Source organism: Prauserella shujinwangii (genome assembly GCF_003001955.1).
Classification (GTDB): Bacteria; Actinomycetota; Actinomycetes; order Mycobacteriales; family Pseudonocardiaceae; genus Qaidamihabitans; species Qaidamihabitans shujinwangii.
Genome location: NZ_PVNH01000011.1, coordinates 1 through 54,544 on the forward strand (window position 1 = coordinate 1; position 54,544 = coordinate 54,544).

General features: G+C 71.6%; 56 protein-coding genes, 1 tRNA gene and 2 pseudogenes (1 of these 59 cut by a window edge). 24 read left to right on the forward strand and 35 right to left on the reverse strand.

The annotated features are described in order from the left end of the window. Positions 1-97: 97 nt before the first annotated feature. Positions 98-1,006, forward strand: coding sequence for a mycothiol synthase (gene mshD, locus B0I33_RS24135; protein ID WP_106181178.1), 909 nt, complete (start codon positions 98-100; stop codon positions 1,004-1,006). 43 nt (positions 1,007-1,049) lie between these two features. On the opposite strand, the gene pstB is transcribed toward mshD, so the two are convergent. From pstB to B0I33_RS24175, 8 genes are all read right to left on the reverse strand, one after another. Beyond that, positions 1,050-1,829: a phosphate ABC transporter ATP-binding protein PstB gene (gene pstB, locus B0I33_RS24140; protein WP_106181179.1), complete on the reverse strand. Its 780-nt coding sequence runs from the start codon at positions 1,827-1,829 to the stop codon at positions 1,050-1,052. Between the two features lie 25 nt (positions 1,830-1,854). Continuing rightward, positions 1,855-2,937, reverse strand: coding sequence for a phosphate ABC transporter permease PstA (gene pstA, locus B0I33_RS24145; protein WP_106181180.1), 1,083 nt, complete (start codon positions 2,935-2,937; stop codon positions 1,855-1,857). Further along, positions 2,937-3,881: a phosphate ABC transporter permease subunit PstC gene (gene pstC / locus B0I33_RS24150; protein WP_245901005.1), complete on the reverse strand. Its 945-nt coding sequence runs from the start codon at positions 3,879-3,881 to the stop codon at positions 2,937-2,939. Before pstC ends, pstA begins: the two co-directional genes overlap by 1 nt. A 112-nt stretch (positions 3,882-3,993) precedes the next feature. Next, positions 3,994-5,097 (reverse strand): phosphate ABC transporter substrate-binding protein PstS, encoded by a 1,104-nt coding sequence (gene pstS / locus B0I33_RS24155; protein ID WP_106181182.1) that lies wholly within the window; start codon positions 5,095-5,097, stop codon positions 3,994-3,996. 325 nt (positions 5,098-5,422) lie between these two features. Next, complete coding sequence (phoU, locus tag B0I33_RS24160) at positions 5,423-6,085, reverse strand: phosphate signaling complex protein PhoU (RefSeq protein ID WP_106181183.1); 663 nt, start codon at positions 6,083-6,085, stop codon at positions 5,423-5,425. 91 nt (positions 6,086-6,176) lie between these two features. Then, positions 6,177-8,525, reverse strand: a complete 2,349-nt coding sequence (locus B0I33_RS30945) for an LCP family protein (RefSeq protein ID WP_425440517.1) — start codon at positions 8,523-8,525, stop codon at positions 6,177-6,179. A 179-nt stretch (positions 8,526-8,704) separates the two neighbouring features. Next, complete coding sequence (locus tag B0I33_RS24170) at positions 8,705-9,487, reverse strand: GGDEF domain-containing protein (RefSeq protein WP_245901007.1); 783 nt, start codon at positions 9,485-9,487, stop codon at positions 8,705-8,707. A gap of 253 nt (positions 9,488-9,740) precedes the next feature. Continuing rightward, positions 9,741-10,382 (reverse strand): winged helix-turn-helix transcriptional regulator, encoded by a 642-nt coding sequence (locus B0I33_RS24175; protein ID WP_106181185.1) that lies wholly within the window; start codon positions 10,380-10,382, stop codon positions 9,741-9,743. Positions 10,383-10,437: 55 nt separating this feature from the next. Between B0I33_RS24175 and B0I33_RS24180 the strand changes: the two genes are divergently transcribed. Continuing rightward, positions 10,438-11,400: a sigma-70 family RNA polymerase sigma factor gene (locus tag B0I33_RS24180; protein ID WP_106181186.1), complete on the forward strand. Its 963-nt coding sequence runs from the start codon at positions 10,438-10,440 to the stop codon at positions 11,398-11,400. Positions 11,401-11,430: 30 nt separating this feature from the next. Continuing rightward, entirely contained in the window at positions 11,431-11,925 is a 495-nt protein-coding gene (locus B0I33_RS24185; protein ID WP_106181187.1) for a GyrI-like domain-containing protein, read from the forward strand. Here B0I33_RS24185 and dusB read toward each other — a convergent pair whose 3' ends face one another. Then, complete coding sequence (gene dusB / locus B0I33_RS24190) at positions 11,926-13,074, reverse strand: tRNA dihydrouridine synthase DusB (protein WP_181193451.1); 1,149 nt, start codon at positions 13,072-13,074, stop codon at positions 11,926-11,928. 117 nt (positions 13,075-13,191) lie between these two features. On the opposite strand from dusB, the gene B0I33_RS24195 reads away from it, so the two are divergent. Both B0I33_RS24195 and B0I33_RS24200 read left to right on the forward strand, forming a co-directional pair. After that, a complete protein-coding gene (locus tag B0I33_RS24195) occupies positions 13,192-13,485 on the forward strand; it encodes a hypothetical protein (protein WP_106181188.1) in 294 nt (97 codons plus the stop codon). Then, the gene (locus B0I33_RS24200; RefSeq protein ID WP_106181189.1) at positions 13,482-13,790 is read left to right on the forward strand and encodes a hypothetical protein; all 309 of its coding nucleotides are present in this window, start codon (positions 13,482-13,484) and stop codon (positions 13,788-13,790) included. Before B0I33_RS24195 ends, B0I33_RS24200 begins: the two co-directional genes overlap by 4 nt. Positions 13,791-13,879: 89 nt before the next feature. Here the strand turns inward: B0I33_RS24200 and B0I33_RS24205 are convergent, their stop codons facing one another. From B0I33_RS24205 to B0I33_RS24215, 3 genes are read right to left on the reverse strand one after another with little or no spacing between them, the layout of a single operon-like run. Next, on the reverse strand, positions 13,880-14,575 hold the full coding sequence (locus tag B0I33_RS24205; RefSeq protein ID WP_219927256.1) for a YqeB family protein: 696 nt from the start codon (positions 14,573-14,575) through the stop codon (positions 13,880-13,882). Further along, a complete protein-coding gene (locus B0I33_RS24210; protein ID WP_106181190.1) occupies positions 14,572-15,186 on the reverse strand; it encodes a TetR/AcrR family transcriptional regulator in 615 nt (204 codons plus the stop codon). Before B0I33_RS24210 ends, B0I33_RS24205 begins: the two co-directional genes overlap by 4 nt. 32 nt (positions 15,187-15,218) lie before the next feature. Beyond that, positions 15,219-16,664 (reverse strand): DHA2 family efflux MFS transporter permease subunit, encoded by a 1,446-nt coding sequence (locus tag B0I33_RS24215; protein WP_106181191.1) that lies wholly within the window; start codon positions 16,662-16,664, stop codon positions 15,219-15,221. A gap of 76 nt (positions 16,665-16,740) precedes the next feature. Here B0I33_RS24215 and B0I33_RS24220 point away from each other — a divergent pair, with 76 nt between their 5' ends. Further along, positions 16,741-17,157 (forward strand): winged helix-turn-helix transcriptional regulator, encoded by a 417-nt coding sequence (locus B0I33_RS24220; protein ID WP_106181192.1) that lies wholly within the window; start codon positions 16,741-16,743, stop codon positions 17,155-17,157. A gap of 11 nt (positions 17,158-17,168) precedes the next feature. Here the strand turns inward: B0I33_RS24220 and B0I33_RS24225 are convergent, their stop codons facing one another. Beyond that, complete coding sequence (locus tag B0I33_RS24225) at positions 17,169-17,723, reverse strand: superoxide dismutase (RefSeq protein WP_106181193.1); 555 nt, start codon at positions 17,721-17,723, stop codon at positions 17,169-17,171. 64 nt (positions 17,724-17,787) lie between these two features. On the opposite strand from B0I33_RS24225, the gene B0I33_RS24230 reads away from it, so the two are divergent. Continuing rightward, positions 17,788-18,705, forward strand: a complete 918-nt coding sequence (locus B0I33_RS24230) for a DMT family transporter (RefSeq protein WP_245901009.1) — start codon at positions 17,788-17,790, stop codon at positions 18,703-18,705. Then, the gene (locus B0I33_RS24235; RefSeq protein WP_106181194.1) at positions 18,702-19,163 is read left to right on the forward strand and encodes a DUF6328 family protein; all 462 of its coding nucleotides are present in this window, start codon (positions 18,702-18,704) and stop codon (positions 19,161-19,163) included. The genes B0I33_RS24230 and B0I33_RS24235 overlap by 4 nt, the downstream gene beginning before the upstream one ends. A gap of 4 nt (positions 19,164-19,167) precedes the next feature. On the opposite strand, the gene B0I33_RS24240 is transcribed toward B0I33_RS24235, so the two are convergent. The 6 genes from B0I33_RS24240 to B0I33_RS24265 form a co-directional block, all read right to left on the reverse strand. Beyond that, complete coding sequence (locus tag B0I33_RS24240) at positions 19,168-20,202, reverse strand: LacI family DNA-binding transcriptional regulator (RefSeq protein WP_106181195.1); 1,035 nt, start codon at positions 20,200-20,202, stop codon at positions 19,168-19,170. Beyond that, the gene (locus B0I33_RS24245) at positions 20,195-21,787 is read right to left on the reverse strand and encodes a glycoside hydrolase family 13 protein (RefSeq protein WP_106181196.1); all 1,593 of its coding nucleotides are present in this window, start codon (positions 21,785-21,787) and stop codon (positions 20,195-20,197) included. Before B0I33_RS24245 ends, B0I33_RS24240 begins: the two co-directional genes overlap by 8 nt. Before the next feature lie 10 nt (positions 21,788-21,797). Then, a complete protein-coding gene (locus B0I33_RS24250; RefSeq protein WP_106181197.1) occupies positions 21,798-22,646 on the reverse strand; it encodes a sugar ABC transporter permease in 849 nt (282 codons plus the stop codon). Then, positions 22,643-23,647, reverse strand: a complete 1,005-nt coding sequence (locus B0I33_RS24255) for a carbohydrate ABC transporter permease (protein WP_106181198.1) — start codon at positions 23,645-23,647, stop codon at positions 22,643-22,645. The genes B0I33_RS24250 and B0I33_RS24255 overlap by 4 nt, the downstream gene beginning before the upstream one ends. Next, complete coding sequence (locus B0I33_RS24260) at positions 23,644-24,942, reverse strand: extracellular solute-binding protein (protein ID WP_106181199.1); 1,299 nt, start codon at positions 24,940-24,942, stop codon at positions 23,644-23,646. The genes B0I33_RS24255 and B0I33_RS24260 overlap by 4 nt, the downstream gene beginning before the upstream one ends. Before the next feature lie 170 nt (positions 24,943-25,112). Further along, positions 25,113-26,030 (reverse strand): trypsin-like serine peptidase, encoded by a 918-nt coding sequence (locus tag B0I33_RS24265; protein WP_106181200.1) that lies wholly within the window; start codon positions 26,028-26,030, stop codon positions 25,113-25,115. Positions 26,031-26,397: 367 nt separating this feature from the next. Between B0I33_RS24265 and B0I33_RS24270 the strand changes: the two genes are divergently transcribed. Then, on the forward strand, positions 26,398-26,793 hold the full coding sequence (locus tag B0I33_RS24270; protein ID WP_181193437.1) for an SPW repeat domain-containing protein: 396 nt from the start codon (positions 26,398-26,400) through the stop codon (positions 26,791-26,793). Here B0I33_RS24270 and B0I33_RS24275 read toward each other — a convergent pair. The 3 genes from B0I33_RS24275 to B0I33_RS24285 are packed head-to-tail and all read right to left on the reverse strand — an operon-like array spanning position 26,782 to position 31,257. Continuing rightward, positions 26,782-27,864 carry a hypothetical protein gene (locus tag B0I33_RS24275; protein ID WP_106181202.1) on the reverse strand — a complete coding sequence of 361 codons (1,083 nt, stop codon included), beginning with the start codon at positions 27,862-27,864 and terminating at the stop codon, positions 26,782-26,784. The genes B0I33_RS24270 and B0I33_RS24275 overlap by 12 nt on opposite strands. A gap of 47 nt (positions 27,865-27,911) precedes the next feature. After that, on the reverse strand, positions 27,912-30,644 hold the full coding sequence (locus B0I33_RS24280; protein WP_106181203.1) for a helix-turn-helix transcriptional regulator: 2,733 nt from the start codon (positions 30,642-30,644) through the stop codon (positions 27,912-27,914). Between the two features lie 46 nt (positions 30,645-30,690). Then, positions 30,691-31,257: an NADPH-dependent FMN reductase gene (locus B0I33_RS24285; protein ID WP_106181204.1), complete on the reverse strand. Its 567-nt coding sequence runs from the start codon at positions 31,255-31,257 to the stop codon at positions 30,691-30,693. A 124-nt stretch (positions 31,258-31,381) separates the two neighbouring features. Here B0I33_RS24285 and B0I33_RS24290 point away from each other — a divergent pair, with 124 nt between their 5' ends. From B0I33_RS24290 to mgtE, 4 genes and pseudogenes are all read left to right on the forward strand, one after another. Beyond that, complete coding sequence (locus B0I33_RS24290; protein ID WP_106181205.1) at positions 31,382-32,086, forward strand: antibiotic biosynthesis monooxygenase; 705 nt, start codon at positions 31,382-31,384, stop codon at positions 32,084-32,086. A 333-nt stretch (positions 32,087-32,419) separates the two neighbouring features. Further along, positions 32,420-32,941: pseudogene (locus B0I33_RS30950) on the forward strand (serine/threonine-protein kinase); the annotation flags it as partial. 16 nt (positions 32,942-32,957) lie between these two features. Continuing rightward, positions 32,958-33,956, forward strand: a complete 999-nt coding sequence (locus tag B0I33_RS30955) for a serine/threonine-protein kinase (RefSeq protein WP_425440518.1) — start codon at positions 32,958-32,960, stop codon at positions 33,954-33,956. A 101-nt stretch (positions 33,957-34,057) separates the two neighbouring features. Then, positions 34,058-35,389 (forward strand): magnesium transporter, encoded by a 1,332-nt coding sequence (gene mgtE, locus B0I33_RS24300; protein WP_106181206.1) that lies wholly within the window; start codon positions 34,058-34,060, stop codon positions 35,387-35,389. A gap of 10 nt (positions 35,390-35,399) precedes the next feature. Here the strand turns inward: mgtE and B0I33_RS24305 are convergent, their stop codons facing one another. Continuing rightward, positions 35,400-36,332 carry an SDR family NAD(P)-dependent oxidoreductase gene (locus tag B0I33_RS24305; protein WP_106181428.1) on the reverse strand — a complete coding sequence of 311 codons (933 nt, stop codon included), beginning with the start codon at positions 36,330-36,332 and terminating at the stop codon, positions 35,400-35,402. Between the two features lie 186 nt (positions 36,333-36,518). Between B0I33_RS24305 and B0I33_RS24310 the strand changes: the two genes are divergently transcribed. Further along, entirely contained in the window at positions 36,519-39,221 is a 2,703-nt protein-coding gene (locus B0I33_RS24310; protein ID WP_106181207.1) for a helix-turn-helix transcriptional regulator, read from the forward strand. A gap of 45 nt (positions 39,222-39,266) precedes the next feature. Here the strand turns inward: B0I33_RS24310 and B0I33_RS24315 are convergent, their stop codons facing one another. Then, on the reverse strand, positions 39,267-39,668 hold the full coding sequence (locus tag B0I33_RS24315; RefSeq protein ID WP_106181208.1) for a hypothetical protein: 402 nt from the start codon (positions 39,666-39,668) through the stop codon (positions 39,267-39,269). A gap of 148 nt (positions 39,669-39,816) precedes the next feature. Between B0I33_RS24315 and B0I33_RS24320 the strand changes: the two genes are divergently transcribed. The 3 genes from B0I33_RS24320 to B0I33_RS24330 are packed head-to-tail and all read left to right on the forward strand — an operon-like array spanning position 39,817 to position 41,248. Beyond that, positions 39,817-40,158, forward strand: coding sequence for an ArsR/SmtB family transcription factor (locus B0I33_RS24320; RefSeq protein ID WP_106181209.1), 342 nt, complete (start codon positions 39,817-39,819; stop codon positions 40,156-40,158). Next, complete coding sequence (locus B0I33_RS24325) at positions 40,155-40,625, forward strand: SRPBCC domain-containing protein (protein ID WP_106181210.1); 471 nt, start codon at positions 40,155-40,157, stop codon at positions 40,623-40,625. The genes B0I33_RS24320 and B0I33_RS24325 overlap by 4 nt, the downstream gene beginning before the upstream one ends. Continuing rightward, on the forward strand, positions 40,622-41,248 hold the full coding sequence (locus tag B0I33_RS24330) for a dihydrofolate reductase family protein (protein ID WP_106181211.1): 627 nt from the start codon (positions 40,622-40,624) through the stop codon (positions 41,246-41,248). Before B0I33_RS24325 ends, B0I33_RS24330 begins: the two co-directional genes overlap by 4 nt. Positions 41,249-41,259: 11 nt before the next feature. Here the strand turns inward: B0I33_RS24330 and B0I33_RS24335 are convergent, their stop codons facing one another. Genes B0I33_RS24335 through B0I33_RS24345 form a run of 3 tightly spaced genes read right to left on the reverse strand, consistent with a single transcriptional unit; the run spans position 41,260 to position 42,678 of the window. Then, on the reverse strand, positions 41,260-41,826 hold the full coding sequence (locus B0I33_RS24335; RefSeq protein ID WP_106181212.1) for a TIGR03086 family metal-binding protein: 567 nt from the start codon (positions 41,824-41,826) through the stop codon (positions 41,260-41,262). 1 nt (position 41,827) lies between these two features. Then, entirely contained in the window at positions 41,828-42,316 is a 489-nt protein-coding gene (locus B0I33_RS24340; protein ID WP_106181213.1) for an SRPBCC family protein, read from the reverse strand. Continuing rightward, entirely contained in the window at positions 42,313-42,678 is a 366-nt protein-coding gene (locus B0I33_RS24345; RefSeq protein WP_106181214.1) for an ArsR/SmtB family transcription factor, read from the reverse strand. The genes B0I33_RS24340 and B0I33_RS24345 overlap by 4 nt, the downstream gene beginning before the upstream one ends. A gap of 301 nt (positions 42,679-42,979) precedes the next feature. Here B0I33_RS24345 and B0I33_RS24350 point away from each other — a divergent pair, with 301 nt between their 5' ends. Beyond that, positions 42,980-43,420 carry a hypothetical protein gene (locus tag B0I33_RS24350; RefSeq protein ID WP_146147554.1) on the forward strand — a complete coding sequence of 147 codons (441 nt, stop codon included), beginning with the start codon at positions 42,980-42,982 and terminating at the stop codon, positions 43,418-43,420. Then, a complete protein-coding gene (locus B0I33_RS24355; RefSeq protein WP_106181216.1) occupies positions 43,417-43,980 on the forward strand; it encodes a hypothetical protein in 564 nt (187 codons plus the stop codon). The genes B0I33_RS24350 and B0I33_RS24355 overlap by 4 nt, the downstream gene beginning before the upstream one ends. 160 nt (positions 43,981-44,140) lie before the next feature. On the opposite strand, the gene B0I33_RS24360 is transcribed toward B0I33_RS24355, so the two are convergent. From B0I33_RS24360 to B0I33_RS24370, 3 genes are all read right to left on the reverse strand, one after another. Next, positions 44,141-44,216: transfer RNA gene (locus tag B0I33_RS24360), tRNA-Lys, on the reverse strand. Between the two features lie 110 nt (positions 44,217-44,326). Beyond that, complete coding sequence (locus B0I33_RS24365) at positions 44,327-45,469, reverse strand: epoxide hydrolase family protein (protein WP_106181217.1); 1,143 nt, start codon at positions 45,467-45,469, stop codon at positions 44,327-44,329. 39 nt (positions 45,470-45,508) lie between these two features. Next, positions 45,509-46,150, reverse strand: coding sequence for a LysE family translocator (locus tag B0I33_RS24370; protein ID WP_106181218.1), 642 nt, complete (start codon positions 46,148-46,150; stop codon positions 45,509-45,511). 101 nt (positions 46,151-46,251) lie between these two features. Here B0I33_RS24370 and B0I33_RS24375 point away from each other — a divergent pair, with 101 nt between their 5' ends. Continuing rightward, positions 46,252-46,884, forward strand: a complete 633-nt coding sequence (locus tag B0I33_RS24375) for a maleylpyruvate isomerase family mycothiol-dependent enzyme (RefSeq protein WP_106181219.1) — start codon at positions 46,252-46,254, stop codon at positions 46,882-46,884. A 17-nt stretch (positions 46,885-46,901) separates the two neighbouring features. Further along, the gene (locus B0I33_RS24380; RefSeq protein WP_219927257.1) at positions 46,902-47,273 is read left to right on the forward strand and encodes a putative quinol monooxygenase; all 372 of its coding nucleotides are present in this window, start codon (positions 46,902-46,904) and stop codon (positions 47,271-47,273) included. Here the strand turns inward: B0I33_RS24380 and B0I33_RS24385 are convergent. From B0I33_RS24385 to aztA, 5 genes are read right to left on the reverse strand one after another with little or no spacing between them, the layout of a single operon-like run. After that, complete coding sequence (locus tag B0I33_RS24385) at positions 47,270-48,100, reverse strand: hypothetical protein (protein ID WP_146147556.1); 831 nt, start codon at positions 48,098-48,100, stop codon at positions 47,270-47,272. The genes B0I33_RS24380 and B0I33_RS24385 overlap by 4 nt on opposite strands. Then, positions 48,087-49,250 carry a hypothetical protein gene (locus tag B0I33_RS24390; RefSeq protein ID WP_106181221.1) on the reverse strand — a complete coding sequence of 388 codons (1,164 nt, stop codon included), beginning with the start codon at positions 49,248-49,250 and terminating at the stop codon, positions 48,087-48,089. The genes B0I33_RS24385 and B0I33_RS24390 overlap by 14 nt, the downstream gene beginning before the upstream one ends. A 3-nt stretch (positions 49,251-49,253) precedes the next feature. Beyond that, entirely contained in the window at positions 49,254-49,538 is a 285-nt protein-coding gene (locus tag B0I33_RS24395; RefSeq protein ID WP_106181222.1) for a hypothetical protein, read from the reverse strand. Continuing rightward, positions 49,535-49,852, reverse strand: a complete 318-nt coding sequence (locus B0I33_RS30560) for an SAV_915 family protein (protein WP_106181223.1) — start codon at positions 49,850-49,852, stop codon at positions 49,535-49,537. Before B0I33_RS30560 ends, B0I33_RS24395 begins: the two co-directional genes overlap by 4 nt. A gap of 31 nt (positions 49,853-49,883) precedes the next feature. After that, positions 49,884-50,612, reverse strand: coding sequence for a zinc ABC transporter ATP-binding protein AztA (aztA, locus tag B0I33_RS24405; protein ID WP_106181224.1), 729 nt, complete (start codon positions 50,610-50,612; stop codon positions 49,884-49,886). A gap of 50 nt (positions 50,613-50,662) precedes the next feature. Between aztA and aztB the strand changes: the two are divergent. The 3 genes and pseudogenes from aztB to aztD form a co-directional block, all read left to right on the forward strand. After that, positions 50,663-51,469, forward strand: a pseudogene (gene aztB / locus B0I33_RS30565) (zinc ABC transporter permease AztB); the annotation flags it as partial. Positions 51,470-52,638: 1,169 nt separating this feature from the next. Further along, entirely contained in the window at positions 52,639-53,565 is a 927-nt protein-coding gene (gene aztC / locus B0I33_RS24415) for a zinc ABC transporter substrate-binding protein AztC (RefSeq protein WP_106181226.1), read from the forward strand. Between the two features lie 28 nt (positions 53,566-53,593). Then, a protein-coding gene (aztD, locus tag B0I33_RS24420) for a zinc metallochaperone AztD (RefSeq protein ID WP_106181227.1) crosses the window boundary here: on the forward strand, positions 53,594-54,544 show its 5' portion. Its footprint extends 228 nt past the window's final position; 951 of the gene's 1,179 nt are visible here — the first part of the coding sequence; its start codon is at positions 53,594-53,596; its stop codon lies off the right edge, out of view.

A 54,544-nucleotide genomic window follows, 5' to 3' on the forward strand; every position in this document is an offset into this window, starting at 1 on the left:
AACGACACCTCGCCCGCATCGTCTACAACGCCCTCCAGCAGAGCACCACCCACCAATCACCCCGCCTCACGGCAGCGGCTTGACATAGGAGCAACTCATGGTGCACACGGCGTGGGTCGACGAACTCGACGAGACGGCCACCGAGCGCGTGCGCGCGCTCCTGCTCGCGGCACGGGACACGGACGGCAGGCCCGAGGTCGAGCCGGTAGGCGCGCTGCCCGCCGAGTTCACCGGGGGCAGGCACCTGCTCGCCACCGAAGGCGCCGAGCTGGTCGGGTACGCGCACGTCGCCGCGTCCGGCGACGCCTTCGGCCGGGCGGTGGCCGAGCTCGTCGTGCATCCCGCGCACCGCCGCCGCGGCCACGGCCGGGTGCTGCTCACCGAGCTGCTCGACGGCGTCCCCGGTGCGGTCCGGGTCTGGGCGCACGGCGACCACCCCGCCGCGGCCCGGCTGGCCGAGCGCGCCGGCCTGGCGCGGGCCAGGGAGCTGCTGGTCATGCGGGTGCGGGTCGAACGGGCCGACTGGCCCGAACCCACCCCGGCCTCGGGCATCACCCTGCGCACGTTCGTGCCCGCCCGCGACGAGCAGGCGGTGATCGACGTCAACGCGCGTGCCTTCGCCTGGCATCCCGAGCAGTCGGCGTTCAGCGTCGAGCAGCTGCGTGCGGCCGAGCGGGAGAGCTGGTTCGACGCGGCGGGTTTCTTCCTCGCGGAGAACGACCGGGGCGAGGTCGTCGGCTTCCACTGGACGAAGGTCCACCCGCCGAACCCGCGCCGGTTCGAAGGGGAGCCCGTGGGCGAGGTGTACGTGGTGGGCGTCGATCCGGCCGCGCAGGGCGGCGGGCTCGGCCGCGCGCTCACGCTCGCCGGGCTTCGGCACCTGCGGGACCGCGGGCTGCGTCAGGTGATCCTCTACGTCGAGGGCGACAACGCGCCCGCGGTCGCCGTGTACCGCAAGCTCGGCTTCGAACCGTACGAAGTGGACGTCCAGTACGCACGCTCGTGAGTGAAAAACGTTGTTCTTACCACGTTCCTCACTCACGAGCGGGTCAGCCGAAGCGGCCGGAGATGTAGTCCTCGGTCGCCTTGTTGCTCGGGGTGGAGAAGATCTTCGTCGTCTCGTCGATCTCCACCAGCTCACCGGGCTGACCGACACCGCGCAGGTTGAAGAACCCGGTGACGTCACTGACCCGGGCGGCCTGCTGCATGTTGTGGGTCACGATGACGATCGTGTAGTCGGTCTTCAGCTCCAGCATCAGGTCCTCGATCGCCTGGGTGGAGATCGGGTCGAGTGCGGAGCACGGCTCGTCCATCAGCAGCACACCGGGCTGCACGGCGATCGCCCGCGCGATGCACAGCCGCTGCTGCTGGCCGCCGGAGAGGCCGGAACCGGGGCGGTTCAGCCGGTCCTTCACCTCGGCCCACAGGTTCGCCGAACGCAGCGACCGCTCCACGACGTCGTCCAGTTCGGACTTCTTCATGCGGCCGCCGTTGAGCCGGATGCCCGCGGCGACGTTCTCGTAGATCGACATCGTGGGGAACGGGTTGGGCCGCTGGAACACCATGCCGATCTGCCTGCGGACGCTCACCGGGTCGACCCCGGGACCGTAGAGGTCCTCGTCGTCCATGAAGACCTTGCCGTCGACCCTGGCGCCGGGCACCAGCTCGTGCATGCGGTTGAGGGTGCGCAGGAACGTCGACTTGCCGCAGCCGGATGGCCCGATCAGCGCGGTGACCGACCGTGGCTGGATCGTCATCGACACGCCCTGCACGGCGAGGAACTTGTCGTAGTAGATGTCGAGGTCCTTGACCTCGATGCGCTTGGCCACAGTGCTTCCTTATCCAGTCTTGCCGCTAGCCGCGGGTCTTCGGTGCGAACAGTCGGGAGATCAGGCGGGCGATGAGGTTCAGCGCCATCACGATGATGATGAGCGTGAGCGCCGCTGTCCATGCCCGTTCGAGCGCAGGCTCCGGCGGCACCCCGGGCGTCACGTACTGGTAGTACGCGTACACGGGGAGGGTCGCCATCCGGCCGTCGACCGGGTTGAGATTGACGCTCGACGTGATCCCCAGCGTGATCAGCAGGGGCGCCGTCTCACCGATCACGCGGGCGATGGCGAGCGTGACACCCGTGGCGATACCGGCCAGCGCGGTCGGCAGCACCACCTTGACGATCGTCCGCCACTTCGGCACGGCCAGCGCGTACGCTGCCTCCCGCAGCTCGTTGGGCACGAGCTTGAGCATCTCCTCGGCGGAGCGCACCACCACCGGGATCATCAGCACGCTCAGCGCGATCGCACCCATGATGCCCATCCGGACGCCGGGACCGAACACCAGCGCGAACAGCGCGTAGGCGAACAGGCCCGCGACGATCGAGGGGATACCGGTCATCACGTCCACGAAGAACGTGATCGCCTTCGCCAGCCTGCCCCGGCCGTACTCGACGAGGTAGATCGCGGTGAGGATGCCGATCGGCACCGAGATCAGCGCCGCGAGGCCGGTGACGACCAGCGTGCCCATGATGGCGTGGTAGGCGCCGCCGCCCTCGCCGACGACCCCCCGCATCGAGTACGTGAAGAACTCGACGTCGAACCGGGCGATGCCGTTGCCGACCACCGTGACGATCACGGAGACCAGCGGCAGCAGGGCGAGCAGGAACGCCCCGGTCACGACGGCCGTGACCAGCCGGTCCCTGGCCTTTCTCGGCCCCTCGACGGTGCGTGACCAGGCGTAGATCACCACCACGTAGCCCGCGCCGGCGATGATCGCGCTCGCCGCGGGGTTCCAGCCGGCCAGTGTCAGCGCGATCCCGGCGGCGATGGCCGCGAGCAGCGTGAACTGGGCCGCGTAGCGCGGCAGCTGGCCGTGGGTGAGGGGCACGCCGGACAGCGGCGTGTGCAGATCGGGCCCGCGCTCGCTGGACGTTGTCACAGGCATCAGTTGGCTCCCGAGAATTCACGACGCCGGTTGATCACCGCGCGGGCGGCCATGTTCACCAGCAGGGTCACCGCGAACAGGACGAGGCCAGAGGCGATCAGCGTGTTCACCGCGATGCCGGTCGACTCGGGGAACTCGAGCGCGATGTTCGCGGCGATCGTCCCGGGGTTTCCGCTGCTGATGAGGTTGAACGTGACGCCGCCCGAGACGGAGAGCACGATCGCGACGGCCATCGTCTCGCCGAGGGCGCGGCCGAGTCCCAGCATCGAGGCACCGATGATGCTGGACCGGCCGAACGGCAGGACCGCCATCCTGATCATCTCCCACCGGGTCGCGCCCAGCGCGAGCGACGCCTCCTCGTGCAGCCGCGGCGTCTGCCGGAAGGCCTCCCGGACGACCGCGGAGACGATCGGCAGGATCATCACGGCGAGGACGAGGGCGGCGACGAGCATCGTCCGGCCGGTGGTCGAGGCCGGCCCCGCGAACAGCGGGATGAAGCCGAGGTTCTCCTCCAGCCACCCCGCGGGCTCCACCGTGAGCGGCGCCAGCACCTGGATGCCCCAGAGGCCGTAGATGATGCTGGGGATGGCGGCGAGCAGGTCGATGATGTAACCCAGTGCCTGCGCGATCCGCCGCGGGGCGTAGTGGGTGATGAACAGGGCGATCGCCACCGCGAGCGGTGCGGCGATCAGCAGCGCCAGGAAGGCCGCGAGCAGCGTGCCGAACAGCAGCGGCCAGATGTAGAGGACGATGCCGTCGGGGCCAGGGACCTCGTCCGCCGGTGCGATGAGGGCAGGCCACGCCTCGGCCACGAGGAAGGCGGCGACCCCGGCCAGTACGACCAGGATCAGGACACCCGCGCCGGTGGACAGCCCCGAGAAGACGCGGTCCCCTGGCCGCTGTGGCGCCCGGCGGGACCGGGTCCGCTCTGTGCTGGGGAGCACTGTTGATCCCTTTCTCATGCTGGTGTTCCGATCTGCCCGGAACGCCCATCGGTCCGGGGGTCACCCACAACGGGTGGCCACCCGGACCGTAAGGGGCTTGCGGTGTGTCCGGTCAGCTGGCCGAGATGGCGTCGACCGCGGGCTTGATCTGCTGACGCAGCGCGTCGGAGATCGGAGCGGAGCCCGCCGAGTCGGCCGAGGCCTGCTGGCCCTCCTCGCTGATGATGTAGTTGAAGTAGGCCTTCACCAGCTCGGCCTTGTTGGCGTCGGAGTAGTTCGCGCACGCCAGCTCGTACGAGACCAGCACGATCGGGTAGGTGCCCGACTCGGTGGTGTCGCGGGCCAGGTCGAAGGCGAAGCTGTACTCGCCGCGGCCCTCGACGCGCTCGGAGACCTCCAGGATCTTGGCGGCGGCCTCCGGCGAGTACTGGACGAACTCGCCACCGACGCCGACCTTGACGGTGCTCAGGTCCTTGGCCTGGCTGGCGTCGGCGTAGCCGATCGTGCCGTTGCCGCTGGAGACCGCCTGGACGACACCCGAGGTGCCCTGCGCGGCCTCGCCGCCCTTGACCGGCCAGTCACCGCTGACCTCGTGCGGCCAGTCCTGCGGAGCGGCGGCCTTGAGGTACTCGACGAAGTTCTCGGTCGTGCCGGACTCGTCCGACCGGTTCACCGGCGTGATCGCGGTGTCCGGCAGCTGCGCGCCGGGGTTGTCGGCGGCGATGGCCGGGTCGTTCCACTTCGTGATCTTCTGGTTGAAGATCTTGGCGATGGTCCCGGGCTTCAGGTTGAGCGAGTCGACGCCCTCGACGTTGAAGATCACCGCGATCGGCGAGACGTAGGCGGGGATCTCCACGACCTGGCCGCAGCGCTCCTGGGCCTTGGGCAGCTCCTCCTCGTCGAGGTAGGCGTCCGTGCCACCGAAGTCGGAGCCGCCGCTGATGAACTGCTCGCGGCCACCGCCGGAGCCGATCGGGTCGTAGTTCACCGTCACGTCGGGGTTCTGCTCGAGGAAGCCGGCCCGCCACGCCTGCTGGGCGGCGTCCTGGGAGCTGGCACCCGCGCCGGAGATGGTGCCGGACAGGCCCGAACCGCCACCGTTGCCGCTGTTGTCACCGCCGCCCGACTCGTTCGCCGCGCCGCACGCCACCAGGCCGAAGGTGAGCGCGGCTGCCGCTGGGAGGGCGAGAGCGCGGCCCAGGGTGGTACGCTTCACAGTTAACCTCTTCCGAAGTCTCCGTAGTCGGCGTGGGCCGACTCGTCGTCATGCTTACGTGGCAGGACGCTAAGTGGGGGACATGACTTCGCAGCGCAGATAAGGTGAACGAAATCTGAACTCGATGCTGCGAGCGTCGGTCGTCACGGCAACATCACTGAGAAGTGACGAAGAGTTAGCGGGTGGGCCAATATTCAGGGCGCGTTACCAGGCATTCGAGTGAATCCGGTCACTGAACGTCCACACTGCTGTGGTGGCGGCCACGCAGACTGGTGAGTGTGAAACGTGGTTAGAACCACGTTTCACACTCACGAGGGCGTTCCGGTCAGAGGTTGTCGCCGGTGTATCCGGGCATCTTCCCGGTGACGACGAAGACCATCCGGCGGGCCACCGAGACCGCGTGGTCGGCGTAGCGCTCGAAGAACCGGCCGAGCAGCGTCACGTCCACGGCGGCGGCGACCCCGTGCGGCCACTCCCGGTCCATGATGACGGTGAACAGGTGCCGGTGGAGCTCGTCGACCCGGTCGTCGTCGGTCTCGATGGACCGGGCGGCGTCGACGTCCTTGGTCTTGATGACCTCCTCCGCCTGCCGGGCGAGCCGCACGGCCGCCTCTCCCATCTCGGCGAAGTACGGCCGGACCTGCTCGGGAAGCACCGGGTCCGGGTGCCTGCGGCGGGCGGCCTTCGCGACGTGCAGGGCCAGGTCGCCCATGCGCTCCAGGCTCTCGGCGGCGTGGATCGCGGCGAGCACGGTCCGGAGGTCGGTCGCGACGGGCGCCTGCAGGGCGAGCAGCGCGTACGCCTGCTCCTCGCACTCCGCCCTCGCGTCATCGACCTTGACATCGTCGCTGATCACCTGCTCCGCCAACGCGAGATCGACGTCCAGCATGGCTCGCGTGGCACGCTCCATGGCATCAGCGACCTGTCCGGACATCCTGGCCAGGTTGCTCGCCAGGTTCTCGAGTTCAACGTGGTAAGCCTCGCGCATACGCGCAACCATACGTCCGGGTGAGCACCAGTGCCGCATCGTCGCGTGAACCCGGCGTGAACCGGGGCTTAAGTGTTCGCCTCGGCTCGGTTCACGCCGGGGCCGCCTGCTGGCTGGTCTTCGGGCCCGTCGACGCCGGGGTCTCCGGCTCCTCCCCGGGCAGCGGTGCGTTGTTGATGAGCGCGTGGAACAGGTCGGACGTCTGCTGGTCCAGCAGCACCTCGTTGCCGCGTTCGTTGGCCTCGCCGACGGTGGGCACGGTCAGGAACGTGACGCTGCCCGCGTTCAGCCCGCGCATCGACTGGGCGAGCGTCAGCATCTGGTCGACCCCGATGTTCTCTCCGAAGGTCGACGCGGCGAACGCGTTGACGAAGTCGGTCAGCTTGCCCATGTCCAGCAACACGTTCCGGGACAGGGTGGCCTTGAGCAGCGAGGACATGAACTCCTGCTGCCGCTTCATCCGGCCGTAGTCGGAGAACGTCGGGTCGCTGTACACCTTGCGCGCGCGCACGAAGTTCAGCGCCTGGTCGCCGCGCAGCACGACGTCGCCGGTCTGGGACACGATCATGCCCAGCTCGGCGTCCCGCATCGGCTCCTCGACGTGCACGGTCACGCCGCCCACGGCGTCGACCATGCCCTTGAAGCCCTGGAAGTCGATGCCGACGAAGTGGTTGATCTTCATCCCGGAGATCTGCTGGATGACCTTGGTGACGCACTTCGGGCCGCCGACGGCGAACGAAGTGTTGATCTTGACGTTCTCGTCGGCCTCGACGACCTCGCCGTAGTCACCCGTCTCCGGGTTCCACCGCTCGCACGCGGGGCGGTCGATCTCCAGGTCGCGGGGGAAGGAGATCACGACGGCGCGGGACCGGTCCTTCGGCACGTGGGCGAGCATCATCGTGTCCGACCGCGCGCCGGGAACGCCGCCGGTGCTGCCGACGTTGTCCTCCGCCTCCGCGCCCTCCCGGGTGTCGGAGCCGACGATGAGGAAGTTCTCGTCGCCGAGCTGCGCGGGCGCGTCCCGGATGGAAGCCGAGTTCTCGTCCAGCGCGGCGATCTCGTTGAACTTCGCGTTGAACCACGTCTTCGTGCCCCACGCCGTGCCGGTGGCCAGGAACACCAGGACCGCCGCGATCACGGCGGTGATCCGCCCGGCGCGCAGCGCCTTGCGCTCCTTGCGCCGCTTCTTCTCCTGCAGCCGGGTCTGCGGCGAGTCGGCCTGCTCCTCGCCGTTCTCGCCGACGGCACCGTCCGCACCGTCGCGGCGCGTCAGCGCGGGCCGGGGCGGCGGCGCGTCGGCGGGCACCTGGCGGGTGGGCTGGTCGACGTCCACGGCAGCCGCGCCGGGGCCGGGGTCGTCCCCCGCCTGCGGCTTCGGCAGCCGCTGCGAGGTGGCCGCCACGACCCGCTGCAGCTTCGTCCTGGTCTGCTCGAGGCGCGCGGCCAGCCGCTCCCGCCGCTGCCTGCGTTGCTGTTCCTCGGCCTCGAGCTCGTCGTGGGCGGCGGAGAAGCGCGCCAGCGACTCGTCGATCTTGCGCCGGTACTTCGTCGCGTCGTCGACCGGCTCCAGCTGGTCGGTCATCGTCAGCCGGTCCTCGAGCGACGGCTCGGGCCGCTGGACCGGTCTGCGCAACGGCGGCGGCGGTGCGGGCCGCTCGGCCGCGGTTGGCGCGGGCGGTACGGGCTCGGCCCTCGGTTCGCGCTCGCCGTCCGGTGGCGGCGGCACGGATGGCACGGATGGCACGGGCGGCGCGGGCGGCATCGACTGTGCCGAGGGTGCCGACGGCACGTCGCTTGCGGGCGGCGCGGGCGGCTGGGTGACCGGCTTCCGCGCCGCTGGCGGAGGTACCACGCGTGGTGCGGGCGGTGGTTGCCGCCGCAGGTCCGCCCTGCGGGGCCGCTCCGGCCTCGGTGGCGGCTCGGCTCGCGGCGGTTCGGCTCGCGCGAGATCGGACCGGGGCGGCAGCTCGTGCCGTGGCTCGGGGCGCACCGGCTCCGGCCGCGCGTGCGCCGGTGGCGGTGGGACAACCGGTGGGGGTGGCGGTTGCCTGCGGGTCGGGGGCGCGGCGGGGGCCTGGCGGGGGAAGGGCCCCGAGTTCATCGGCTGGCGCCGCCGTTGCGGCGGGGGCTCCTCCGGCCTCGGGGCCGGTGGTCTGCGTGGCCGGACGGGACGCTGCTGTTCCGCGGCGGGCGGCGCGGGCCGGTCGGCGGGGCGCGGCGCGGGCGGCTGTGGCGGTCCCGGCGGCAGCGGCTGCTCACCGGTGTCGAACCGGGGCCTGCGCCCGGTGTGTTTCGCGACGACGTCGGAGACGCTGATGCCGCCCTGGTCCTCCAGTGAGCGGCGCCGCTTGCGCTCCGACGCCCTGCGGTTCTGCTGGGCCCTTGCGCGCCACTCCTCGGCCTGGGAGCTCGTGCCGGGAGCATTGCGGTCGTCGGACACGCAGTCTCCCTTCGCACTCGATCCGGCTCCGGTGTTTCCGTGGCCGGGTTACTCCGTACGGGTTGCCTCGCTCGGAATGATCGCCCGGCGGGCAGCGTTCGTTATCGTACGGATACCGGCCGTTCGTGACGACACCATGCCGTGAAGTTTTTACGCAGAGTTGCTCGCCGTTCGGCACATCAGCCACGGTCGAGTGACGCCAGTGGACCTCGTTCGCGGGCCTGGTCGAACGATGCGCCACGGACAGTACCTACTACACGAATCGTGCCCGACTGCCGGTATGCGACGAGGTTCCGGCCGGCGCGTTTGGCCGCGTAGAGCAGGGAGTCCGCCTCGAGCAGCAGGTCCTGGGGGTCGCACGGGCTCTCCGGCCGAGGGGCGACCCCGATGCTGACGGTGACCGAAAGGCCCGCCCCGAACTCCGTCCACGCGTGTTCGGCGATCCGCGCACGGGCACGCTCCGCGATCGCCACCGCCGTGCCGAGCCCGGCGTCGGGCAGCACGAGCACGAACTCCTCGCCGCCGTAGCGCGCGCAGAAGGCGTCGGGCGGCAGGTTCTCCCGCAGCAGCGCGACGACGCGGCGCAGTACCTGGTCACCCGCGTGGTGCCCGTAGGTGTCGTTGACCCGCTTGAACAGGTCGAGGTCGACGAGGGCGATGGTGGGCGTGCGCAGTTCGAGCAGGCGGCGGTCCAGGTAGCGGCGGTTGAACGTGGCGGTGAGCGCGTCGGTGAGGCTGTCGATTCGCGCCTGGGCGCTCTCCCGGCGCAGCTGCTCGACCTCGCGACGGTACTGCTCGGGGACCTGCGGTCCCGGATCCGCGCTTGCCGTGGCGATCTGGAACGCCGAGCGCAGGTGTTCGTAGGCCCGCTGCCACTCGCCCTGCGCGGCGAACATGCTCGCGATGGACTCGTGCACGGCGAGCAGGTCCGCGCAGTCCCGGGTGTTCGAGCCGTTCCGCACCCCGTTCCCTACCACCGCACTCGCCTCCGTCGCACCGACCGACCCGTGGTTGTCGTCTAGAGAGAGGGCGCACATGACCTCGGGGGACGCCGCGGCGGCGGATATCGCTCAACGGGACGACGGCGGAAAAGTCAGGTGACACACTTGCCCGACAGGCCGTGCACACAGTGGGCCCGAGCGGTCCGCAATCCCACCCGTTCGAGGGCTCAAGGTCCACGTTCGCCAGGCCTTGGTGACGCCCGTCAGCGGCCCGTCAGATCCGGAACACCTCGGCGAAGCGGTCGAACAGCCCGGCGTCGCCGGTGACGCGGACCTTCCCGGTGGCCACGGCCTCCGCCGGGGTGAGTTCACCGGCGAGCACAGCCCTGATGGCCGGCCCCGCCTCGAGGGAGAGGTCGGCGGCCGGCAGCGGGCCCGGCTCCGCCCGGAGCGTGCCGTGGTCGACCAGCGCGTGCAGGACGGCGTCGCCGACGCGCAGTTCGTACCCGGCGCGCAGATCGGCCGCCGCATCGGGGCGGAAGGTCGCGCGCAGTGCCATCACCAGCGACTCGGGCGTGACGATGTCGTCCGGGCCGGGTTCGCCGAGCGTCCGGGCGCCCCACCTGCCGAGGGCCAGCACGATGTCCCGCAGGTCGGCACCGTACTCGGTGAGCTCGTAGACCACGGAGCTGTCCGGCCGGGGCAGCACCTTGCGGTGCACCACGCCTGCGCCTTCCAGCTCCTTGAGCCGGTTCGAGAGCACGTTGGTCGGGATGCGCGGCAGCCCGCGCTTGAGGTCGGTGAACCTTCGGGGCCTCACCAGCAGATCGCGCACGATCAGCAGCGCCCAGCGCTCCCCGACCAGGTCCGCGGCCCGTGCCAGGCCGCAGAACTGTCCGTACTGTCGCTTGGCCATGGTAGGGATTGTAGTGTCTACTTCTGCCTAAAGAGCCTGCTTGTTCAGGAAAACCATGACCGTGAAATCCGTGGCCCCGCGGCTGGAAAGCCACCGGGCCGAGCTCACCGGCTACTGCTACCGCATGCTCGGCTCCGCGGCCGAATCCGAGGATGCCGTACAGGAGACGCTGCTGCGCGCCTGGCGGGCGTTCGAGCGGTACGACGAGCGGCGGGCGAGCCTGCGCACCTGGTTGTACTCGATCGCGACCAACGTGTGCCTCGACATGCTCTCGAGCAGCCAGCGCCGCGCGCTGGCGATGGACCTGGGACCGCCGTCCCGGCCCGGCGGGGCGCTGGGCGTCCCGCTGCCGGAGAGCACGTGGGTCCAGCCCGTCCCGGAGAGCCGGGTGCTGCCCCCGCATGCCGACCCGGCCGAGGCCGCGGTGCTGCGGGAGTCGATCCGGCTGGCGTTCGTCGCGGCACTGCAGCATCTGCCGCCCCGGCAGCGAGCGGTGCTGATCCTCCGGGACGTCCTGCGCTGGCGGGCCGCCGAGGTCGCGGGACTGCTCGGCGGCACGGTCGCCGCCGTGAACAGCGCGCTGCAGCGGGCCAGGGCGACCCTGGCGGACATCGACCCCGCGCAGGCCGAGCCGCTGCGTCCGCTCGACGAGCGGCAACGGAACCTGCTCGCCCGCTATGTCGCGGCGTTCGAGCGGCACGACGTCGACACGCTCACCGAGCTGCTGCACGAGGACGCGACGATGTCGATGCCCCCGTTCGCCTGGTGGCTGCGGGGTCGCGCCGACATCCGGCACGTCTTCGAGACCGGGGGCGATGCGTGCGCGGGCGACCGGCTCGTGCCCACCGAGGCCAACGGCGGCCCCGCGTTCGGGCAGTACCGGCCGGGCGCGGACGGCCTGGAACCGTTCGCGCTCGTGCTGCTGGACGTCGTGGGGGACCGCATCACCGGGACGACCACGTTCCTCGGCTCGGCCGGACTGTTCCCCCGGTTCGACCTGCCCACCCGGCTGCGCTGAGTTTTCCGCCGCCCCGCCGTATCACCCGGTATGGACATCCAACCCACCATCGAGCACCGGGCGCCGCTGCGGTACGTCGGCGTCCGGCACCACGTCAACGGGCGGGCCTTCGGCGAGCTGAACGCCCGCGTCCCGGAGCTGTTCGCGTTCCTCGCCGGGCAGGGCGCCGCGCCCGCGGGGCCGCCGTTCTACCGGTTCGAGGTCGTCGGGGACGAAGCGCACGTGGTCCACGCCGGGGTGCCCGTGGCGGCGGACGTGCGGGCCGAACGCGACCTGTTCCTGGGGACCCTGCCGGGGGGCAGGTACGCGACCGTGCTCCACCGTGGCCATCCCGACGCCCTGTTCGACGTCAACGCCGCACTGCTGGACTGGGCGGGCAGGGAAGGACTGCGGCTCGACCGCACGGCGGCCGCCGACGGGGAGCACTGGGGCTGCCGGCTGGAGGTGTTCCGCACCGACCCGCAGGTCCAGCCCGACCCGGCACGATGGGAGACGGAGGTGGCGATCCGGCTCGCCGACGGCTGATCAGCCGCCGGAGTGCATCATGTCGGCGCCCTCGGGCACGCACGGGTCGTCCGGGTCGTTCAGCCAGCCGTGCGGCAGCGTGACCTTGCCGGGCGAGCCCTGGCGCCCGCGCGGGCCGAGGGCGTCGGCCGGAAACGGCACGTCCGGGTCGAGCTGGGCGATCAGCTCGTCGAGCTCGTCGAGCGACGACACCATGGCGAACCGGCGGCGCAGCTCGGAACCCACCGGGAAGCCCATGAAGTACCACGCCATGTGCTTGCGCAGGTCACGCAGGGCCTTGTCGGCGCCGTCGTGCTCGACGAGTAGCTCGGCGTGCCTGCGCAGCACGCGGGCGACCTCGCCGAGCCGGGGGCCCTCCGGCACCGGCCTGCCCTGGAAGGCCGCCTCCAGCTCGCCGAACAGCCACGGCCTGCCGAGGCAGCCCCGGCCGACCACGACGCCGTCGCAGCCCGTCTCGGCGACCATGCGCAGCGCGTCGTCCGCCGTGAAGATGTCGCCGTTGCCGAGCACCGGGATGGTGGTGACGGCCTCCTTGAGGCGGGCGATGTGACTCCAGTCGGCCTGGCCGGAGTAGCGCTGTGCCGCCGTGCGCGCGTGCAGTGCCACGGCCGCGGCGCCCTCCGCCTCGGCGATGCGGCCCGCGTCGAGGTACGTGTGGTGGTCGTCGTCGATGCCGACCCGGAACTTCACCGTGAACGGCACACCCGCCGCCGCGGCCGCCTCCGCCGAGGCGCGCACGATCTCACCGAACAGCTTCCGCTTGTACGGCAGGGCCGCGCCGCCGCCCTTGCGGGTCACCTTGCTGACCGGGCAGCCGAAGTTGGCGTCGACGTGGTCGGCGAGGCCCTCACCGACCACGATCTTCACCGCTTCGCGCATGGTCGCCGGGTCGACGCCGTAGAGCTGCATCGAACGCGGGTACTCGCCCTCGTCGAACGCCATCATGTGCATCGTGCCGGGGTGCCGCTCGACCACGGCGCGCGCGGTGATCATCTCGCAGACGTAGAGCCCGGCGCCGTACTCGCGGCACAGCCTGCGGAAGGCGATGTTGGTGATGCCGGCCATGGGAGCGAGCACCACCGGCGGGTCGACCTCGTAGGGGCCGATCCGGAGTGCGGGCTTCGACAGGGTGGCGGTCACGCCCTCCATTGTCACCGCTGGACTTTGTCGTCGGCCAGGGAGGCTAGATGGGTTATGCCCACTTTCCCACTTGCCCACCGACTGGTAGGCTGGTTGCTACAAGGCCGTGTGTTTGAGGGAGGCGGCGTGACCACTTTCGAAGGCTTTCACCCGGTGGCGGAGGTGACCGCCGACGAGCGCGCCAGGGTCGCGGTCGGCAAGGCAGGTGCACACAAGAACGACCGCTACGCCGTCTCGACGAACGCCGAGGGGGCCATCCTGCTGACCCCGCTGGCCAGCATTCCCAAGCGTGAGCTGCTCGTCTGGGAGAACGACGAGCTGCGGGCCTCGCTGTTCCGTGGTCTCGCTGATGCGGCGGAGGGTAACGTGCGCCGCCTGGAATGGGTGACCGCAGACGATGGGGACGACGACGACGCGTGAGCGCTCCACCGTTTGTGCTGCTGTATACCCGCGAGGCCGAGAAAGTCATCGTTGAGCTGCAAGCGAAGCAGCAGTACGCCACAAAGCTGAAGAAGGTTCGTAAGGCGCTGCGCTTGCTGGAACAGGCGGGTCCTCGACATCCTGGTCTGCGTTCGCATGACTACCAATCGGTTCCCGGGCCCGGTGGGGTCACCCTTTGGGAGTCCTATGTCGAGAACAGAACTCCCTCGGCATGGCGCATCTGGTGGATCTACGGTCCGGAGGATGGTCAGCTTACGATCGTCACGATCGGCCCCCATCCTTGAGGCTCGGTATCGCGCTCCGCTGAGCTACTGAGAGTTGCCGCCGGGCTGGTCATCCCTCGCGAGTGCGGAACGCGTTCTCACCACGTTCCTCACTCGCCAGCTGGGAGGCGGCGGTACTCCTGGGCCCCGTCCCGGTCGCGGACGACGATCCCGTTGGCCTGCAACTCGTCGGCCAGGTCGGCCGCGGCTCCGTGCCGCTTGTCGGCCAGCGCCCTCGCCCGGGAGCGCAGCAACCCGTTCGCCTTCTCGTCCAGCTCCGGTTCGCCGTCCCGCCAGCGGCGGAACTCCCGCTCGTGGGGGTCACCAGTGCCCGCCCACGGGTAGCCGAGGCGTTCGAACGCCGCGCGGACCTCGTCCCACGACAGGTCGTCCGCGGCGTGCCGCGCGACCTCCTTCGTGTCCGGGTCGAGGATGACCAGGTCCTTCGCGTCCCGGAAGACCTCGCCGACGCGCTCCCGGGGGACGTAGCGTTCGGCGCCCTTCTGAGCCAGCTGGACACTGTCCGGCCCGACGGTCAGGTCGAGGCTCTCCTTGCGCCATTCGTACGCCAGCCAGGCTCCGGCCACCGCGCCCGCGGCGGTGCAGACCGCGACCGCTCCCGCGGTGGGGAACATCGAGACGAGGCGCAGGGGGCCGGGCGCGCCGCCGACGGTGTCGATCAGCCAGTGCGCGAGGGGCTTGACCGCGAAGCCGAGCCCGAAGCCCAGCGCCGTGACGCCGAGTCCGACCGCCCACAGCACGGCGTCGGGCATGCGCAGGGTGACGGAAGGCGCGGAGGTGCTCATCCCTGTTCTCCGGTGGGTGGGTCGGCAGTGGGTGGTGCGAGGAACCGCGTGACGAGCCGGCGCAGCATCGGCCGCGGGTCCCTGGCCGGGTCCGCGCCGAGGTAGGCCGCGTCGACGAGGTGCACGATCCAGGCCGCGGCCTCCCGGGCGTCGAGGCCGGGGTCGACGGCCCCGGCCTCGATGCCGCGTTCGATCAGCGTCGTGAACCCGTCGAGCAGGATGGCGTCGTTGCCGGTGACCACGCGCAGCAGCTCGGGGTCCCTGTCGATCTGGCGCAGCAGTTCGACGAGGATGCCCGACGCGTTCGGGTCGAGCGCGTCGGCCGCGAGCTCGTCCACCATCGTGAGCACGGCCGCCACCGGATCGTCGCAGGCGAGCGCCCGGTCGACGAGCTCCCGCAGCACCGGGATGTCGCGTTCGAAGATGGACCGGAACACCGCCCGCTTGTCGGTGAAGTAGTAGAAGACGGTGCCCGAGCTGAGCCCGGCGGCCCTGGCGATGTCGGTCGCCGTGGTGTTCTCGAAGCCGTGCCGCGCGAACAGGTCCGCGGCGGCGACGGTGATGGCCTCCCGTCGCGCCGCGGACCGTTCCAGATCGACCGGCCGGGGCATGTGCTCAGGCTATCAATTAACTGACTGGACAGTTAATGAACTGCCCTGGTGCGTGCCGGGGCCGCCGTGCGGCGTCCGGGTCGCAGCACCAGCGCGGCCAGGACCGCCGCCGAGACGACCACCGCGGCCGCCGTCCAGTACGCGAGGTGGAAGCCCCCGGCCAGCGCGTGCGCGGTCTCGGTGCCGCGCTCGGTGAGCGCCCGCGACCGTTCGGTGGCCAGCACGGCGAGGGTCGAGAGCCCGAGTGCGCCGCCGATCTGCTGGACGGTGTTGAACAGCCCGGACACCAGCCCGGCGTCGGCGGTGGTGGCGCCCGACATGCCGAGTGCCATCAGGGCGGGCATGGCGACGCCGAATCCGGCACCGAGCAGCAGCAGCGCGGGCAGCAGGTCGAGTGCGTAGGTGGCGTCGACCGGGACCCGGCCGAGCAGCGCGAGCCCCGCGGCGACGGTGCCGAGCCCGGCGACGAGCACCCGCCGCTGCCCGAACCGGGTGTTCAGCGGAGCCGAGGCGCTCAGCGACAGCACCGCGATCACCAGTGCCACCGGCACCATCGCGAACCCGGTGTCGCGCGCGCCGAAGCCGAGCACCTGCCGCAGGAAGAGCACGGTGAGGAACATGAACCCGAACATGGCGGCGACCAGCAGGAACAGGATCACGTTCGCGCCGGTGACGGCGCGGGAGCGGAACACCCGCAGCGGGAGCAGCGGGTTCGCCGTGCGTGCCTGCCGCAGCACGAAGGCCGCGAGCAGGGCCAGCGCGAGCGCGCCGAAGCCGAGCGTGTGCGCCGAGCCCCAGCCGTGGGCCTCGACCCGGACGATCGTGTAGACGCCGACCATCAGCGCCGCCGTGACCAGGACGGCCCCCGGCACGTCCGCGCCCCTGCCGAAGCCGAGCCCGGCCTCGGGGGTGAGCAGCCGCGCCGCCAGGAGCAGCGCCACGATGCCGATCGGCACGTTGACGAAGAAGATCCAGTGCCAGCTGACGGCCTCGGTGATCAGCCCGCCCGCGAGCGTGCCGAGGGAACCGCCGGACGCCTGGACGAAGCTGAAGGCGCCGATCGCCTTCGCCCGCTCCTTCGGCTCCGGGAACAGTGTGACGATCATGCCGAGGATCACCGCGGAGGTGGCCGCGGCGCCGACGCCCTGCACGAACCGGGCGGCGACCAGCACCTCCGGCGTCCAGGCCAGCCCGCACAGGGCGGAGGCGACGGTGAACACGGTGAGTCCGGTGAGGAACATCCGCTTCCGGCCGAGCAGGTCACCGAGCCGTCCGGAGAGCAGCAGCAGGCCGGCGAAGGCGATGAGGTAGGCGTTGACGACCCATGCCAGGCCGGTCTGGGTGAAGCCCAGGTCCTGCTGGATCGACGGCAGCGCGACGTTCACCACCGTCTCGTCGAGGATCGCCATCAGCGTGCCGGCGCAGAGCACGGCGAGCGCGAGCAGGCGGGACCGGTTCGCGGTCGGGGTCCGAGGCATCAGGGCTCCTAAGTGCACGATTTGTAACAGAGCCCATGATGTGTGACTATTGGACGGGCCGGAAGGAGGCACTTTGATGTCCCAGAGTCACACCGATGTGTCCGACGAGGCCCGTGCCGGTAGCGGCGGCCAAGACGTGGCGGACGTCATCGCGACGGAGGCCTGCCCGCTGACCGAGGTGCTGGAGCACGTGGCGGGCAAGTGGAGCATCGGCGTGCTGGTCGCGGCCGCGCACGGCCCGGTGCGGTTCACCGAGCTGGAACGGTCGATCAACGGCATCAGCAGGCGGATGCTGACGCTGACCCTGCGGAAGCTGGAACGCGACGGCCTGCTGCACCGGACCGTGCACCCCACCGTGCCGCCCAAGGTGGAGTACGCGCTCACCGACATGGCGCGGGAGCTGCACTCGACGCTGACGTCCCTGATCGACTGGGCGGAGCGGCACCGGGGCGCCATCGCCACCGCCAGGGCGAGGTACGACCGCGTGAACTGACCGCGTGCGGGTCAGAGGTCGACGCAGGCCAGCCTCGTCCCGGCGCTGCCGGCCTCGCCGGGTGCGGTCGACGTGTGGTGCTCGTGGATCACGATCGAGCGGGGACGCCGCTCGTCGAACGTCCAGTCCACGTGCGACCTGGCCACCGCGTGGCCGCGCGGGCCGGTGGTGAAGTCGAGCCAGATCTCGTTCTCCGGGTTGGCGTACGCGGGATCGTCGGACGGTCCGGGCACGTGCTGGAAGTGCGGCCCCGCCGCGGAGCCGGTCGGGCCGCACGGCTGGGTGTGGGCGTGCGCCCCGTACTCGCGGTGCGGAACGAGCCCGGCCACGTGCAGCACGGTCCTGGTGCCGAGACCCGGCGCGGACACCATCACCACCGTCGCCCTGGCGCCCTCCGGCACCCGGGAGTCGTAGGTGACGGCGGTGCGCCCCGGCGCGTAGTCGCCGAACGTGCCGTGTGTCACGGTGATCGGAGCCTCGCTCGCGGCGGCCTGGCCGGTGCCCGGCAGCGCGAGCGCGGCGGCGGCCAGCACGGTACCGAGGGAGGAGAGAAGTCGACGTCGCATATGTCCATCCCACTACGTGACACGATGATCGTTCCAACCATGCGCGGGCTCGTAGCCTGAACGTGTGAAAAACGACCGGACCTGGCTGGTGGCCGTCGCGGCGGCGCTGTGGGGAACCGACGGGCTGCTGCGGTTGCCACTGGCGGACGCGCTCCCCGCGGCGACCGTCGTGTTCTGGGAACACCTGCTGATCGTGCTCGTGCTGACCCCGTTCCTGCCCGGCGCCGTGCGGGCACTGCTCCGCTGCGGGCGGCGTGAATGGCTCGCCGTGCTGGTGATCGGCGGCGGCGCGTCGGCACTGGCGACCGCGCTGTTCACCGCGGCGTTCCGGCTCGGCGACCCGGTGACCCCGCTGGTGCTGCAGAAGCTGCAGCCGCTGTTCGCCATGCTCGCGGCGTTCTTCGTGCTCGGCGAGCGGCTGCGCCGCGGCTACCTCGGGTTCGCCGTGCCCGCGCTCGCCGGTGCGTGGCTGCTGGCCTTCGCCGACCCGCTGTCCGTCCGGGTCGAGGCGGCCCGGACGGCGCTGCTCGCGCTGGGCGCGGCGGCGCTGTGGGCGGCGGGGACCGTGCTCGGCAGGCTCGTCTCGGCACGGTTGCGGCCCAGGGACGTCACCGTGCTGCGGTTCTCCGTGGGGCTTCCGGTCGCCGCCGCCATCGTGCCGGTCACCGGCGGCGGGTTCGCGGTCGGCTGGGACAACGCGCCCGGCCTCGTGCTGCTCGCGTTCGTGCCGGGGCTGCTCGCGCTGAGCCTCTACTACGTCGGCCTGCGGGCCACCCCGGCCGCTCGGGCGACACTCGCGGAACTGGCGTTTCCCGCCACGGCGGCGATCATCGGGGTGTCCTTCCTCGGCGCCGATCTCACCGCGACGCAGTGGCTTGGCCTGGTGGTCGTCGTCGGCGCGATCACCGCTCTCGGCTGGCACGAGCGGGTGCGCCGTGCTCCCGTGGTCGAGGAACGTCCACTGACGGGAGCCGCGGTATGAGCGAAACCGGCGAGCCGCGACATCAGCGGCTGGCGCGCAACGTCAACGAACTGCTCGGCGAGCTGCGGGTGGCGCAGGCAGGCGTGCAGATCCTCTTCGGTTTCCTGCTCGCGGTCGCGTTCACCAGCACGTTCCGCGCCGCGAGCGGATTCGAGAAGAGCCTGCACCTGGTGACGGTGCTGTTCACCGCGGCGGCGACGGCGTTGCTCACCGCACCCGCCGTCTGGCACCGGGTGCTGTTCCGGTCGGGCCGCCGCGAGGAGATCCTGCGCGTCGGCAACCGGCTCGTGCTCGGCGGGCTCGTCTGCCTCTCGGTCGCGGTCACCCTGACCGTCGGCCTGATCGCCAAGGTGATCTTCGGCTGGATCGCCATGTCGGTGGTCGCCGCCGTGATCGGAGTGCTGTTCGTGTTGCTCTGGTTCGTGCTCCCGCACCGGCTCGGCGAGGACGACGACTAGCGGCTCACCCCGCGGGGCACGCCGCCGTCGAGCCGCGCACCACGAGCTCCGGCTGGAACAGGTACTCGGCGGTGGGCACGTCGGCTCCCGCGATCTCGTCGAGCAGGGTGCGGACCGCGGCCGTGGTCATGGCCGACACCTGCTGCTGGATGGTGGTCAGCGGCGGATCGGTGAACGCGATCAGCGGCGAGTCGTCGTAGCCCACCACCGAGAAGTCGCGCGGCACCGAAAGCCCTCGCTTGCGGGCGACGCGGATCGCGCCGAGCGCCATCAGGTCGCTGCCGCACACCACCGCCGTGCAGCCCTGCTCCAGCAGGAACCACGCCGCCGAGTGCCCACCCTCCACGGAGAACAGGGAGTGCACGATGAGCTTGTCCACGTCGTCGGCCGAGCCGATCGCCGGGGCCATCAGCCGCCGGAACTCGGCGGCCTTGCGCTGTGCGGGCACGAACCGCTGCGGCCCCACCGCGAGCCCGATCCGCTCGTGCCCGAGCTCGCGCAGGTGCGTGATCGCCAGCTGCACCGCCGCGCCGTCGTCGTCGGAGAAGAACGGCGCCCGGATGCCGGGCGCGTAGCCGTTGACGAACACCACCGGCAGGCCGCGTTCGATCAGCCGGGTGTACCGGCCGTGGTCGGCGGTGGTGTCGGCGTGCAACCCGGACACGAACACGATGCCGGCCACCCCGCGGTCGGTGAGCGCCTCGATGTAGTCGTCCTCGGTGGCGCCGCCCGGCGACTGCGTGCACAGCACCGACGTGTAGCCGCGCATGGTCAGCGTGCGGTCGATGACCTGGGCGAACGCGGGGAAGATCGGGTTGTCCAGCTCGGGGATGATCAGCCCGATCAGCCCCGCGCTGCGCTGCCGTGTCCGCACCGGCCGCTCGTAGCCCAGCTGGTCCATCGCGGCGAGCACCGCCTGGCGGGTGGTCGCCGCGACGCCGGGCTTGCCGTTCAGCACCCGGCTCACCGTCGCCTCGCTGACCTTCGCCTGCCGGGCGATGTCGGCGAGCCGGACCGCGTCCGGGTGCTGGTCAGTCATCGGCGTCTCCGGTCCACCACGCCGCCGCGTCGGGCGGCAGCGTGACGGTCTGGTCGGTGCGGGCGATCTCGTCGGTGGGGGTACTGGCCAACAGTAGCCGCCCCGGCCTGGGCAGCGTGACCGATGCGGAACCGAAGTTCACCGTGCACGCGAATCCGGGGCCCCGGCGGAACATCAGCACGTCCGGCCGGTCACCGCCGGCGTCGACCCAGCGCAGCGGCGCGTCGGGCAGGTCGCGGCGCAGCCGGATCGCGCTGCGGTACAGCGACAGCGTCGATCCGGGGTCGGCTCGCTGAGCCTCGACGGTGAGCTTCGCCCAGTCCGCGGGTTGCGGCAGCCAGGACGACGCTCCGAAACCGAACGGCGGCTCGCTGCCCGACCAGGGCAGCGGCACCCGGCAGCCGTCCCGGCCGCGCTCGGTGTGGCCGGAGCGGATCCATTTCGGATCGGTGAGTACCTCCTCCGGCAGATCGGTCACCTCCGGCAGGCCCAGTTCCTCGCCCTGGTAGACGTAGGTGGAGCCGGGCAGCGCGAACGTCAGCAACGCGGCCGCCCTGGCCCGGCGCAGCCCGGTCTCGCCCCCGCCGAAGCGGGTGACGTGCCGCTCGATGTCGTGATTGGACAGTACCCACGTGCTCGGCGCGCCCACCCGGTTCACGGCCGCCAGCGACTCGTCGATGACGTCCCGGAACCGCTCGGCCGACCACTCCGCCTTCACGTAGTGGAAGTTGAACGCCTGGTGCAGCTCGTCGGGCCGGAGGTAAAGCGCCAGCCGCTCCGCGTTCGGTGCCCACGCCTCCGCGACGCCGATCCGCTCGCCGGGGTAGGAGTCGAGGATCTTCCGCCACTCCCGGTAGATCTCGTGCACACCGTCCTGGTCGAAGTACGGCAGCTCCCCGTGCCCGAGCAGGCCGATCTGCTCGGTGCGGCCGGTGTCGGGCAGGCCGTCGGCCTTGACCATGCCGTGTGCGACGTCGATGCGCACGCCGTCCACGCCGAGGTCGAGCCAGAACCGCAGGATGTCGGCGAACTCCTCGTGGACCTCCGGGTTCTCCCAGTTCAGGTCCGGCTGCGCCGGATCGAACAGGTGCAGGTACCACTGCCCGTCCGGGACGCGGGTCCACGCGGGACCGCCGAACACCGACTCCCAGTCGTTGGGTGGCTCGGCACCGCCGGGGCCCGTGCCGTCGCGGAAGAGGTAGCGGGCGCGGGCGGGCGAACCCGGGTCGGCCGCGAGCGCCTCGACGAACCACGGGTGCTGGGCGGACGTGTGGTTCGGCACCACGTCCACGATCACCCGCAGGCCGCGGGCGTGCGCGTCGGCGACCAGGCCCTTCGCCTCGTCCAGGTCGCCGAACAGCGGGTCCACGGCCCGGTAGTCCGCGACGTCGTACCCGCCGTCGGCCATCGGCGAGGTGTAGAACGGCGTCACCCACAGCGCGTCGACGCCCAGGTCCGAGAGGTGGTCCAGCCGCGCGCGGATCCCCGCGAGGTCGCCGACGCCGTCCCCGTTGGCGTCGGCGAAGCTGCGGACGTAGATCTGGTAGATCACCGCGGAGCGCCACCAGCCCGAGTTCCGTGTCATGTACACCCTTTCAGCTCTTGACCCCACCGGCCGTCAGGCCGGCGATGAGATGGCGCTGGACGAGGAAGAAGACCGCCGCGGCGGGGATCATGACGAGGACGGAGCTCGCCGTCAGCAGCCCCCATTCCGCGGTGAAGTCGCTGACGAACGTGCCCATGCCGACCGGGAGCGGGTAGCGGTCCTCGCTCTGCATGAACACGCTCGCGAAGGCGACCTCGCCCCACGCCGTGATGAACGAGTAGAAGACGGTCACCGCGATGCCGGGCTTGGCGAGCGGCACGATCAGCCGCCAGAACGTGCCGAACGGGGACAGCCCGTCGATGCGCCCCGCCTCGTCGATCGACACCGGGATGGTGTCGAAGTAGCCCTTGAGCATCCAGCCGCAGTACGGCACGGCGACCGTGCACTGGGCGAGGATCAGCCCGCCGTAGGAGTTGAGCAGGCCGAGGTCGGACAGCACGTTGTAGAGCGGGACGATCAGCACGGCGGCCGGGAACATCTGTGTGACGAGGAACATCCACATCAGCGGCCGCTGCCCCGGGAATCGCATGCGGGACGCCGCGTAGCCCGCGGTGGCCGCGATGAGCACGCCGACCACGGTGGTGCCCACGGCCACGATCAGCGAGTTCGCGAACCACGTGGTGAACTGGGTCTCGGCCAGGACCTGGCGGTAGTTGCCGAGCCCGAGCGTGCCGAGCGTGTCCGGCCTCGCCCAGTTGTCCCGGTCCGTCTTCAGCGACGTGAGCAGCACCCACGCCACCGGGAACACGGCGAGCACACTCGCGCCGACCAGCGTGGTGTGCAGCGCGGCGGACGACAGCGGGCGGCGGCTCCGGGATCGGTCGCGCGGGTGTCTCATCCCAGCACCTCACTCGTCTGCCGCGCCAGCCACCGCCGGTAGACAGACGCGAACACCACCAGCATCGACGCGATGATCGCGCCGTACGTCGCCGCGCCCGCGTAGTCGCGGATTCCCTGGAAGGCCCGTTCGTACGCCTCGGTGACCAGGATGTTGGTCGCGCCGCCCGGCCCGCCGCCGGTGAGCAGTGCGATCACGGGGAACTGGTTGAACGTCCAGATCGTGCCGAGCAGGATCACCGTGCCGGACACCGGCCGCAGCCCGGGCAGCGTGACCGCGCGGAACCGCTGCCACGGCGTCGCACCGTCCACCTCGGCGGCCTCGTACAGCTCCCTCGGCACCGTCTGCAGGCCACCGAGCAGGGCCACCATCATGAACGGCACGCCGAGCCACACGTTGACCATGATCACCGAGATCTTGGCCGCGAACGGCTCACCGAGCCAGTTCACCGTGCCCATCCCCAGCGAGCGCGACACGGCGTTGAGCACGCCGCCCTCGTCGTTGAGGATGAGCCGCCAGCCGAACGCGGCCACGAACGGCGGCACCGCCCACGGCAGGATCAGCAACATCCGGTACAGCCCGCGCATGCTCAGCGCCCGGTTGAGCAGCAGCGCGAGCCCGAGGCCGATCGTGTAGTGCAGGGTCACGCAGATGACCGTCCACTCCAGAGTCCACAGCAGTCGCGAGTAGAAGGCACCTTCGGCACCGGAGAGCACGTCGAGGTAGTTGTCCAGCCCGACGAAGTCGTAGCTGGGCGGGATCTCGTTGCTGCCGATGGTGCGGCCGACGTTCATCTCGGTGGCGTTGGTCAGTGACAGGAACACGCCACGGGCGAGCGGGTACAGCACGAGCACGCCGAGCACCACGACCACCGGCGCCACCATCGCCCACGCGTACCAGTGCCGACGCAGCCTGCGCAGTCCGGACAGCGGCACCCGCCGCCGGGGCGGCACCGGTGCCGGTGCCGCCCCGGAGCGGGGACCCGTGGCGAGCGTGGTCATGACTCGAAGCCGGGAACGGCGCCCTTGGCCTTCCGCTGCGCCTCTCGCAGGCCGTCCTCGATGGACACCTGTCCGCCCATGATCTTCTCGTAGAAGGGGGTGAACAGGTCGTAGAGGTCGCCCGCGCCGGGCGCGGCCGGCCGGGGCACCGCGCCCTCGAGCGGTTTCCGGAACGCCGCGATGAGCCGGTTGTCCGTGATCTCCGGCCGCTCGTAGACGGACCGCCGGGTCGGCAGCGTGTTGTTCTCGGCCGCCACGTGGGCCTGGCTGTCCACGGAGTTGAGGAACTCGATGAACAGGTACGACGCGGCGAGGTCCGGCGAACCCGCGTACACGACGAGGTTGTGCCCGCCGACCGGGCCGCCCTGGCCCTCCGGTCCCGCGGGAACCGGGGCCACGCCGAGGTTCTCCGGATCGGCGAACGCCTTGCCGGACAGGTAGTCGGCTACTGCCCACGGCCCGTTCACGACCATGCTGATCGTGCCGTTCTTGAAGCCGTTCTGCATGTTCGTGTACTTGTTCGCGCTGGTGTCCGTGGCCCCGACGCCGTCGGCGGTCAGCCGCTGGACGGTCTCGATCGCGTTCGCCACCTCCGGGCTGTCGATCGTGATGCGCTCGCCGTCGATGTCCACGTAGTCGCCGCCCTCGCCGTACACGAAGGGCAGCAGGAAGTAGGAGTCGGCGTTGAGGAACACGCCGGTGGTGCCCGGCACGGTGCGTTCGAGCCTGCGCGCGGCGTCCTCCAGCCCGGCCCAGGTCGACGGCGGCTCGGCGATGCCGGCCTTCGCGAAGTGCTCCTTGTTGTAGAGCAGCGCGAGCGTGTCGGTCACCGAGGGAACGCCGTAGGTCGCTCCCTCGTACCGGGTGCTCCGCATCGATACGTCGAGGTAGTCGTCGGCGCCGTCGAGTGCCGGGGTCCCGTCGAGCGGCTGCAGGTAGCCGAGCGCGGCGAAGGTGGGCGTCCAGCCGACGTCGGCGCGCATCACGTCGGGCGCGCCGTCGCCCGCCTGCGCGGCGGTCTTGAACTTGTCGTCGGCGCCGTCGAAGGGCACGTTGACGTACTCGACATCGATGTCCGGGTACTTCTTCTCGAACTCGGCGATGCGGTCGGCGAAGGCGGGCGCCTCGTTCGTCGCGTCGGAGGTGTCCCAGAAGGTGACGGTGCCGGACACCGACCGCGGGTCCTGGGCAGCCTGCTGGGCCGCGGTGTCCTGGGCGCCGCCTTCGCTCCCGCACGCGGACACCGCCAGTGCGGTGGTCGCGGCGAGGGCCGCGATGGTGCTGCGTCGTTTCATGGCTCTCCTCGTTGAGACCGGCGGGGTGCCGGAACCGTAGCCGGTGTCTCGCAAGACTTGCAAGTACTTGCAGAAACTTTCAAGCCTGGTTGCCACGACGCCGCGCGCACACAGTGAAGGCCACCTTCCCTGCGTTGAACGCTGGGAAGGTGGCCTTCACTGCGGGTGGGTCAGGCGTTCGCCGCCTGGTTGTAGACGGACTGGATGGTGGAGCCGAAGTACGGCCCGTACATGGTCGAGGAGTCGAACGTGTACTTGAAGCTGTTCACGGAGTTCAGCCTGCCGCCGGTGATCCAGCCACCACCGGAGGAGCCGCCGGTCATGTCACAGCTCAAGCCCTGGGTGTCGGAGCCGTTCGGGTCCTGCCGCACCGTGCCGGTGCAGGAGTACAGGGACTCGCCGTCGAACGGCCGGGCGGCCGGGTAGCCGTACGCCGTGTAGGTCAGCCCGCGCGCGAGGTTGAACGCGATCGGGTAGGAGCCCACGACGTCGGTGAGGCTGCGGCCGCTCGAGTCCTCGTTCATCACGGCGAACCCGGCGTCGTAGTTGAAGTCGCCCGAGTTGGCCCACTGGGACGTGGTGAACAGCTGCTCGGCCGTCCAGGTGCCGTATGGGCGGGACCCGTTGTCGTAGGCGGGGACGAACGCGAAGTTGGTCGCGAACGCTCCGGGGCCCTCGTTCAGGCAGTGCCCCGCGGTCGTGACCACGTCGGCGTTGCCGCTGTTCGTCGCGGTGCCGGAGCAGACGTAGTCCTGCCCGCCGAGCGTGAAGAAGACCTTGCCCAGTTCCGGCTGCGGGGTCTCCGGTTCGGCGGCCACCCTCGCCTTCTTCGCCGCCGTCGCCTTCTTGCCCTCGCCCGCGAACCGGACGTCGGCAGGCAGTGCCCGTTCCATGCGGCCCTCGGTCCAGTACGCGGTGATCCGCGCGTGCTCGCTCGCTGTCGTCGCCGCCTGGTGGCGGATCACGTCGGCCCCGTGCACCACGTCCGCACCGGGTGCGGCCGCGGCGGGAGCGGCGGTGACGACGGCCGCGGACCCGCCGATCAGCGCGAGTCCCGCGAGCAGCGGTCGAATGAGAGGTCGCTTCATATTTGATCTCTCCCGATGGTGTGAAAATCACCGAGCAGGGTTGACGGTGATAGCGGCGGACGCTATTCGGCCAACCCGGCGTACGGGAGACTTGAAATCTTCTTCATGATCGGTTAATGACCAACCGTCCCGGGCCTTGTGGATCACCCGCGGGGGCCACTACGAAAGGCGGGGGTGGAGCGCCCGGCACGGACCGTCACGGGCGAGGAGGCCACAAAACCGGCAGAGTTCGCTTTTCCGGCACATCGGGACAATTTCCTGGCGTTAGGAAAACGTATTGATCGCGGACGGCCGGGTGGTCCGGTGCCAGAATGGAGTCATGGATTTCGCACGTCATTTCTGGACCGGTCCCGAAACGGACGGACGAATGACTCCCGGGCTGCCGAGCTCACTGCTGTTCCTGTGTTCGGTGTGGCTCGTGTTCGCGCCCTTCGCGCTGCACTACGGCTTCCCGACCCTCTCCGCGGCGGTGGACACCAACGACGTGACGGTCGCCGTCGTCGCGGGCATGCTCGCGTTCGCCCGCATGGTGGCTCCCCGTGATCTGCCCTGGTTGAGCCTGGTGAACGCCGCGCTGGGGGCGTGGCTCATGGTCGCCACGTTCGTGCTGGACTACTCGGCCGCACGGCATCCCGGCCTCGCGATGGCCAACGACCTCGTCGTGGGAGCCGCGCTCCTGGTGCTCGGCACGATCAGCGCCACGGCCACCTACCGGCAGCGGTCCGCCGAGCGGCACCGCACCGCCGTGGCGTCACGGCCCTGAGGGTGCTGACGGCGCCCCACCGTCCCCGTTCTCGTCGGTGAGGTACGGGTGCAGCGTTTCCGCGTCGACCAGGTGGGAATGCGGCCGGAACCAGCCTTCCGCCGATTCCGTCCATTCCGCCGAGTCCATGGACGCGGGAGAATCGTCGGAAATGTCGCCGTATTCGTACAGCAGTTCGTGGTCGTGGTTTTCGAACGCGTATCCGTCGAATACCGCGAAGATCTGCGCGAGTTTGTCGTCCCCGAGCACGTCCGCGAGGTCCAGTTCGATCTCGGCCCGCGACTTGGCGATGTGCAGGGCGAGCGCCTCGGCGGTGCACAGCGGCGGAGTCCACTCCGTGAGGGTCAGCCGGTGCCCGAGGATGGCGGTCGCGACGAGGAACTGTTTGGCGAACAGCGCCGTGTAGGTGTCGGCGAACCGCTGCGGTAGCTCGTCGAGCACCCACAGGGCGTCCACCTGGTCGGCCGTCGTGTCCTCGTCCTCCAGCGTCTGGATGTCGCCGAACAGCTCGTCGGTGAGCATCTCGATGCCGTGCATGAGCGCGCCGGCGACGTACCGGGCGTCCTCCTCGGAGATGTCACCGTCGCCGGCGCCGAACGCCTCCGGCCCGAACGCGCGCAGGTGCCTGCTCGCGTCGAGCAGCCGCGTCCTGCGCAGGGCCCGCTCCTCCTCGGAAGGGCCGCTGAAGTCGAACACCTCGACCTCGTCGTGCTCCTCACCGACCGCCAGCGCGCTGGCCAGCTGGTCGTCGGTCGCCGTGACGGCGCAGTGCTTGACCTCCCAGCCCACCAGCAGCTCGGTCTCCTCGAGCAGCTGTTCGAGCACGGTGCGCGTGGCGTCCTCGGCGAACACGAGTGCGGGAGCATCCAGCAGCCAGTTGACGATCACGCCGCCGAGGTGGGCGTTCAGGGTGTGCTCGATCGGCGTGATCTCCATGCCGTCGGGGCCCTCGATGCTGACCAGGCCGCTCAGCCTGGTGTCGAGCAGCGAGACCACCCCGACCTGCTGGAGCGGGTCCAGGTCGGGGGCGTCCGGGGGCGTGGTGAGCTCGGCCGTGAGTTGGTACTCCACGCCGGGCAGTCTGGCACGCCCGGCTCGGCGGCCGTCCACCCAGGCCGTCACCTCGGCAGGTCGAGTGTGCCGAGTTCACCCCGGGAGGCGATGCCCAGCTTCGGATACGCCTTGTAGAGGTGGTGGCCGACCGTGCGCGGGCTGAGGTAGAGCCGCGCGCCGATCTCCCGGTTGGTCAACCCGAGCGCCGCAAGCCGGACGACCTGCGCCTCCTGCGGGGTGAGCCGGTCGAGCAGGTCATCCGCACCGCCGGGCGCCCGCACGCTCTCCCCCGTGGCGCGCAACTCGGTCCTGGCGCGCTCGGCCCAGGGCCGGGCCCCGGCCCGTTCGAAGATGGCCAGCGCCGAGCGGAGCAGGGGCCGCGCCTCGCTCCGGCGGCGGGCCCGGCGCAACCACTCCCCGTACAACAGCTCGGTGCGCGCCCGGTCGAAGGGCCGCCCGCCGTCCTCGCGGTGCAGCGCGACGGCCGCCGCGAACAGCCGTTCTGGCTCGGTGTCGTCGAGGAGCGCCCGGCAGCGCAGGGCGACCGCACGAGCCCACCGCTGCCCGCCCGCCTCCGCCCACGTCGTGAACCAGTCCGCCGCCGCACGCGCCCGGTCGGGCGTTCCCGCCCTGGCCGCGGCCTCCACCAGGTCGGGCAGGGCGGCCAGTGCGGCGAGCCGGTCGCGGCTCTCGACGAGCGCGGCCAGCCGGTCCACCGCCACCTCGTAGCGGCCGAGGCCCAGGTCGAGCAGGCTGTGCACGATCTGGGCGGTGGGTGGCGGCGCCGCGGGCAGCAGCTCGCTCACCCGCCGCTCGTCGCCCGCGATCGCCGCGATCTCGGCCAGCACCCCGGTGAGCTCCGCCGCGCTGTGCCGCTGACCGGTCTCGCGGGCGACGCGCAACCCCTCCGTGGCCCCTTCGCGCGCCTCGTGCGGGTGGCCCGCGTACAGCCGGGTCCGGGCGAGCAGCGCGGAAACGTGCGGCAGCAGGCCGTTGGCCCCCTGCATGCACGCCTGTTCCTCGACGGCGAGCGCGGTCTGGTGCGCGGCCAGGTCGTCGCCGAGCAGCAGGTACCACCTCGCCACGTTGACCCGGCCGTGCAGTTCGAGGGGCTGGCCGCAGCACCCGGCGAACAGCTCCCCCGCCCGGTCGACGAGCCGGCGCAGCGCCGAGGGACCTTCCGGCGCGAACCGGTGCAGTGCGGCCATGGCCTCGGCCAGCAGCCGCACGTGCCCGCCGACGTCGACACCGAGTGCCTCGGCCTGCCCGGCGGTGTGCTCGGCGACCCCGACGGCACCGGCCGACCACGCCGCGTCGACCGCCCAGAACAGCAGTTTGGCCGCGAGGTCCGGGGCCAGGTCGGCCGCCTGGCCCGCGGCCGCGGTGAGGACGCGATGCGCGTCGAGCGGCCCGCCGCGCTCGGTGGCGACCGCGGCGTGCACGAGCGCGGCTCGCGCGTACAGAGCCGGGTCGGTGAGCAGGGTGGTCGCCTCCCTGGCCAGGTCGGCGGCCCGGTCGAGCTGGCCCGCGTCGAGGGCCGCGCGGGCCGCCTCGGTGAGCCGCCTGCTCCGCGCGGACGGGTCGGGGCTGAGGCGGGCGGCCCGTTCGTACGCGGCGGCCACCGCGGCATGCCCGCCGCGCACCCTGGCGTGTTCGGCACTGAGCTCCAGTGCGGTGGCCGCCTCCTCGTCCGGTCCGACGGTGGCGGCCGCGAGGTGCCACGCGCGCCGGTCGGCGTCGGCGCGGTCCGCGAGCACCCGCGCGAGGGCGCCGTGCACGGCGAGCCGCTGTGGCAGCGCCGCGTTCTCGTAGACGGCGGAGCGGATCAGCGGGTGCCGGAAGCCGATGCAGTTGTCGGTGAACATGAGCAGCTGGGCGTCCTCGGCCACCCGAAGGTCGTCGACCGAGGCGCCGAGCAACTCGCCAGCCGCCAGCACGGTGCGGGTGTCGCACGTGCCGTCGGCGGCCGTGACCAGCAGCATCAGCCGGGTCCGCTCCGGCAGGGCGGCGATCCGGCCCGCGTAGGTGTGCAGGATGCGGCTGTGCGCGGGCAGCCCGGTGACCCGGAACGGCCACGTGGTCAGCCTGCCCTCGCGGTAGGCGTCGGCGAGCTCCAGCAGCGCCAGCGGGTTGCCCTCGGCCTCGTCGGCGATCCGCTCGCGCACGTGGCGGGGCAGGTCGGCGGCGTGCTCGGTGAGCAGTTCCGCGGCGGCATCGGGCGGGAGCGGCCGCAGCCGGAACTCGGGAACGCCGGGCGCGGGGAACGGCGGGGCGTGCAGGTCGCGGGCCGCGAACACGATGGCGACTCCCTCGGCCTGCAGCCGCCTCGCGGCGAACAGCAGCACGTCGGCGGATGCCGGGTCGAGCCAGTGCGCGTCGTCCACGAGACACAGCAGCGGCCGCTCTTCGGCGAGGTCGGCGAGCAGGTTCAGCACGGCGAGGCCGACGTCGAACCGGTCCCCCGTCCGGCCGGTCCCGGCGCCGAGGGCGCACCGCAGCGGCTGCGCCTGAGCCGGGGCCAGGTCGTCGATGCGGTCGGTGACCTCGCGCAGCAGCAGGTGCAGTCCGGCGAACGGCAGCTCCCGCTCGGCCTCGATCCCCGTGCCCCGCAGGACCCGCAGGTCGGCGGCGGACCCGGCGACGTGGTCGAGGAGGGCGGACTTGCCGACCCCGGTCTCACCCCGGACGACGAGGCTGCCGCTGCGACCCGCGCGGGCGCCGTCGAGCAGGTGCCCGACGGCGGCCAGCGCGTCCGCGCGCCCGTGCAGGGTGGAGGTGCGGTAGGCGGTCAGCGTCATGCCGACAGCCTGTTACCTCGAGTATGGTGGAGGTCAAGCTCGGCGCTCAGGCGGCGTAGGGCCGGGCGGTCCGCGCCTCCCGCAGCGCGGTTCCCCACCACACGAGCTGGTCCAGCATCGCGCGGGCCGCGGCGTTCGCCTGCTCCGCGTCCTTCGGCACGCCATCGTCGTCGAAGCGGTCCCAGAACTGGGCGAAGCTCAGCGTGTCCCGCACGGTGGTCGCGTGCAGCTCGGCGAAGACGTGCCGGAGGTGCTCCACGGCGCGCAGGCCGCCCGCCATCCCGCCGTAGGAGACGAAGCCGACCGGCTTGGCCTGCCATTCGCGGTGAAAGTGGTCGATCGCCGTCTTCAACGCGGCCGGGTAGCTGTGGTTGTACTCGGGGGTCACGACGACGAACGCGTCCGCCGCCGCGAGCCTCGGGCCGAGCGCCGCCACGTCGACCGAGTGGTCGAGCGTGTCCGGCAGCTCGAAGTCGGTGAGGTCGATGAGGTCCACGGCGATGCCCTCGTACTTGGCCGCCTCTCCGGCGAACCACGTCGCGGGCACCGGGCAGAACCTTTCCTTGCGGGTGCTGCCCATGATGATCGCGAGCTGGAGTGGTGTGTTCGACATGGCCCGTACGCTACGAACGGCCGCGCCCCCGCGGCATCGGTCAGGTGACTGGCGTTGCCGGTGCCGGGAACGCCGGTCAGCTGACCGATGCGGTCCCCCGTGCCGGGTTCCTAGCGTCACCGCCATGGACGAGACAACGATCATGCCGGACCTGACCCGTCCCGACGTCGGCCTGGTCTGGGCCAGTGAATGGCACGTCGGGTCCGCCGAGGCGCAACGCAGGGCAGCCGACGCGGCGATGACGGCGTGGGACGGCGCGCCGTGGCCGGAGGGCCTGCTGTCCCACACGGTGCTGCTGAGTACGGACGGGACGAGCGTCGCCCACTATTCACAGTGGACCGGACGGGACGCCGTAACCGCGTTCCGGCGGACGGATCCCCCGGGCAGGGTGGACGGGATCCTGGCCGCGGTGCCGGAGATCGACCGCAGGCAGCTGGTGGAGTACGAACTGTACCGGAGTATGTCCACTCGGGACGAAGGTCGCGTGCCGGGATGCGTGGTGCTCGTCGAGGTGGAGTTCGACGGTCCGGACCCGGCGCGGCAGCGAGCCTGGATCGACGCGGTGTTCGAGGCGCTGGAGACCGATCCCCACCCGCCGTCCGGGGGCATCTCGGGACACTTCCACGTGAGCACCGACGGCACCAGGGTGCTGAACTTCGCGGAGTGGGAGAGCGAGCAGGCGCACATCGACGCGCTCGCGGCGCCGGGCGACGGCGTGGGCTCGGGCGGCAGCCGGTGGCACCGGGTCCAGAACTATCCGGGGCTCCTCCGGAGCAGGGTCACGCGGTACCGCTACCACCGGGCCCGCCGACCTGCCGACATCACATAGTGAGATCGCCATGTATCACTCGGTCAGTGGTGTCGCGGCCCCGGCGCCGTCCCTAGCGTTGGTTTTCGGAAATGGCTGCCGTGTGCACGAAAGGTCGGTGATTCCCATGGGTGGATGCGGTTGCTGCGGTTCCTGCTCGGGTCCCGGGTGCGGTTGCTGCGGAAAGTGCTAGCGGGCTGACCCCGCGGGGCGCACGAAAGGCGGCGCGTTCGCCGTGACGCGAACGCGCCGTTCTGGTGCGCCCGTGTCACCCCATAACCTGACCGGGTGAGCGATACGGGCGACCTCCTCGGCGGCCGGTACCGGCTGCGGCACCGGCTCGGCAGCGGCGCGATGGGGGTGGTGTGGCAGGCCGACGACGAGCTGCTGCGCCGTCCGGTCGCCATCAAGCGGCTGCTCCTCCAGCCGGGGCTCGATCCGCGGCGGGCCGAGGAGGCGCGGCAGCGTGCGCTGCGGGAGGGCCGGATCGCCGCGCGGCTGCAACACCCGAACGCGGTCGCGGTGCACGACGTGTTCACCGACCAGGGCTTGCCGGTGCTCGTCATGGAGTACCTGCCCGCACGGAGCCTCGCCGACCTGCTGGCCGAACAGGGGCCGCTCGCCCCGGAGGTCGTGGCGAACATCGGCGCGCAGGTGGCGGGTGCGCTCGCCGCGGCGCACGCGGCGGGAATCGTGCACCGGGACATCAAGCCGGGCAACATCCTGATCACCGAGGACGGCGTGGCGAAGATCGTCGATTTCGGCATCTCGCACGCCGCCGACGACGTGTCCGTCACCCGAGCGGGACTCATCGCGGGCACCCCCGCCTACCTGGCGCCGGAGACCGCGCGGGGTGCTTCGCCGACGCCTGCCTCCGACGTCTTCTCCCTCGGTGCCACGCTGTACGCGGCGGTCGAGGGCGCGCCCGCCGTTCGGCGAGGACGAGGACAACTCGCTCGCCCTGTTGCACCGGGTGGCCGCGGGCACGCTCGCCCCGCCGCGCCGGGCGGGATCGTTCGAACCGGTGCTGATGGGCATGCTGCGGGCCGAGCCGGGGGAGCGGCTCACGGCGAACCAGGTCCGCGAAGCGGCGCAGGCGGTCGCGACGGGCAACCCGGTTCCGGAGGCGCTCGCCGAGGCGGCGGGCGGATGGCCGACCCAGCCGCTCACCGCGGTCACCGCGGTCGGTCCGATGGGCACGCGGCTCGACGCCGTACCGGTCGGCCCCGCTCCCGGTGCCGTCACCGCCGCGCCCGGTCCGGCGCCGCGGTCGCGCGGTGTCCGGCCGCTGCTGGCGGGCGGTGCGGGGCTGCTCGTCGTGCTGCTGGCCGGGGTGGTGCTGCTGACCCAGCTCGACTGGGGCGACTCGAGCGCCGCCCGGGAGCCTGCTCCGTCGACGACCACGACGACGAGCAGGGCATTGTCGGCCGCCGAGCTGGAGAAGGCCGTGGCCGGCTACTACGCGCTGCTGCCGGAACGCACGGGCGAGGCCTGGGCGCGGCTGGGTCCCGCGCCGCGTGCCGAGGGCAGGCAGGCCTACGAATCGCACTGGGCGAGGGTGACCCGGCTGGCCGTCGTGTCGCCGCCCCGCCGGACCGCCGAGGACCTGGTGCATGTCGGTGTGCGGCTGACCCTGCGCAACGGTGCGAAGGTCACGGAGTTCCACCAGCACGGGCTGGCCGTCGAGGGCGGCAGGCTGCTCATCGTCTCCGACACCCTCCTGCACTCCGAACGCACCGCCGCGCCGGACCGGCCACCGCGGGACCAGGACGAGAAGAAGGACGACGAGAAGAAGGACGACGAGAAGAAGGACGACGAGAAGAAGGACGAGGGCAGGGGCAAGGACAAAGAGGACGAGAACGGCGGGCGCGGCAGGGGCGGTGACGGCTGATCCGGCCCACCGCCGCGGTGGTGCGGGCAGCATCCGATGGCGCTGCCCTCGTTCCCGGTTGACGATGGAGGCACAGGCCCCACAGCCGGGAAGGGAGCACGATGGCAGCGCAGGACCTGCGCCAGCTCGTGGACACCAACGACATCCCCGCCCTCCAGCAGTGGCTCGTTCAGCACGCCCCGCACGAGATCGCCGACGAGATCGGCCGCGCCGACCCGCTGCGCGGGGTGCTGCTGTTCCGACTGCTCGACAAGGACCGCGCGCTGGAGGTGTTCGAGGAGCTGGACCCCTCGGACCAGCACAAGATCCTCTCCGGGCTGCGTGACCACGCGTTCCGCGACGTCGTCGAGGCCATGGACCCCGACGACCGCGCCCGCCTGCTCGGGGAGGCGCCTGCCAAGTTCGCCCGGCATGTCCTGGGCGGGCTCAGCCCGCACGAGCGCACCATGACCGCCGCGCTGCTCGGTTACCCCGACGGCTCGGTCGGCCGTTACATGAGCCCGGAGACGGTGGCCATCCGCAGGCACCTGACCGCCGGAGAGGCACTGCGGGTGGTGCGGGAACGCGGCGCGGACGCCGAGACGATCTACACCCTGCCGGTCATCGACGACGAACGCCGCTTCGTGGGCACCCTGTCGTTGCGCGATCTCGTGCTCAGCTCGCCGGACCGGCCGATCACCGAACTCGTCGACACGACCGCGCTGCGGGTGCAGGCCACCGACCAGGCCGAGGGCGCCGCCCGGCTGATGCAGGAGGCGAACCTGCTCGACCTGCCGGTGGTCGACAGCGAGGACCGTGTCCTCGGCCTGCTCACCATCGACGACGCCGTCGAGGTCATCGAGGCGGCCGACACCGAGGACATCGCCCGCCAGTCCGCCGCGACCCCGTGGAGCGGCCACTACATGTCCGCGGGCGTCGCCCAGCTCGCCCGCTCCCGTGCGCTGTGGCTGCTGCTGCTCATCGCCGCCGCCACCCTGACCGTCAACGTCCTGCAGTTCTTCGAGGCCACCCTCGAACAGGTCACCGCGCTCGCGCTGTTCATCCCCCTGCTCGTCGGCACCGGCGGCAACGCGGGAGCCCAGGCCGCCACCGCCACGGTCCGTGCCCTCGCCGTCGGCGAGGTCCGCACCCGTGACCTGTTCCACGTCGCCTGGCGGGAAAGCCGGGTCGGCCTCCTGCTGGGCGCGATGCTCGGTGCCGTCGGCCTGGTCATGGGCACGATCCTCGTCGACTTCCCGGTGGCCGTGACGGTCGCGCTGTCGCTCGTGCTGATCTGCGGCTGGGCCGCCACCATCGGAGCCACCATGCCGCTGCTCGCCAAGCGCCTGGGCATCGACCCCGCCGTCATCTCCGCGCCGCTGGTGACCACCCTGGTCGACGCGACCGGCCTGGTCATCTACTTCCTCATCGCCCACGCCGTCCTGCCGCTGTGAGTCGTCGACCTCACCCGCCGAACCCGGGTGGCATGGTCATCCTGCGGCCCGCCGTGGCTCCGCCGTCCACCGGAACGGAGGCGCCGGTCAGGTAGCCGAAGTCATCGGACGCCAGGGCGAGCACCGCGGACGCGATCTCCTCGGGCATGGCCATCCGTTCCATGCCGTCGACGTTGAGCGGCCCCCATGCGTCCTTGAACCTCTCCCAGTCGGGATCGGGGATGCCGGGCGGCCGGACGAACGCGGTGTCGGTCGTGCCGGGCAGGATCGCGTTGATCCGGATGCCGTGCGTGCCGTACGCCAGCGCACCGGCCTGCACGACTCCCTGGATCGCTCGCTTGCTGGCGGTGTAGGCGGCGCCGGTCGGTCTCGCCTGTTCCGCCGCGGAGGACGCGGTGCAGATGATGACCCCGCCCCCGGCGCTGAGCAGGTGGGGCACCTCGTACTTGACCGCGAGGAACACGCCGCGCGCGTTGGTGTGCTGCACGTCGTCCCACTGCTCGACGGTGATCTCGTGTGGCGGCCTGTCCACGGTGACACCGGCATTGTTGAAGGCGATGTGCAGGCCGCCGTAGCGCCGGGCGACACCGTCCACGAACGACTGAACCTGCTCGGGTACCCGGACGTCGGCCCTGAGGTAGGTGGCTTCCCCGCCCGCGGCGCGGATCTGCCGCTCGACCTCACGTCCGAGCTCCTGCCGCCGCCCGCAGAAGCCGACCTTCGCCCCCTGCGCCGCGAACGCCTTCGCGGTGGCGGCGCCGATGCCGGAGGTGGCTCCGGTGATCGCCACGACCTTGCCCGCGAACCGGCCACGTCTCCGCCTGCTCTCGTGCGGTGCGGCTTCGGCGGGGAGGGCACCCGCGAGTCCCGCCGCGCCGGTCGCCAGTGCGCCGCCCAGCATCGCGCGGCGCCCGATCGGGCGAGTGGCTGGCCGCTGATCCATGAGTTCCTCCTGCTTGTTCATCACGTTCCGGGAAGTGGCTCGCCAGCAGCCTGCCGGGAACGCCGGCGGACGTGTATCGGTCAGTTCGACTGGTTCTCGCGCTCGCCGCGTTTCCCGGAACGGGTTCGCACAGGGCCATGCCGCTTCTCAGGGCATCCTCAGTGCCGGGCCGGTAGGTTCGGCCGAATGCTGCACGGGCGGGAGCACGAGCTGGACGTGCTCGACCGGTCTCTGCTCGCCGTACGCGGGGGCAAGGGTGGTGCGCTGGTGCTCAGCGGAGAGCCCGGCATGGGCAAGACCGCGTTGCTGCGTGCGGCCGAGGCCCGCGCCGACGGGCTGACCGTGCTGTCGGCCACCGGTGTCGAGGCGGAAGCGGAGCTGGCGTTCGCCGGTCTGCACCAGCTCCTCGGGCCCCTTTCCGGCACCGAGTACGTCGACGGCCTGCCGGAGCCGCTGCGGCACGCCGTGTCCGCCGCGCTGGGGCTCGGCGGCCCGGACTGCACCGACCTCGTGCTCTACACGGCCGTGGCGCGGCTGCTCGGGCAGGCCGCGGCACGGCACCCGGTGCTGGTCACGGTCGACGACGTGCAGTGGTGGGATCGTGTCTCGGCGGCGGCGCTCGCCTTCGCCGCCCGCCGGATCGCCACCCAGCCGGTCCTGGTGCTCGTCGCGGTCTCCGGTGAGGCGGGGCCGTACCTGGCCGGGTTGCCCGCGCTGCCGCTGACCGGGCTGCCGCCCACCGCGGCCGGAGCGGTGTTCGACGAGCACGCGCCGTCGGGAAGCGCCGGTTACCGGGAGACCGTGCTGGCCGCGGCCGGGGGAAATCCGCTCGCCCTGGTGGAACTGGCCAGGACACCGGCGGAGGTCGCCGAGGACGATTCCACGACCCCGGTGGTGGCGCCGGGTTCCCGGCTGCATCGGACGCTCGGCGCGCGAGTTCGGCGGATGCCCGCCGACACACGGCTGCTGCTGCTCCTGCTCGCCCTGGACGGGACGGGCCGGGCGGACGTCCTGGCCGGAGCCGGTCTGGACATCGCGGCGCTGGTTCCCGCGGAGAAGGCCGCCCTCGTGCGGTGTGCCGGAGGGCATGTCCGGTTCCGCCATCCGCTGCTGCGTGCGCTGGTCCGCGCCGACGCGGACGCGGCCGAGATCCGGGCGGCGCACCGCACCCTCGCCGATTCCCTCGAGACGTCTGGCGAACCAGAACGGGCGCTCTGGCACCGCTCGCTGTCGGCCGAGGGCCCCGACGAGGACCTCGCGGCCAGGCTGGACGAACGGTCGGCCGCTGTCGCGCGGTGCGGCGGTCTCGCCGGCGCGGCGAGTGTGCTGCGGCTGGCGGCCCGGTTGTCCACCGGGCCGCGGCGGCCGCGGCGGCTGGCGGCGGCAGGCTACGCCGCGTGGAAGTCCGGCCAGCCCGACCTCGCCCGGTCTCTTGCCGCCGAATGCGCCGCGCACCGGAACGAGCCGGAGGTGAACGCCGCGATCGACCGGCTGAACGGCCTCGTCGCGCTCGGTGATGGCGATCAGCGAAGCGCGTACGACATGCTGACGAGGTCCGCGATGAGCCGGGCCGGGACCGCACCCGGTGAGGCCGTCGGCCTGCTGTTCATGGCGGCGGCCGCGGCCCACCACGCCGATCTGCCCGGCGAGCTCGCGGCGGCCGCCCGCCGGATCGTGGCGATCGACGGCGGTTTCGCCGAGTACGGCGGGTTGCTCGCCGGACTCACCGACGCGGCCGCCGACGCCGAGACCAGCGACCCGTGGCGGCTGCGGGACCGCGCGCCGGAGCACCTGCGGGCCAGCGACGTGCACCAGTGGTTGTGGCCCCTGGTGCTCAGCAGCTTCGGGCCACGTCCCGGGCGGGCCTACGAGTTCGGGCTCGAAGCCGTCGCCGAGTTCACCACGAACGGCATGCACGCGATCGTCACCATGCCCGAACTGTGGCTCGCCGAGCTGGCCTTCGAGCTCGGTTTCTGGGAGCAGTCCGGCACCCGGGCCGCCGAAGGTCTCCGCTCGGCACACGACACCGGTCAGCGGTCGAGGCAGGCGGACTTCCACGCGGTACTGGCGATGCTGGCCGCGACACGCGGGGAGAGCGGCGACTGTCGTGACCACGCCCGCCGCTGCCACGACCTGGCGATTCCCCTGGGCAACCGGCTCGCCGCCGCACGAGCGAGCTGGGCACTCGGCCTGCTCGAACTCGCGCGGGGAAACCACGACCTCGCCGTCGAGCACCTGGCGGCGCTTCGCGACCCGGCGGCACCCACGGCCCACGGCTACCTCGGCAGGCTGGCGACAGCGGATCTCGTCGAGGCGCACCTGCGGGCCGGGCAACGGAACCGGGCCCGGCAGGCGGCGGACACCTTCGCGCCCTGGGCGAACGCCAGCACGTCACCGTTGGCTCGCAGCCGCCTCGCTCGATGCCGTGCCCTCCTTTCCGAGCACGACGACGACACCGACAAGCTGTTCACGACCGCCTTGGCCACCGCCGCGCCCGACCATCCGTTCGAGCAGGCCCGGACCGCGCTGCTGCACGGGGAATGGCTCCGCCGCGTTCGCCGCCCCGCCCGCGCCCGGCCGTTGCTGCGCCAGGCGCACGAGATCTTCCGCGGTCTCGGCGCCCGGGTGTGGGCCCATGCGGCGGCCGGTCAGCTCCGCCCGACCGGTGCCGAACCGGTCGCCCCCAGCGGCGGTGACTCCCTGACCCACCGGGAACTCCAGGTCGTCCGGCTCGCCGCGGGCGGCCTGTCCAACCGCGAGATCGGTGCCCGGCTCTTCCTCAGCCCGCGCACCGTCGGACATCATCTGTACCGGGCGTTTCCCAAGCTCGGAGTGGCGAACCGGGCCCAGCTCCGCTCACTGGAACCGGAAGAACTCACCGGCGGGTGAGGGCACGGACGTGCCCGGAGGCGGCCCGCCCGCGCCGCGTCGGCTTCACCTGCCGGGCACCCACAGCTTCGACGTTTCCGGAGCCGGTTCGGGCCGTGACCGCTCCGGCGGTGCCACGCCCCCGCTCGCGGGTGGCTCCGGGATGCGGTCCAGGTCGCCCTGCTCGGTCACCCCGCCCTTGGCCGTGGCCTCCCGCTCGGCGCTGACCTGCCCGAGGCGCAACGTGTTCAGCGCCCGGTCCAGCTCCGCGCTCAGCTTCTCCGGGACGTAGTCCCTGCTGTGCTCGGTGACCATCGCGGCCAGATCGATCAGCAACCGCGCGTCGCGCCTGCCGAGCTTGGCCTGTGCGACGTTGAGCAGCCCCGCCAGTGTCTCGGCGAGCACGTGCTCCACCGGCACCGAACGCAGCTGCGTGAACTCGTCCCCGGCCTCCTGCCTCTCCGCCATCGCACACCTCACCAGGATCCGTCGACTCCCCCGCATGACGCGTGACGCGTCCATTATCGGCTCCCGCCCGCGGTGCCGGTACCAGCCGGAGGAGGACACAAATACTTAGCTCTTGCGCTAACTGTTGTGGAGCTGGATACTTAGCCTTGTGGCACAGTATTCAGCGATGCTGGACGGGGTCTTCCTCGCCCTCGCCGACCCGACCAGGCGGGCCGTGATCCACCGGCTCGGCCGGGGACCGGCGAGTGTCGGCGACCTGGCTCGCGAGGCCACGATGACGCTTCCGTCGTTCATGAAGCACGTGCGGATGCTCGAGTCGAACGGCCTGATCCGCACGGCCAAGTCGGGCCGCGTCCGCACCTGTGAGCTCAACCGGGAGCGGTTCGCGGTCGTCGAGGACTGGCTGGCGCAGCAGCGGCGCCTCTGGGAGGGGCGCACCGACCGGCTCGAGCGGTTCGTCACCGACACCCAGGAGAGGAAACCGACATGAACCCCGACCTCGACCTCAGCATCGAACGGGTCATTGCCGCGCCCCGCAAGGTCGTCTGGGACGCCTGGACCGACCCCGGCAGCCTCGCCCAGTGGTGGCTTCCCGCGCCGACGGTGTGCCGCGTCGACCGGCTGGAGGTCCGCCCTGGCGGCGCGTTCGTCACACGGATGAGTGAGGACGGCGCCGCCTTCGTTCCGCACCTCGACGCGTGTTTCCTGCGGGTGGACGAGTTCGAGCGCCTCGTGTTCACCAACACCGTGGACAGCGGGTGGCGCCCGGCGAACCCCGATCCGGTCGCGATGACCGCCGAGATCACGATGTCCGACCACGCGGACGGCACCGACTACCGGATCGTCGTGCGCCACGGTGACCCGGCCGCCAGGAACCGCCACGCCGAACTGGGCTTCACCGACGGCTGGGGCACGGTCGCCGACCAACTCGCGCGGTTCGTGGAGCGTGCCCGGTGAAGATCACCCTGACGCAGTTCCTCACCCTGGACGGCGTGAGCCAGGGGCCCGGCTCGGGCACCGAGGACACCAGCGACGGTTTCGGCCGCGGTGGCTGGTTCGTGCCGCACCTCGACGAGGTGTTCGTCCAGCGCGCGTCCGAGTGGCTCGACCTCGCCGACGGCCTGCTCCTCGGACGCCGGACGTACCAGGCGTTCGCCCGCGACTGGCCACGGATCACGGACCCCGACGACCCGTTCACCGGCCGGATGAACTCTCTGCCGAAGTACGTCGTGTCGAACACGCTCCCGGCCGGGAGCTGGCGGCCGACCACCGTGGTTCGCGGTGATCCCGCGCAGGCGGTCCGCGAGCTCGCCGGCCGGCCGGGACGCGAGCTCCAGGTGCACGGCAGCGCCCGGCTCGGCAGCACCCTGCTGTCCGCGGGCCTGGTCGCCACGCTCCGCCTCGTCGTGGCACCCGTGGTGATCGGGTCGGGGCGGCGGCTGTTCACCCACCCGAGCCCGGCGACCGGCCTGCGCCTCGTCCGGCACGAAACCACGGCACGGGGTCTCCTGCTGCTCGAGTACCGGGCCACCGGCGCGGCTCGCACCGGCGACTACCAGGGCGTCACGGACGTGCGGTAGGGAGCCCGCCCTCAGGGCCGCCAGGCCGGGTCGCGGCCGAGGAAGGCCATCAGCTTGTCCTGCGGGGAGGCGTCGTCGGTCACGGGCACGGCGGTACCGAACTGCCCGCTGTCGCGCAGCATCGGCTCGATCGGCCGCATGGCCTCGAGTGCGGTGGCGCAGCGTTCCTGGCCGAGGTCGGGCTCGCGGCCGAGCGCCTTGGCGAGGTCCCAGGAGTGCATCCAGACATCGGCGGTGTAGAACCGGTCGATCGCCTCGTCCACGGGCATCTCGCCGGTGTTCGGGTTGCTGAGCACCCGGCCCGCCGGGTCGTCGAGGACGGCCTGGATGTCGGTGACGTGCTGCTTCCAGGCCGCGGCCGGGTCGGCCTCGACATCCAGGGCCGGGAGCTCGATCCCGGCACCCTTGAGGAAGCCGCGGGACCATTCGACCAGGTGCCGCACGATGTCGAACGCCGTCCACTCCGCGACGGGACTCGGCCGCGCCCAGTCGGCGGCGGAGGCGGACTCGACGAGCGCGGTGAACCGGGCCGCGTCGTCGGCGTGCTGCCTCGCCGGGCCCGGGGATGCCGGCGCCATCTCAGGCCTCCCGCGCGAGCAGCTCGTCGAGCTTGGCGTAGCCCTCCTTGACCCCGACGTCCATGCCGCTGGACAGCATGCCGTCCCGGGTCTCGAAGTCCTGCACCACGCTCAGCGTCGTCAGCCGCGTGCGCCCGCCCTCGAGCTCCTCGAAGGTCAGCGTCTCGAGCGCGACCCCGTCGGGCTGGCCCTCGTAGGTGAAGGTCCACACGATCCGCTCGTTCGGCCGCACCTCGTGGAAGCTGCCGAAGAACGAGGCGATCTCCTCGCCGTCCCGGTCGTTGGCGAAGGCCCACGCGCCCCCGGTGCGAGCATCCCACCTGGTGATCCTCGTGGTGACCGAGCGCGGCCCGACCCACCGGGCGTAGAGCTCGGGATCGACGTGGGCGCGGAAGACCTGTTCGGGGGCCGCGTCGAACTCGCGGCTGATCTCGATCGTCGGGAGCTTCGGGTCCGCCACGATCGCGGTCTCGTGCTTCGTCATGGTCATGATGCGTCCTTACGGGTTCGCTGTGGCTTCTCGTCGTCGGTCATGTCGTCCAGCAGGGCGTCGAGGCGCTGGTACCGCTCCTCGGCCCGCCGGCGGTAGCGTTCGATCCACTTGGTCATCAGGTCGAACACCTCCGCGTCCAGGTGGACCGGGCGGCGCTGGGCATCCCTGCTGCGGGTCACCAGCCCGGCGTCCTCCAGCACCTTCACGTGCTTGGAGATCGCCTGCAGGCTCATGTCGTGTGGCTCCGCCAGCTCGCCCACGGTCGCGTCCGCGTCGGCCAGCCGGGCCACCAGCTCGCGCCGGGTCGGGTCGGCCAGGGCGGCGAACACCCGGTTGAGTCGCTCCGCGTTCTCGTCCACCGTCCTCCTCAACTCCTCGGTTGAATAGAACTGTAGGCCTCGTCCGAATCGTTGTCAACCCGTTGGTTGAGCGAAAACGTGGTAGTGCGTGCCGGAGCGGATATGGACACCGACATCGCCGTCCGTCCGATCGACCGGCCACTGTCCGATGAGGGCACCGTGGACGCTTCGCGATCAGCTGGCACGCACCGAGTGATGTACCTGGTGTTCTTCACACTGGTATGGACCACGTCGAGATGCTGCATCGGGAAACTTCGGCAAACCGCCCGTGTCCGAGTCGGCTTTCTGACAGAGTGACAACATGATTCCGAGATCCGGCCGAACCGGCCACATACCTCTCCTGCGCCGTGCCACCACAGTGGCGGCCACCCTGCTGGTATCCGCCGCGTCGGCGCTGGCGTTCGCGCCCGCGGCGAGCGCCGACACTCATGTCTGTACCACTCGCTACGACGGACGCTTCTGCAGCGGGGAAGTCGCCTTCGAAGCCCTCGGCGAGCACCTGATCATCAAGGACATCCACAAGGACGGCCACGGTGTGAAGGGCTACCTGCAGCAATACTACGACTTCAAATGGCACTGGGTCAGCCCGTCGTCCGGCCGCTATCACGGCAAGGGTGCGGGCACCGAGGTCGACGTGAACTACTCCGTGCCCGACGGGCGCTACGTGCGCATCAAGGCGTGCCTTTCGGAGGCGGGCGGACCGGGCTTCGCCTGCAGTGGGTGGCAGGAGGACCGGGCGTGACGAGGATCGGGAGCATCGTGAACAAGCGGGTCAAGGGCATGGCGGCGGCCGCCGCCGTGGCAGTCGTGTGTGGTGGGATCGCACTGGCCGGTTCGCCCGTTGCCATCGCCGAGCAGTCCACCACCAAGTGCTACAACGGGACGGGCAACACCAAGAAGTTCGATCTGCCTGGCAAGACCGATATCCACATGAACGCTGACCCGTGCATCACCCGCTACAGCAGCGGAAGGATGACGGCGACGATCAGGATCGGCTGGAGCGAGGCGTCGCTGCCCGCGGTCGGCAGCGGGCACAAGTTCGACGACTTCAAGATCAACGTCCGGCTGGAGCGCCGCCCCAACGGCAGTTCCAGCGACAGCACCGTGGCGAGCAAGACCTGCACCGTCACCAGCACGGTGAACGCGTCCTGGTCGGGCGACACCAGCTGTAGCGTCACGGTGTCCGGCGTCTACAACTCGGGCTACGACTGGTCCAGTGACGGTTGGCTTCGCTACGACATCGACAACGACGGCAAGGGCGGATCCGACTGGAGCCTGACCGGCTCCCCGCTCATCAGATGACACCGAGCAGCCGGGTTGGCCAGGACGCGCCCATCGGCCAACCCGGCTGCGACCACCAGGATCCCCAGTGGCGGGTGAACGGGGAGCGAACCGCGCTCGGCCGTGCTTACCGGAGCCAGATCACCAGATGGGCCGTTTCCGCAGGCCAAGAGACATGATCTGGTGGGCCGCCTGGGACTCGAACCCAGAACCCGAAGATTAAAAGTCTCCTGCTCTGCCAATTGAGCTAACGGCCCTCGCGGAGCAGTCTAGCGGGCGCGATCGCCCCGTACGCCGGGGTGCCGCAGCGCCCGGCGCACCCCGTTCGACGGGTGCCTTCCGCCCGGCGCAGCGGCGCGGGTGCTCCTCAGCCGACCTGCCCGAAGAAGGCCCTGACGTCCTCGACCAGCAGGTCCGGTGCCTCCATGGCGAGGAAGTGCCCGCCCGCGCCGAGCTCGGTCCAGCGCACGATGTCGTGGTCGCGTTCGGCCCACCGGCGGATCGTCACGTCGTGCGCGGACACCAGAACACCGGTGGGCACGGCGCTCCGCGGGCTCACCGACCAGTCGCTCCCGGCCCACGCGTCCGCCGGCTCCGCGGACATCGCCTCGTAGTACACCTGCGCCGAGGACGCGGCCGTGCCCGTGAACCAGTACAGCGACACGTCGGTGAGGATCCGGTCCCGGTCGATGCTGTCCTCGGGCAGGGCCTCCTCCGGGACGGTGAGCTCCTTGAACTTCTCCACGATCCACGCGAGCTGCCCGGCCGGTGAGTCGTGCAGGCCGTACGCGACCGTCTGCGGCCGCTTCGAGTTGCACTGCAGGTAGCCGTCGTTGAAGTTCTGCATGCGTTCCCAGCGCCGCTGCTCCACTTCCGTGAGACCGTCCAGCTCACCGTCGATCCCGACCGGAAAGGTGATCATCGCGTTGACGTGCACGCCGACGACACGTTCTGGGGCGAGTTTGCCGATCTCCGGCGCCACCCAGGCCCCCGTGTCGTAGCCGTGCACGCCGTACCGGCCGTAGCCCAGCCGGTCCATCAGCAGGTCGAGGACCCGCGCCATCCTCGCCGGTCCCATGCCGGGTCCCGCCAGCGGTGTGGAGAACCCGAACCCGGGCAGCGAGGGGACCACGAGGTGGAACGTCTCGGCCAACGGCCCGAGCACGTCCAGGAAGTCGGTGAAGCCGCCGGGCCAGCCGTGCAGCAACAGCAGCGGCAACGCGTCCGGCCGGGCGGAACGCACGTGCAGGAAGTGCACGCACTGCCCGTCGATCGTGGTGCGGAACTGGGGATGTTCGTTGAGCTCCCGCTCCCGGGCCCGCCAGTCGTAGCCGGTGCGCCAGTACTCGGCGAGGTCCCGCAGGTAGTCCACCGGCACGCCGCGGCTCCAGCCGACACCCGGCAGGTCGCTCGGCCAGCGAGTGTTGCCCAGCCTCGCCCTGAGGTCGTCGAGCTGGCGCCCCGGCACGTCGATGCGGAAGGGCAGGATCTCCTGCGTCGTCGTCTCCATACGACCGACGCTAGAGACGATTCAGGTCACCTTCCGTCCTCAATGGCCGGTCTGGTCGGCGACCAGGCGTACGGCGAGCGCACCGAAGATCGCCGCCGAGATCCGGTCCAGCCAGCGCTGCACCGACGGCCGCCGCAGCAGCAGCGCCGACAGCGTGCCCGCCGCCAGGCCCACGGTGCCGTCGACGGTCAGGCCGACCGCGATGAACACCGCCCCGAGGACCAGGAACTGCACCCAGGCAGGCCATCCGCCGTCGGCGACGAGGAACTGCGGGAAGAACGCGAGGAAGAAGAGGATCACCTTGGGATTGGCCAGGTTGGTCAGCACCGCCATCAGGTAGGTGCGGCGCAGGGAGCGGTGGCCGGTGGCCTGGTCGACCGGCCGGTCGTCGATCCGCGTTCGGGAGCGCAGCGTCGTCACGGCCAGGTAGACCAGGAACGCGGCGCCGACGATGCGGACCGCGTCGAGCACCGCGGGCGCGGCGTGCAGCAAGGTGCCGAGGCCGAGCGCGGCCGCGACCGTGTGCACCGCGAGCCCCGTCGACATGCCCAGCGCCGCCACCAGACCAGCCCGGCGGCCGCGGGCGATGCCGTTGGCGACGACGAACATCATGTCCGGCCCGGGCACGACGCTGATGACCAGCGCGGCGGCCGTGAAGGCGAGCAGCACGGAGAGGTCCACGGAGCCATCACAGCACAACGGCGCAGCGCCGCCCACCGATTTCCCGGCCGGGACCGCGGTGCGCGCGCTACTGTGGCGCGGTTCACACAGGGAGGTGGCGGATGGACCTGATGACGCTGGCCACGCAGGAACGGGCCGACCTGGCGGCGTTCCTCGGCACCCTCGAACCGGCCGAGTGGGACGCGCCGACGCTCTGCTCGCAGTGGCGGGTCCGGGACGTCGTCGCGCACGTCATCAGCTACGACGACCTGGCCGTCCGGGCGCTGCTGCGCCGACTGGCCCGTGGCCGGTTCGCCCTGGACAGGGCGAACGCGATCGGGGTGAGCGAGCTGGCCGGGCTGTCCCCGGACGCGCTGCTGGGCCTGCTCGACCGGCACCTGCGGCCGCGGGGCCTGACCGCCGCGTTCGGCGGCATGGTCGGACTGGTCGACGGCATGATCCACCACCAGGACATCCGGCGCGCGCTCGGCAGGCCCCGCGAGATCCCGGCCGAACGCCTGCTCCCCGCCCTCCGGCGGGCGTTGATCGCGCCGCCGATCGGCGCGATCCGGCGTGCCAGGGGACTCCGGCTGGTCGCGACGGACCACGAGTGGTCGCACGGAAGGGGGCCCGAGGTCCGCGGCAAGGCCGAGGCCATCCTGATGGCCGTCGCCGGTCGTGGCGCGGCCGTGCCCGAGTTGAGCGGTCCCGGGCAGCGCATTCTCGCCGCCCGGGCCGGTGTGGCGAGCGGCTGACCGGATGTCGTACCCCGGTGGCAGGCTGTCGCCACCTGGGCGGGATGGTCCGCCCGTGGCTCACCGGGGAGGGACTCATGCCGTACGGCCACAACGGTTCGATGAAGGTCAAGCCCGGCCATCGCGATGCGGTGGTCGCCATCCTGCTCGACGGCGTCGAGCGGCTGCGCGACGCGGGCTGCCACCTGTACGTCGTGAGCGTGTCGGACACCGATCCCGACACGGTCTGGGTCAACGAGGTGTGGGAGTCCGCTGCGCACCACCAGGCCTCCCTCGACCTGCCCGAGGTGAAGGAGTCGATCGGGAAGGCGATGCCGATGCTCACCGGTGAGTTCACCGGCCAGCAGCTGACCGTCGTCGGCGGGTTGGGCGTGCCCCGGCCGACCTAGCCGAACGCGGCCGTCCGCACGCGCTGCAGGGACGTCTCGGTGCCCAGCTCCGCGCGGGCTTCCGGATTCTCCACGTAGAACCGCACCAGGTGGTACAGCACGACCGGGTCGACGGCGAAGTTCGTCGTGTCGATCTCGATCATCGGCACGGGCGGCAGCTTGTCCAGCTTCCAGACGCCGCCGAGCTGCCGCCGGTCCCACGGCGCGTTGGCGTAGGCGATCACGAGCGCTTCGGGCGTGCCGTTGTCGGCCGCCTTGACCCCGGCGAAGGCCTCCCACGGGAGGAACGAGGTGAACGCGCGGCCACGCTGGTGGATGCCCTGCGGCGCCAGCACGAGCCGTCCCCGGCTCAGCCTGCCGATGGCCACGAACACGAAGAAGCTCAGGAAGAAGCCCGCACCGAGGCCGCACAGGACGGCGGCCACGGGCGCCGCGGGGACCTCGTCGCCCGCCGTGGCGAAGTCCACCGCCGCGAGCGTGCAGAGCGCCGCCAGGCACCCCACCAGCGCACCGAGCACGAGGAAGGCCGGTCCCGAGTACCTGATCTCGGTGGCGGGCCTGCCCTCGTACTCGGTGATCGCGACATCGTCCGGCCGTGGCGCCCGGCGGACCTTCGTCACCAGGCCGTACGCGGCGGTCAGGAAGAACAGCACGCCGAGCAGCAGGGCGTAGCCGAGTGCGGACGCCAGCCCGACGGCGACGAAGCCGATCCCGGCGGCGACGCACAGCGCGCCGATCGCCGTGACGAACACGATCGCTGACCGGTACCTGGCGGGATCGCGGGCGGGCCATTCCGGTGGCCGTGCCAGCGCGTCAGAAGATCGCATCCCACGCGTCCTTGGCCAGGCCGCCGATGGCCTCTCCCGCATCGCCCACTGCTTCGAACCCGTCCTCGATCGCTCCGCCGACGTCGCCGACTCCGTTCTGCCAGAGCGAATCGACGAGTCCTGACGTGAACACTCCTACCACGGCGCCGCCCACCGCGCCTACCGCCGTGCCGACGACCGGGACCGGGATGAGGGTGCCGATCGCGGCCCCTGCCGCCACCGACGCGCCGAAGCCCAGACCGCCGGAGACGATCGCCTGGGTGGCGGGTTTGCCGTTCGCGATGTCGTAGGCGATGCCGGCGACCGCCAGCGCGCCCCCTGCCCGCAGGCCCCACCTCGCGGCGTTCGCGTCGACGTTCCGTGCCGCGGTCGCGACATCGTCCGCCTGGTAGGCAGCCGCCCGGCCGAGGTCGAAGTCGCGGTAGATCTGCGCGGCGCTCGTGCCGGACGGCGCGGTGCGGGCCCGCTCCAGGAACTTCGCGGACTCGTCGGCGAGGAACTTCGCCTGGTTCTTGAGGATCGACGAGTGCTTGGCGGCCAGCGTGCCCGCGGCGCCCGCCGTGAGGTCGCCGACCACCAGGAACCATTTCTGGGTGACGTCGGCCCAGACGTTCTTCAGCGTGTCCGCGGCGACCTTGGCGATGTGCCGGGCGGCGTCGGCGTCCGTCTTCGCCGTGTTGTACGCCTCGACCTTCTGGGCGTGCGCGCGGGAGGCGGTGACCGCGTCGGAGTGCGCGGCGAGGGCTTCCGGGGTGGCGTCCGCGCCGGTCGGTGCGTCGCCCGGATCGGCGGGCGCGGGTCCGGGGTGCTCGATCGTGTCGCCGTTCACGGTGAGTCCCGCGGTCGCGGCACGCTGCCGGACGGAACGCATGTCGTCCTGGGCGCGCTGCAGGTCAGCGGCGTAGGTGTCGAAGCTCTGTGCGGCGTCGACCGCCGCCGAGGCGAGCTCGTCGGTCTTCTCCGCCCCGGTGGTCATCCTGGCGCGGAAGGCCTCCCCTGCGGGGCCCTGCCAGCCGGCGTCAGCCCGGTTGCGCGCGTGGTAGACCTGCGTCGCGGCCTGCGACACGGTGTCGCCGAGCGAGCCGCGCAGCCAGTCAGCCGCACCGCGGACGCTCTCCGGATTCCCCTCGATCCTGGTGTCGATCGACACGGGTCACCTCGCTCCGGCGTTGTGGACGTCGTCGCGGGCGGCCGCGTCCTGGTCCCGGTACGCGGCGTTGGCCGAGGCGACGTCGTCGCCCGCGCCCGCCGCGCCGAGCACGAACGCGCTCGCGTTCTCGACCAGGTGCGCGAGGATCCCGGTCACGGCCGGGGTGGCGTCGCCCGCGTCGGGGGTCCCGGGCACCGAGTTGCCGAGCGCGTCGACGTCGGCGCTCGCGTTGCGGAGGGTGCTGGCGATGCCGTCGAGGACGTCGTAGTCGACGTCGTGGCCGCTCATGCGGCGCCCTCCTGCCGCTTGTCCTCCGGGATCACGACGTCGAGCAGCACCAGCTGGAAGGGCTGCGCCTGCTGGAGCGCGTCCAGCGCGGCCGTGGGCAGGACGATCCACGGCTGGTTGCGGCCGCAGCAGTCGTGCAGCCGGTCGAGTGCGGAGTAGGCGAGCAGGGCGACGCGGCCGTCCCTCGTCGTTCGCATCGCGATGCGGGCCTGTTCGGGGTCGGTGACGGTCTCGACACACGGCAGGTAGACGACGGGCGGGAACTCGCGGGGCAGGGGCTTCCCGGCGGCGGGTGTGTCCTCAGTGGTGTCCATGGCGTGTCCTGGGCTGGTGGTCGGGTCGCCGCTAGGACGCCGCCCACTCCGGCTCGGTTCCCGGGAATCCGGCCCGGTTTCGGACCGCCCGCAGGACGTCGGCCGGTGGGCCTTCCGCGGCCAGGCTGCCGTCCCGCAGCAGGAGACAGTGGTCGGCCCGCAGTGCCTCGGTAAGGTCGTGCGTGGCCTGGACCACCGTGGTGCCCCGGGCGGTCACCTCGGCCAGCACCTCGGCGATGCACTCCCGTGCCTTCGTGTCCAGACCCGCCGTCGGCTCGTCGAGCAGCAGCAGGTCCGACTCCTGGGCCAGTCCCTGTGCCACCAGCGCCCGCTGCCGCTGGCCGCCGGACAGCTCACCCAGCTGCCGTGCGGCCAGGTCCTGGATGCCCAGCCGGGTCAGGCACTCGTGCACCATCGCCCGGTCCGTCCTGGACAGCCTCCGCCACATGCCCCGGCGTGCCCACCGTCCCATCGAGACGGCCTCGCGGACGGTGATCGGCAGCGTGTCGGGCACCGTGCTGCGCTGCGTCACGAGCGCGGGCCGCCCCGCGTCCCGCCGCTCGACGGTGCCCGACACCGGCCGTACGACGCCCGCGATCGCCCCCAGCAGCGTCGACTTGCCGGACCCGTTGTGCCCGACGACGACCGTCGACGCGGCTCGGGGAATCCGCGCGGTCACCCCGTGCAGCACCGCCCGGTGGCCGTAGGCGACCACGAGCCGGCGTACCACGACCTCGGCGTCCTCGGAGCGATGTGGCATGCCTCTCCCTGTTTGTAACGATAACCATTTTCACTATAGGGTGACTCGCCGTGCACTGGTTGATCGCCCCGTTCGAGGTCTCCTTCATGCAGCGGGCGCTGTGGGGCGGGCTCCTCGTCGCCCTCGTCTGCGCGCTGGTCGGCACCTGGGTGGTGTTGCGGGGAATGGCGTTCCTCGGCGACGCCATGGCGCACGGCATGCTGCCGGGCGTCGCGGTCGCGTCCCTGCTCGGCGGCAACCTGATGCTCGGCGCGGCGCTCAGCGCCGGTGCGATGGCGGCGGGGGTCACCGCGCTCGGCCGCTGGTCGCGGCTGTCCCGGGACACCAGCATCGGCCTGCTGTTCGTCGGCATGCTCGCGCTCGGCGTGATCATCGTGTCGCACTCGCGGTCCTTCGCGGTCGACCTGACCGGCTTCCTCTTCGGTGACGTGCTGGCCGTACGAGCCGCCGACCTCGCGTTCCTCGCCGCCGCGGTCGTCCTCGCCGCGCTGGTCTCCGCGCTCGGCTACCGGTCGTTCGTCGCGCTGGCGTTCGATCCGCGCAAGGCACACACCCTCGGGCTGCGGCCGCGCTGGGCGAACGCCGCGCTGCTCGGCCTGGTGACGCTCGCCGTCGTCGCGTCCTTCCACGTCGTCGGCACGCTGCTGGTGTTCGGCCTGCTCGTGGCGCCACCCGCGGCCGCGCTGCTGTGGGCACGGCGCGTTCCGGCGATCATGGTGGGGGCGGCACTGCTCGGCGCGGTCTCGGTCGTGGCCGGACTGCTGGTCTCCTGGCACTTCGGGACCTCGGCAGGCGCGACCATCGTCGCCGTCTCCGTCGCCCTGTTCTTCGTCTCCGCGCTCGCCGTGCGGCTGAAGGGAAAGGTGGCCGCGGGCGCGGCCCTGCTCCTCGTCGCGTGCGGCCCGGGGACGGCGGACCCGGCCAGTTCCCAGCCTTCCGTGCCACACGGCTACGTCGAGGGCGCGGAGGAAGTCGCCGAGGCGCAGCCACGGCTGGTGGTGGCCGACGCGGACAGCGGCGCCGTCCGGGTCGTCGACCTGCTCACGGGCGAGGTGACCGAGGCGGGGGACGTCGACGCGGTCCGCGGGCTGCACGGCGACGGCCGGTTCGCCTACCTCGACTCCGCGGGCGGCGCGGTGCACGTCATCGACAGTGGGGTGTGGACGGTCGACCACGGCGACCACGTGCACTACTACCGTGCCCCGATCCGTGCGGTGGGGACGGTCGACGGTGGCCGGACGATCGCCGTGCACGGCGACGCCGCCCGGACCGTGGTGTCCTTCGCCGTCGGCGGAGCACGGTTGCTGGACCGGACCCGGCTGGAGGCGGGCACCGTCGGCGGGACCGGCACGCTCGACCGGCAGGGCGAGGCGGGCGCGGTGCCGTACGCGGGACAGGTGCTGGTGCCCTCGGGCGACGCGGTGGAGGTGCGGACACCGGAGGGCGAACGGCGGGCGGTCGTGGCGGAGCCGTGCCCCCGGCCGAGCGGGGAGGCCGTGACCCGCCGGGGTGTCGTCTTCGGCTGTGCCGACGGCGCCCTGCTGGTGACCGAGGACGACGACGCCTTCACCGGCGAGAAGATCCGCTACCCCGCCGGAGTCGCCGAGGCCGACCGCGCGCGCGAGTTCGCGCACCGGGCGGGCGGCACGACCCTCGTCGCGCGCGCCGGGGACCGCGGACTCTGGGCGCTCGACCTGGACGCACGCACGTGGCGGCTCGTCGGGGCCGGTCCCGTCATCGCCGCGAACACCGCCGGGGCGGGCACCCCGCTGCTGGCCCTGACCGCCGACGGCACGCTGCGCGCCTTCGACAGCGAATCCGGGAGGGAGATCGCGCGGAAGCGGGTGCTCGCGCATCCGGTGACCGAGGGAGGACCACGACCGGTGATCGAGATCGACACCAGCCGCGCCTACGTCAACGACATCGCGGCCCGCACCGTCCACGAGATCGACTACGCCGACGACCTCAGGGTCGCCAGGACGTTCGAGCTGGATATCCGGTCCACCTACCTGGTGGAGACGGGCCGATGAGGGCGGTGCGGTCGAGGAGGACACTGCCGCTCGTCCTGGCGCTCGTGCTGGCCGCCGTCACCGGGTGCGCGGCGGGCGGTGCCGAACGCGCCGGTGTGGTGGTCACCACCAACATCCTCGGCGACCTCACCCGCACCATCGTCGGCGACGAGGCCGAGGTGACCGTGCTGATGAAGCCGAACGCCAACCCGCACTCGTTCGCCATCTCGGCGCAGGAGGCCGCCCGGATGGAGACCGCGGGGCTGGTCGTCTACAACGGACTCGGTCTGGAGGAGGGCGTGCTCCGGAACGTGCGGGCGGCGCGGGAGTCGGGTGTCGCGACCGTGGCGGTCGCCGAGCACGTCGATCCCCTCGACTACGCCTCCGGCGAGTCGGCAGGCACGCCGGACCCGCACTTCTGGACCGACCCCGCCCGCGCACGCAGGGCCGTCGAGGTGATCGCCGAGCAGGTGGTGCGGCACGTCGAGGGGGTCGACGCCGACCGGATCCGGGCGAACGCCGCCCGGTACGCCGGCGAGCTGCGGCGGCTGGACGACTGGATGGCCGCCGAGTTCGCGCGGATTCCCGTCGAGCGGCGCAAGCTCGTGACCAACCACCATGTCTTCGGTTACCTCGCCCACCGGTTCGGCTTCGACGTCGTGGGCGCGGTGATCCCGAGTGGCACCACGCTCGCGTCGCCGAGCGCCGCCGACCTGAAGTCACTGGCGGACACCATCCGCCGGGCCGGCGTGCCGACCGTCTTCGCCGACTCGTCTCAACCCGACCGGCTGGCCCGCGTGCTCGCCGAGCAGGCGGGGGTGCGGGTCGGCGTCGTCGACCTGTTCACCGAGTCGCTGAGTGCGCCGGGCCAGGGGGCGAGCAGCTACGTGGAGCTCATGCGCTCCAACACCGAGGACATCGTCACCGGGCTCGTGCCCGGCTGAACCGAGAAGGAACGAGGAAAGAGGAAGCATGCTGCGACAAAGACGGCTGGCCTTGCTGACCACCGTGCTCACCGGGGCGCTCGTCGCGAGCGCGTGCGGCGCGGAGGACGGGCAGCAGGTCGACACGGCGGGAGCCACGGGGACCGCCACGATCGCCGAACCGATCGTCACCACGTACGACGGCGGACTGTACGTCCTCGACGGGAAGACCCTGGAGCTGGCCGAGGACATCGAGCTCGCCGGGTTCAACCGGGTCAACCCGGCAGGTGACGACAGGCACGTCCTGGTGTCCACAGCGGACGGTTTCCGGGTGCTGGACGCCGCGGCGGGCAGGCTGACCGACGTCGAGTTCCCCGGGGAGAAGCCGGGGCACGTCGTGCGGCACGCGGACAAGACGGTGCTGTTCACCGACGGCACCGGCGAGGTCCGGATCTTCGACCCGCACGACCTGGGCAACGGTGAACCGGAGACGGAGGTCTACCAGGCGGCCGCGCCGCACCACGGCGTCGCGATCGAACTGGAGAACGGCGAGCTCGTCGTGACGCTGGGCACCGAGGAGGAACGGGTCGGGATCGCGGTCCTGGACGAGAACCGCGAGGAGATCGCCCGCAACGAGCAGTGCCCCGGCGTGCACGGGGAGGCGACCGCACAGGGCGAGGCCGTCGTGATCGGCTGCGAGGACGGCGTCCTGGTCTACCGCGACGGCGAGATCACGAAGGTGCCGAGCCCGACCGAGTACGGCCGGATCGGCAACCAGGCCGGGACGGACGTCTCCCCGATCGTGCTCGGCGACTACAAGCAGGACCCGGACGCCGAGTTGGAACGGCCCGAGCAGGTGTCGCTGATTGACACCAGGAACGGCAGCCTCCGGCGGGTCGAGCTCGGCGCGAGCTACACGTTCCGGTCGCTGGCCCGCGGCCCCGAGGGTGAGGCGCTGGTGCTCGGCACGGACGGCCGGATCCACGTGATCGACCCCGAG

Excerpts from the sequence above, each read along its gene's own strand:
- B0I33_RS24365 (WP_106181217.1), bottom strand. The coding sequence starts at position 45,469 with ATGGAGACGACGACGCAGGAGATCCTGCCCTTCCGCATCGACGTGCCG.
- mgtE (WP_106181206.1), top strand. The coding sequence starts at position 34,058 with ATGGCAGCGCAGGACCTGCGCCAGCTCGTGGACACCAACGACATCCCC.
- B0I33_RS30560 (WP_106181223.1), bottom strand. The coding sequence starts at position 49,852 with ATGGACACCACTGAGGACACACCCGCCGCCGGGAAGCCCCTGCCCCGC.
- B0I33_RS24235 (WP_106181194.1), top strand. The coding sequence starts at position 18,702 with ATGAGCGAAACCGGCGAGCCGCGACATCAGCGGCTGGCGCGCAACGTC.
- B0I33_RS24215 (WP_106181191.1), bottom strand. The coding sequence starts at position 16,664 with ATGCCTCGGACCCCGACCGCGAACCGGTCCCGCCTGCTCGCGCTCGCC.
- B0I33_RS24175 (WP_106181185.1), bottom strand. The coding sequence starts at position 10,382 with ATGGCCAAGCGACAGTACGGACAGTTCTGCGGCCTGGCACGGGCCGCG.
- aztA (WP_106181224.1), bottom strand. The coding sequence starts at position 50,612 with ATGCCACATCGCTCCGAGGACGCCGAGGTCGTGGTACGCCGGCTCGTG.
- B0I33_RS24315 (WP_106181208.1), bottom strand. The coding sequence starts at position 39,668 with ATGGCGGAGAGGCAGGAGGCCGGGGACGAGTTCACGCAGCTGCGTTCG.
- mshD (WP_106181178.1), top strand. The coding sequence starts at position 98 with ATGGTGCACACGGCGTGGGTCGACGAACTCGACGAGACGGCCACCGAG.
- B0I33_RS24325 (WP_106181210.1), top strand. The coding sequence starts at position 40,155 with ATGAACCCCGACCTCGACCTCAGCATCGAACGGGTCATTGCCGCGCCC.
- B0I33_RS24340 (WP_106181213.1), bottom strand. The coding sequence starts at position 42,316 with ATGACCATGACGAAGCACGAGACCGCGATCGTGGCGGACCCGAAGCTC.
- B0I33_RS24205 (WP_219927256.1), bottom strand. The coding sequence starts at position 14,575 with ATGAGCACCTCCGCGCCTTCCGTCACCCTGCGCATGCCCGACGCCGTG.
- B0I33_RS24280 (WP_106181203.1), bottom strand. The coding sequence starts at position 30,644 with ATGACGCTGACCGCCTACCGCACCTCCACCCTGCACGGGCGCGCGGAC.
- B0I33_RS24245 (WP_106181196.1), bottom strand. The coding sequence starts at position 21,787 with ATGACACGGAACTCGGGCTGGTGGCGCTCCGCGGTGATCTACCAGATC.
- phoU (WP_106181183.1), bottom strand. The coding sequence starts at position 6,085 with ATGCGCGAGGCTTACCACGTTGAACTCGAGAACCTGGCGAGCAACCTG.
- B0I33_RS24220 (WP_106181192.1), top strand. The coding sequence starts at position 16,741 with ATGTCCCAGAGTCACACCGATGTGTCCGACGAGGCCCGTGCCGGTAGC.
- B0I33_RS24270 (WP_181193437.1), top strand. The coding sequence starts at position 26,398 with ATGACTCCCGGGCTGCCGAGCTCACTGCTGTTCCTGTGTTCGGTGTGG.
- B0I33_RS24250 (WP_106181197.1), bottom strand. The coding sequence starts at position 22,646 with ATGAGACACCCGCGCGACCGATCCCGGAGCCGCCGCCCGCTGTCGTCC.
- B0I33_RS24185 (WP_106181187.1), top strand. The coding sequence starts at position 11,431 with ATGGACATCCAACCCACCATCGAGCACCGGGCGCCGCTGCGGTACGTC.
- aztC (WP_106181226.1), top strand. The coding sequence starts at position 52,639 with ATGAGGGCGGTGCGGTCGAGGAGGACACTGCCGCTCGTCCTGGCGCTC.
- B0I33_RS24290 (WP_106181205.1), top strand. The coding sequence starts at position 31,382 with ATGGACGAGACAACGATCATGCCGGACCTGACCCGTCCCGACGTCGGC.
- B0I33_RS24265 (WP_106181200.1), bottom strand. The coding sequence starts at position 26,030 with ATGAAGCGACCTCTCATTCGACCGCTGCTCGCGGGACTCGCGCTGATC.
- B0I33_RS24210 (WP_106181190.1), bottom strand. The coding sequence starts at position 15,186 with ATGCCCCGGCCGGTCGATCTGGAACGGTCCGCGGCGCGACGGGAGGCC.
- B0I33_RS24375 (WP_106181219.1), top strand. The coding sequence starts at position 46,252 with ATGGACCTGATGACGCTGGCCACGCAGGAACGGGCCGACCTGGCGGCG.
- B0I33_RS24335 (WP_106181212.1), bottom strand. The coding sequence starts at position 41,826 with ATGGCGCCGGCATCCCCGGGCCCGGCGAGGCAGCACGCCGACGACGCG.
- B0I33_RS24225 (WP_106181193.1), bottom strand. The coding sequence starts at position 17,723 with ATGCGACGTCGACTTCTCTCCTCCCTCGGTACCGTGCTGGCCGCCGCC.
- B0I33_RS24180 (WP_106181186.1), top strand. The coding sequence starts at position 10,438 with ATGACCGTGAAATCCGTGGCCCCGCGGCTGGAAAGCCACCGGGCCGAG.
- B0I33_RS24255 (WP_106181198.1), bottom strand. The coding sequence starts at position 23,647 with ATGACCACGCTCGCCACGGGTCCCCGCTCCGGGGCGGCACCGGCACCG.
- B0I33_RS24310 (WP_106181207.1), top strand. The coding sequence starts at position 36,519 with ATGCTGCACGGGCGGGAGCACGAGCTGGACGTGCTCGACCGGTCTCTG.
- B0I33_RS24385 (WP_146147556.1), bottom strand. The coding sequence starts at position 48,100 with ATGCGATCTTCTGACGCGCTGGCACGGCCACCGGAATGGCCCGCCCGC.
- B0I33_RS24240 (WP_106181195.1), bottom strand. The coding sequence starts at position 20,202 with ATGACTGACCAGCACCCGGACGCGGTCCGGCTCGCCGACATCGCCCGG.
- B0I33_RS24350 (WP_146147554.1), top strand. The coding sequence starts at position 42,980 with ATGATTCCGAGATCCGGCCGAACCGGCCACATACCTCTCCTGCGCCGT.
- B0I33_RS24285 (WP_106181204.1), bottom strand. The coding sequence starts at position 31,257 with ATGTCGAACACACCACTCCAGCTCGCGATCATCATGGGCAGCACCCGC.
- dusB (WP_181193451.1), bottom strand. The coding sequence starts at position 13,074 with ATGGAGGGCGTGACCGCCACCCTGTCGAAGCCCGCACTCCGGATCGGC.
- B0I33_RS24260 (WP_106181199.1), bottom strand. The coding sequence starts at position 24,942 with ATGAAACGACGCAGCACCATCGCGGCCCTCGCCGCGACCACCGCACTG.
- B0I33_RS24305 (WP_106181428.1), bottom strand. The coding sequence starts at position 36,332 with ATGGATCAGCGGCCAGCCACTCGCCCGATCGGGCGCCGCGCGATGCTG.
- B0I33_RS24395 (WP_106181222.1), bottom strand. The coding sequence starts at position 49,538 with ATGAGCGGCCACGACGTCGACTACGACGTCCTCGACGGCATCGCCAGC.
- pstA (WP_106181180.1), bottom strand. The coding sequence starts at position 2,937 with ATGCCTGTGACAACGTCCAGCGAGCGCGGGCCCGATCTGCACACGCCG.